At 60.0% G+C, this 57,671-nt stretch carries 48 protein-coding genes (2 of these 48 cut by a window edge); 5 read left to right on the forward strand and 43 right to left on the reverse strand.

Annotated features, from left to right (window positions below):
• The 29 genes from GE107_RS01920 to GE107_RS02070 form a co-directional block, all read right to left on the reverse strand.
• Positions 1-109, reverse strand: partial view of a carbohydrate ABC transporter permease gene (locus tag GE107_RS01920; RefSeq protein WP_219637776.1) — the beginning only. Its footprint begins 770 nt before the window's first position; 109 of the gene's 879 nt are visible here — the first part of the coding sequence; the start codon lies at positions 107-109; its stop codon lies beyond the left edge, outside the window.
• Positions 110-127: 18 nt separating this feature from the next.
• Positions 128-1,090 (reverse strand): ABC transporter permease, encoded by a 963-nt coding sequence (locus GE107_RS01925; protein ID WP_255570091.1) that lies wholly within the window; start codon positions 1,088-1,090, stop codon positions 128-130.
• A 52-nt stretch (positions 1,091-1,142) separates the two neighbouring features.
• A complete protein-coding gene (locus GE107_RS01930; protein WP_219637777.1) occupies positions 1,143-2,255 on the reverse strand; it encodes an SGNH/GDSL hydrolase family protein in 1,113 nt (370 codons plus the stop codon).
• 13 nt (positions 2,256-2,268) lie between these two features.
• Positions 2,269-3,555: a DUF455 family protein gene (locus tag GE107_RS01935; protein WP_219637778.1), complete on the reverse strand. Its 1,287-nt coding sequence runs from the start codon at positions 3,553-3,555 to the stop codon at positions 2,269-2,271.
• Entirely contained in the window at positions 3,548-4,846 is a 1,299-nt protein-coding gene (locus GE107_RS01940; RefSeq protein ID WP_219637779.1) for a hypothetical protein, read from the reverse strand. The genes GE107_RS01935 and GE107_RS01940 overlap by 8 nt, the downstream gene beginning before the upstream one ends.
• A 108-nt stretch (positions 4,847-4,954) precedes the next feature.
• Entirely contained in the window at positions 4,955-7,477 is a 2,523-nt protein-coding gene (locus tag GE107_RS01945; RefSeq protein WP_219637780.1) for a right-handed parallel beta-helix repeat-containing protein, read from the reverse strand.
• A gap of 63 nt (positions 7,478-7,540) precedes the next feature.
• Positions 7,541-10,855: an alpha/beta fold hydrolase gene (locus GE107_RS26910; protein ID WP_304516348.1), complete on the reverse strand. Its 3,315-nt coding sequence runs from the start codon at positions 10,853-10,855 to the stop codon at positions 7,541-7,543.
• A gap of 1,583 nt (positions 10,856-12,438) precedes the next feature.
• The gene (gene ftsZ, locus GE107_RS01965; protein ID WP_219637781.1) at positions 12,439-13,560 is read right to left on the reverse strand and encodes a cell division protein FtsZ; all 1,122 of its coding nucleotides are present in this window, start codon (positions 13,558-13,560) and stop codon (positions 12,439-12,441) included.
• Positions 13,561-13,608: 48 nt separating this feature from the next.
• Positions 13,609-14,853, reverse strand: a complete 1,245-nt coding sequence (gene ftsA / locus GE107_RS01970) for a cell division protein FtsA (protein ID WP_219637782.1) — start codon at positions 14,851-14,853, stop codon at positions 13,609-13,611.
• Between the two features lie 190 nt (positions 14,854-15,043).
• The gene (locus tag GE107_RS01975) at positions 15,044-15,826 is read right to left on the reverse strand and encodes a cell division protein FtsQ/DivIB (protein ID WP_219637783.1); all 783 of its coding nucleotides are present in this window, start codon (positions 15,824-15,826) and stop codon (positions 15,044-15,046) included.
• Between the two features lie 79 nt (positions 15,827-15,905).
• On the reverse strand, positions 15,906-17,189 hold the full coding sequence (gene murA, locus GE107_RS01980) for a UDP-N-acetylglucosamine 1-carboxyvinyltransferase (RefSeq protein WP_219637784.1): 1,284 nt from the start codon (positions 17,187-17,189) through the stop codon (positions 15,906-15,908).
• A gap of 17 nt (positions 17,190-17,206) precedes the next feature.
• The gene (murB, locus tag GE107_RS01985) at positions 17,207-18,112 is read right to left on the reverse strand and encodes a UDP-N-acetylmuramate dehydrogenase (protein ID WP_219637785.1); all 906 of its coding nucleotides are present in this window, start codon (positions 18,110-18,112) and stop codon (positions 17,207-17,209) included.
• Positions 18,113-18,338: 226 nt separating this feature from the next.
• Complete coding sequence (murG, locus tag GE107_RS01990; RefSeq protein ID WP_219637786.1) at positions 18,339-19,457, reverse strand: undecaprenyldiphospho-muramoylpentapeptide beta-N-acetylglucosaminyltransferase; 1,119 nt, start codon at positions 19,455-19,457, stop codon at positions 18,339-18,341.
• Positions 19,458-19,463: 6 nt separating this feature from the next.
• On the reverse strand, positions 19,464-20,561 hold the full coding sequence (gene spoVE, locus GE107_RS01995) for a stage V sporulation protein E (RefSeq protein ID WP_219637787.1): 1,098 nt from the start codon (positions 20,559-20,561) through the stop codon (positions 19,464-19,466).
• 47 nt (positions 20,562-20,608) lie between these two features.
• Positions 20,609-22,042: a UDP-N-acetylmuramoyl-L-alanine--D-glutamate ligase gene (gene murD / locus GE107_RS02000; protein WP_219637788.1), complete on the reverse strand. Its 1,434-nt coding sequence runs from the start codon at positions 22,040-22,042 to the stop codon at positions 20,609-20,611.
• Between the two features lie 15 nt (positions 22,043-22,057).
• Complete coding sequence (gene mraY / locus GE107_RS02005; protein WP_219637789.1) at positions 22,058-23,017, reverse strand: phospho-N-acetylmuramoyl-pentapeptide-transferase; 960 nt, start codon at positions 23,015-23,017, stop codon at positions 22,058-22,060.
• Between the two features lie 2 nt (positions 23,018-23,019).
• Positions 23,020-24,423, reverse strand: coding sequence for a UDP-N-acetylmuramoyl-tripeptide--D-alanyl-D-alanine ligase (locus tag GE107_RS02010; RefSeq protein ID WP_255570134.1), 1,404 nt, complete (start codon positions 24,421-24,423; stop codon positions 23,020-23,022).
• Positions 24,423-25,910 (reverse strand): UDP-N-acetylmuramoyl-L-alanyl-D-glutamate--2,6-diaminopimelate ligase, encoded by a 1,488-nt coding sequence (locus GE107_RS02015; protein WP_219637791.1) that lies wholly within the window; start codon positions 25,908-25,910, stop codon positions 24,423-24,425. The genes GE107_RS02010 and GE107_RS02015 overlap by 1 nt, the downstream gene beginning before the upstream one ends.
• 74 nt (positions 25,911-25,984) lie before the next feature.
• On the reverse strand, positions 25,985-27,907 hold the full coding sequence (locus tag GE107_RS02020; protein ID WP_219637792.1) for a stage V sporulation protein D: 1,923 nt from the start codon (positions 27,905-27,907) through the stop codon (positions 25,985-25,987).
• A gap of 105 nt (positions 27,908-28,012) precedes the next feature.
• Positions 28,013-30,268 carry a penicillin-binding protein gene (locus tag GE107_RS02025; protein ID WP_219637793.1) on the reverse strand — a complete coding sequence of 752 codons (2,256 nt, stop codon included), beginning with the start codon at positions 30,266-30,268 and terminating at the stop codon, positions 28,013-28,015.
• A 13-nt stretch (positions 30,269-30,281) separates the two neighbouring features.
• A complete protein-coding gene (ftsL2, locus tag GE107_RS02030) occupies positions 30,282-30,683 on the reverse strand; it encodes a cell division protein FtsL (protein ID WP_219637794.1) in 402 nt (133 codons plus the stop codon).
• Between the two features lie 60 nt (positions 30,684-30,743).
• Complete coding sequence (rsmH, locus tag GE107_RS02035; RefSeq protein ID WP_219637795.1) at positions 30,744-31,697, reverse strand: 16S rRNA (cytosine(1402)-N(4))-methyltransferase RsmH; 954 nt, start codon at positions 31,695-31,697, stop codon at positions 30,744-30,746.
• Between the two features lie 114 nt (positions 31,698-31,811).
• Positions 31,812-32,249 carry a division/cell wall cluster transcriptional repressor MraZ gene (gene mraZ, locus GE107_RS02040; RefSeq protein ID WP_219637796.1) on the reverse strand — a complete coding sequence of 146 codons (438 nt, stop codon included), beginning with the start codon at positions 32,247-32,249 and terminating at the stop codon, positions 31,812-31,814.
• A 134-nt stretch (positions 32,250-32,383) separates the two neighbouring features.
• On the reverse strand, positions 32,384-33,568 hold the full coding sequence (locus tag GE107_RS02045) for a DUF4349 domain-containing protein (RefSeq protein WP_219637797.1): 1,185 nt from the start codon (positions 33,566-33,568) through the stop codon (positions 32,384-32,386).
• Positions 33,569-34,002: 434 nt separating this feature from the next.
• Positions 34,003-35,265, reverse strand: a complete 1,263-nt coding sequence (locus tag GE107_RS02050; protein ID WP_219637798.1) for an adenosylhomocysteinase — start codon at positions 35,263-35,265, stop codon at positions 34,003-34,005.
• 63 nt (positions 35,266-35,328) lie between these two features.
• Positions 35,329-36,963, reverse strand: coding sequence for a bacillithiol biosynthesis cysteine-adding enzyme BshC (bshC, locus tag GE107_RS02055; RefSeq protein WP_219637799.1), 1,635 nt, complete (start codon positions 36,961-36,963; stop codon positions 35,329-35,331).
• 102 nt (positions 36,964-37,065) lie between these two features.
• Entirely contained in the window at positions 37,066-37,464 is a 399-nt protein-coding gene (locus GE107_RS02060) for a DUF3397 domain-containing protein (protein ID WP_219637800.1), read from the reverse strand.
• On the reverse strand, positions 37,461-38,426 hold the full coding sequence (locus tag GE107_RS02065) for a ketopantoate reductase family protein (RefSeq protein WP_219637801.1): 966 nt from the start codon (positions 38,424-38,426) through the stop codon (positions 37,461-37,463). The genes GE107_RS02060 and GE107_RS02065 overlap by 4 nt, the downstream gene beginning before the upstream one ends.
• Before the next feature lie 102 nt (positions 38,427-38,528).
• A complete protein-coding gene (locus tag GE107_RS02070) occupies positions 38,529-39,173 on the reverse strand; it encodes an RsfA family transcriptional regulator (RefSeq protein WP_219637802.1) in 645 nt (214 codons plus the stop codon).
• Between the two features lie 380 nt (positions 39,174-39,553).
• Between GE107_RS02070 and GE107_RS02075 the strand changes: the two genes are divergently transcribed.
• Positions 39,554-39,790 carry a DUF2626 domain-containing protein gene (locus tag GE107_RS02075; protein ID WP_219637803.1) on the forward strand — a complete coding sequence of 79 codons (237 nt, stop codon included), beginning with the start codon at positions 39,554-39,556 and terminating at the stop codon, positions 39,788-39,790.
• Between the two features lie 171 nt (positions 39,791-39,961).
• On the opposite strand, the gene GE107_RS02080 is transcribed toward GE107_RS02075, so the two are convergent.
• The gene (locus GE107_RS02080; RefSeq protein ID WP_219637804.1) at positions 39,962-41,110 is read right to left on the reverse strand and encodes a class I SAM-dependent methyltransferase; all 1,149 of its coding nucleotides are present in this window, start codon (positions 41,108-41,110) and stop codon (positions 39,962-39,964) included.
• Between the two features lie 94 nt (positions 41,111-41,204).
• Between GE107_RS02080 and GE107_RS02085 the strand changes: the two genes are divergently transcribed.
• Entirely contained in the window at positions 41,205-42,287 is a 1,083-nt protein-coding gene (locus GE107_RS02085; RefSeq protein ID WP_219637805.1) for a coiled-coil domain-containing protein, read from the forward strand.
• On the opposite strand, the gene GE107_RS02090 is transcribed toward GE107_RS02085, so the two are convergent.
• Positions 42,261-43,616 carry an ABC transporter substrate-binding protein gene (locus GE107_RS02090; protein WP_219637806.1) on the reverse strand — a complete coding sequence of 452 codons (1,356 nt, stop codon included), beginning with the start codon at positions 43,614-43,616 and terminating at the stop codon, positions 42,261-42,263. The genes GE107_RS02085 and GE107_RS02090 overlap by 27 nt on opposite strands.
• 89 nt (positions 43,617-43,705) lie before the next feature.
• Between GE107_RS02090 and GE107_RS02095 the strand changes: the two genes are divergently transcribed.
• A complete protein-coding gene (locus GE107_RS02095) occupies positions 43,706-44,242 on the forward strand; it encodes a hypothetical protein (protein WP_219637807.1) in 537 nt (178 codons plus the stop codon).
• Here the strand turns inward: GE107_RS02095 and GE107_RS02100 are convergent.
• Positions 44,237-45,568 (reverse strand): PhoH family protein, encoded by a 1,332-nt coding sequence (locus GE107_RS02100; RefSeq protein ID WP_219637808.1) that lies wholly within the window; start codon positions 45,566-45,568, stop codon positions 44,237-44,239. The two genes, GE107_RS02095 and GE107_RS02100, sit on opposite strands and share 6 nt — an antisense overlap.
• A gap of 160 nt (positions 45,569-45,728) precedes the next feature.
• Between GE107_RS02100 and GE107_RS02105 the strand changes: the two genes are divergently transcribed.
• Complete coding sequence (locus tag GE107_RS02105) at positions 45,729-46,292, forward strand: YhcN/YlaJ family sporulation lipoprotein (protein WP_219637809.1); 564 nt, start codon at positions 45,729-45,731, stop codon at positions 46,290-46,292.
• A gap of 21 nt (positions 46,293-46,313) precedes the next feature.
• Here GE107_RS02105 and GE107_RS02110 read toward each other — a convergent pair whose 3' ends face one another.
• From GE107_RS02110 to GE107_RS02145, 8 genes are all read right to left on the reverse strand, one after another.
• A complete protein-coding gene (locus GE107_RS02110; protein ID WP_219637810.1) occupies positions 46,314-46,769 on the reverse strand; it encodes a pyridoxamine 5'-phosphate oxidase family protein in 456 nt (151 codons plus the stop codon).
• A 77-nt stretch (positions 46,770-46,846) separates the two neighbouring features.
• Positions 46,847-47,953: an LCP family protein gene (locus GE107_RS02115; RefSeq protein ID WP_219637811.1), complete on the reverse strand. Its 1,107-nt coding sequence runs from the start codon at positions 47,951-47,953 to the stop codon at positions 46,847-46,849.
• The gene (locus GE107_RS02120) at positions 47,950-48,255 is read right to left on the reverse strand and encodes a hypothetical protein (protein ID WP_219637812.1); all 306 of its coding nucleotides are present in this window, start codon (positions 48,253-48,255) and stop codon (positions 47,950-47,952) included. Before GE107_RS02120 ends, GE107_RS02115 begins: the two co-directional genes overlap by 4 nt.
• Before the next feature lie 30 nt (positions 48,256-48,285).
• Positions 48,286-48,603: a YlaH-like family protein gene (locus GE107_RS02125; protein ID WP_219637813.1), complete on the reverse strand. Its 318-nt coding sequence runs from the start codon at positions 48,601-48,603 to the stop codon at positions 48,286-48,288.
• Positions 48,604-48,639: 36 nt separating this feature from the next.
• Complete coding sequence (gene typA, locus GE107_RS02130; protein ID WP_219637814.1) at positions 48,640-50,481, reverse strand: translational GTPase TypA; 1,842 nt, start codon at positions 50,479-50,481, stop codon at positions 48,640-48,642.
• Between the two features lie 887 nt (positions 50,482-51,368).
• Positions 51,369-52,037 carry a hypothetical protein gene (locus GE107_RS02135; protein ID WP_219637815.1) on the reverse strand — a complete coding sequence of 223 codons (669 nt, stop codon included), beginning with the start codon at positions 52,035-52,037 and terminating at the stop codon, positions 51,369-51,371.
• Between the two features lie 369 nt (positions 52,038-52,406).
• On the reverse strand, positions 52,407-52,889 hold the full coding sequence (locus tag GE107_RS02140; RefSeq protein WP_219637816.1) for a hypothetical protein: 483 nt from the start codon (positions 52,887-52,889) through the stop codon (positions 52,407-52,409).
• Positions 52,890-53,040: 151 nt separating this feature from the next.
• On the reverse strand, positions 53,041-53,718 hold the full coding sequence (locus GE107_RS02145; RefSeq protein ID WP_219637817.1) for a TerC family protein: 678 nt from the start codon (positions 53,716-53,718) through the stop codon (positions 53,041-53,043).
• A 128-nt stretch (positions 53,719-53,846) separates the two neighbouring features.
• Between GE107_RS02145 and GE107_RS02150 the strand changes: the two genes are divergently transcribed.
• Entirely contained in the window at positions 53,847-54,581 is a 735-nt protein-coding gene (locus GE107_RS02150) for a TerC family protein (RefSeq protein ID WP_219638009.1), read from the forward strand.
• A 41-nt stretch (positions 54,582-54,622) separates the two neighbouring features.
• On the opposite strand, the gene thiI is transcribed toward GE107_RS02150, so the two are convergent.
• From thiI to GE107_RS02165, 3 genes are all read right to left on the reverse strand, one after another.
• Positions 54,623-55,846, reverse strand: coding sequence for a tRNA uracil 4-sulfurtransferase ThiI (thiI, locus tag GE107_RS02155; protein ID WP_219637818.1), 1,224 nt, complete (start codon positions 55,844-55,846; stop codon positions 54,623-54,625).
• A complete protein-coding gene (locus tag GE107_RS02160; protein ID WP_219637819.1) occupies positions 55,843-57,012 on the reverse strand; it encodes a cysteine desulfurase family protein in 1,170 nt (389 codons plus the stop codon). The genes thiI and GE107_RS02160 overlap by 4 nt, the downstream gene beginning before the upstream one ends.
• 97 nt (positions 57,013-57,109) lie before the next feature.
• Positions 57,110-57,671: the 3' portion of a lytic transglycosylase domain-containing protein gene (locus GE107_RS02165; RefSeq protein ID WP_255570092.1), read on the reverse strand. Its footprint extends 128 nt past the window's final position; 562 of the gene's 690 nt are visible here — the last part of the coding sequence; its start codon lies beyond the right edge, outside the window — the gene reads right to left on this strand; it ends in the stop codon at positions 57,110-57,112.

A 57,671-nucleotide genomic window follows, 5' to 3' on the forward strand; every position in this document is an offset into this window, starting at 1 on the left:
TTGCGAGGACGTGAGCCATCGGCAGCAAAATCAGGACGCAGGCCAGAGCGAGAACGATCGCGTTGCACGCGTCGAACGCCACCTCGCCCGGATGTCTTCTCGTTTTCATTGCGTTCTCGCCCCCTTTCTAGAAGATGCTCTCTCCTGTAGCGGCTTTGCTGGTCCGATTCGCGATCAGGAGCAACAGCAGGCCTGCAACGGATTTGAACAAGCCGATCGCGGTCGTTAAGCTGTACTGGCCCTGCACGATCCCTTCCCGATACGTGTACGTATCCAGGACGTCCCCCGTCTGATACGTGATCGGGTTGAGGAACACGTAAATCTGCTCGAAGCCGAGATCGAGAATGTGCCCGATTTTGAGCAGCAGAAGAAGCATGACCGTCGGCAGAATGCCCGGAAACGTAATATGGACAAGCTGCTTCCATCGTCCCGCGCCATCGATCTTGGCCGCCTCGTACAACGAAGGACTGATTCCGGACAAGGCGGCGAGAAAGATGATCGCGTTCCAACCCATTTCCTTCCATATACTGGAGGAGATGATGATGGTGCGGAAATACCCGGGCTCTTGCAGAAAATGCACCGGCTCCGCCCCCAGCGAGACGATCGCCTGATTGATCAATCCGATTTGCGGAGACATCAGCATGTAGCCCAATCCGCCGATAATGACCCATGACAGGAAATGGGGCATGTACAGGATCGTCTGAACCGTCCGCTTAAACGCCATGTTCCGGACTTCGCCAAGCAGCAAGGCCAGCACGATCGGCGCGGGGAAGACGAAGAGGATCTGGTAAAAGCTGATGATCAGCGTGTTCGACAGCAGCCGGGTGAATTGGGGGTAGTGAAAAAACTGCTCGAACCACTTCCACCCCACCCATTCGCTGCGCAGAATGCCTTTAAAGATGTTGAAGTCCTGAAAAGCGATGACGCTTCCCAATATCGGAACATATTTAAAAATCGCAAAGTAGAGCATCCCGGGAACCAACATGAGATACAACGCCCGATGCCGGAGCATTAAGCGGAGGAAGGACGGCTGTCCCGTAGTCGCCTGCGGTTCCGCAACCCGCCTGCCGATCAACTTCGTGGTTTGCATGGCATATCCCTTTCGCCCGTTCATTCTGAAATCCCGATCTCTTACGTTCGCCTCACGGGAGCACTCCGACCCATGCCAGGCAAAATTGGGTTCCTTCGCATCCCTCGCGGTTTCCGTGGATAACCTCCACTTCGCACCGGTGTTCTCCCCGCTCAAGTTCTTCCGCCAGCGCATTCAGAACGAACCAGCCTCTGTCCCCGCACCATGAGGGCCGCTCCCGGTTCGACTCCCGCCATTCGCCGCCGTCGATGCGGTAACGGAACTCCGCGGACCGTTTGCCGAAATCGAAACCGAGGTATAACGCCGTGCCGCGAAACGGGAATTCCAGCCCGGACCCGATCGACGACGTGTACAGCACTTGCTCCGCCCATGGCGCATAAGGCCATCTTCTGAGCGACCATATGCCCTTGCATCGAACGGAATCCAGGGATAAGAGCTGCGCATCCTCCCAATGGCCGGGGGTGATCGGTTCGGGGAGTTCCCTGCGGACCGAGACCGTAAACGAATCCGGCCCGCTTGCGTTCGCGCGGAGCTCCTCCCGCGCCAGAAATTCCATGACGCAGCTGCCATAGCTGAAGCTTCCTCTGCCGTCGGGATGAAGCCCGTCGGGAAGCCATTCCTCCCAGCGCATGCGGCCGCGCTTCACTTCTTCCCAGGCATGCAAGCCCGCCCATGCCGAACCGATGCCGTAATGCTCCGCCAGCCTTTCGAATTCTTCGATCGAGGGCGGGAGACGCCCGCCCGCCATATCCTCGTACATCTGTTGGCTGTAAGCGTAAACGAGCACGACGTCCCGCTTCCCGTCCTTCAGCAGCTTGCGGATCAGCCCTTCCCGGGTCTTCATCCGTTTCGCCGCCGGTTCGTGCTCGTCGTTCACGGCGAATTCGACGAAGACGAGATCGCAGCCTCTCGAGATCAGATCCCGTTCCGCCCGGAAAACGGCCAAGTCGCTTCCGGTCGCGCTGATGGCGGCATTCTCGACCCGGATCCGCAAGCCTTCGTAGCGCTCCGCCAGCCCATGAACGACCGTTTCCGGCCAGTTTCCATGGCATTTGCGCGCGTCCGTAATCGAACCTCCGATAAAACCGACCGTAATCCCGCCTAAGCCGATGCTCTCGAACGTATGCGCCAGCGGCGCGCGATGGCGGTAGACCTCCAGCTTCATAGGCGCGGGCTCCTTAATACGAATCGTAGTTCAATTCCACCGTGGAGAACCCGCAGAAGGCCGGGAAGCTCTTGACGAGACGCCGGATCTCCTCCTCGTCTCCCGCTTCCAGCTGCTTCAATCTGCGGACGCGCGCCCGCTCGGACATTTCCTCCGCCGTGATCATGTCTCCTAGCTGCCGGTACAGCTCCGGCCCCCACTTCTTGCCGAAGTCGACGTGTTTGCGCTCGTCGGCCATATCGAACTCGCAATGCGCCGCGGACAGCTCGTCGCCGAAACGCCGGAACGCTTCCGCGCTTTTCTTCTTCTTGATGAAGGAGCACGGCTCGGCCACCATGGTTAGACCGGCGTACATCTCCGCGAACCATTCCCGGGCGACCTTCCCGCCCGGCGAGCCTTTGGTGAACAGAAAATCCTTCGTGCTGCAGCCCAGCTGCCGCAGCCTTCGGACGCCCATCTCGCTGTGCCGGAACTCGTCCCAATTGTGGCGGGCCAGATCGTAATAGAACGCCAGGGGCATTTTTTGCACCCCATAGTACACATAACACAGCATCTCCGCGGCGCTGATCTCCGTGGCATTGATGAAATGCATCTGCTTCACGCTGTCGTGGAGCGGCGACATGGAGGGATCATCGTACGCTCGCTGCGCTCTCTCCGGCTTCACGTACAACGGAAACTCCTCGTCGTCCCATGCCGATTCCGAGGGAACGGGGCCGGCCGGCTGCGACACGGGATGCTGAGGCCAGCGCGCTTTGCCGGAAGGCTGGCGATTTCCTTTTTCCAGTTCGTTGTTCATGCAAACCCATACGGCCGCCGTATACGCTGTCCATGTTTCGCTCGGTTTCGAGACAGCGGAACGAAGCTCACCGCTTAGCCAGTCGCGGACGGCAGGCAGCGCTCCCATGGCCAATTCGAGCTGATCCGCCGTCGGCATATCCAGCAACGGGTCAAGCGTTTCGTACAGCTGTCTGTATTGGGCGTAAACCTGATCGACGGCGAACAAGTACGCGTACAGGAAATCGGCTTCGCCCGCCGCCGTGGACAATCGCTCAAACGCTTCCCGAATGACGGGGGGCGTTCCCCGCTTCTCCTGAAACACGCCCGGCAGCTCCCGGATCCGCTCGTGCAGCCAGCGTACGTTCCGGTTGTGGACGTAATGAAACCGGCCAAGCTTAAGCTTATGCTCATAGCGTCTTACAGCGGGCACCCACCCTGCCGCCATCCGGGACAATTCGAATTCGTGCCATAAGATCGCGGTCAACCGGTTCGCCGTATCTTCCGGCCTTAAGATCTCAGTCATCCTTCTCCCACTCCCGCGGCTCCGGCATTCCGCCGCCGCCGATGATTCGTTCCAGCAGCCGTCCGTTCGTAACCGCCACTTCCGCGGCGAACTCCTCGTACGTCTCGTCGTCGGCATTCAGCAGGCCGTAGTTCCCGATCAGTCCGCTGCGGTTCGAATAGTCGTACAAGGCAAACCAATGCGTTCCCACCACATATGGCAGCCCGGCGGCCAGCTCCACGAAGTTCTTGTACGCTTCCGCCCGCCGCTTCTGGTCCTTGACGATGACCTTCCTCGCTCCGTTCGTATTGTACAGAAAGCCTGCGCTCCGTCCGGCGCAGAAGCTGAACTCCGTGACCATGAACGGCTTGTTCGTCAACCTGTGCACGTCCGCCATCCACTTCAGGGGAAGGTCGAAGCTGTAGAAATTCACCGAGATGACGTCGACGTAGCGCTTCATGACCTCAAGCACGATTTTCGGCGTTCCGGTCCCGACCATTCGGCAGCCCAAGTGAAGACGGTTCGGGTCGTACATCCGCAAAATCTTCGTCGTCGTTTCGAAATACGTTTGGGCAATTTCGCCTAAGAACGCGCGTTTCAGCTCTTCCAATACGTCCCGGTCGGCACGGTAGACCCCAATGTAGAGCAGGTCGTCGAAGTGCGCATATTCCGCGTCCCAAGCGCGGTTCAACTCTTCGATCGTATCGTAGCGCTGCCGGACGAAGGCGACCCATGCTTGCTTTCCGGGAGCATCCGCGGGCAGGTCGATATAATCGTCTACGAGGTGCGTGTCGTTATACCCTTCGCCTGGATCGTTGCTGCCCCATTTTCCTCCCGTTCCCCACCAATGAAGCTCGTTGTCGGTATAGTAGCCGATCAAGCCCTCATCCTTCAGCAAAGCTTCGCCTTTCTCATAGAAGCATTCCAGCATCGCTTTATGGATGGAAGCCGCGAAGCTGGGGTCGAACACATCCGGGAATCCGACGCCCCACTCGTGGTTCACCTTCTTGGCGTAGCGGGAGCAGCGGATTTCCACCGTTTTCGGAATCCCGTTGCCCCAATAATGCTTTTCATGCCAAGCGCCGAGCGTATTAAAGCCCCAAGACGCGGTCTGCCGAAGCTTCTCCTCCGCCCACCTGGCATGCCAACGGTCCGTGCCGCCGTACTTCCGTACCAGATCGACGGATCGTGTGCCAGGCGTGTCCAAAATCGGATTCCATACGCAATTGACGCCGAGGGAGTAGAACGGCCGGTTGTCCCCGTCGAAAAACAGATATCGGCCGTCCTTCTGCCCGATGCGAAAATATCCCATGCTGCACCTATCTTTCCGATCTTTGATCTGCTTCGTCTTACCTGCGATCATTGTATCGGAACCGTTCGCAAATCCGAATGAGGGGATATATCGAAATCGATCGGGATATTATCGGGTTTGACGCCCCGGGACCGGCTCGATCGTAAGCGCATCGCTGACGAGATACGGGCTGTCGACTTCGAATACGAGCTGCTGGGGAACCGCATTGACCAGCTTCAGCGGAACGACCGCGCGCCCATCCGGACCGAAGGCGATCTCGACCGTCGTGGCCTCACCCTTGAGCTGCTCTCCAGCGAACTTGCCCGCCGTGCCGTTTCCGTTTTCGTTTCCATGCGTCGCATAGCCTCGGATCGTCACCTTTTTGGTGCCTTGGAAAACGTAATCCGTCGCCGGATAATCCGGCTTGGCGAATCGGAGCGTGAGCTGGATCTCCTCTCCGAGCCCCGGATTCGTCTTCTCCGCGGAAGACTGCAAGGTTACGTTGCCGGTCCTGCGATGGGAAAGCAGCCAAGCCATGTATTCCCGTACCGAATAGAACTTCGTATCCCACTGGCTGTGCCCGACGCCCGGGACGACCGTGAGCAGCGCGTTCCCGCCCGCCCCGTTAACCGCATTGACCGCGGCCTGGCTGCCCCAGGAAAGCGCGATGACGTTGTCGTCGCTCCCGTGCAAGGCGCGGATCGGGATTTGAGCCAGCTTGTCCAGCTTGCCCGGACTCATGTCGCTAAGCCCGCCCGCGATCGGCATCAAGGCGGCGTACTGCGCGGCGAAATGGCCTCCCCAATTCCATGTAATGTAGCCGCCTGCCGACAATCCCGTCATGTACCAGCGCTGCGGGTCGACGTTGAACTCTTCGGCCACCCGCTGGGCCTGCTCGTTCCAGAACTTGGCTTCTTCCGGTGAATTCCCGCCCCGCTGCGGCATGTAGATAATCGCCTGCTGAAGCTCGGGCGTATTGCCGATGGCCGGCCCGATTCCCACCTCCGTCTGCTTGACCCCGTCCGTTCCCGTCTCCCCCGCTCCGTGATGGAAGACGATCATCGGCCACGAGACGCTCGGGTCGTAGTTTGCCGGAATGTAGAGGGCGTATTTTCGTTCCGTATTCTGATAGATGACCGTTCGGGTTACGAATTCAACATGGGTCCTTTCCAGCGCTCCGGCGTCGTACCCTGCCCCCGAGGGCCGCTTCACGCCACTGTAATCCTTCATGACCAAATCGCTCCATGGCTGGCCGGACAGTTCCAAACCGGTGTCGATCGCCGGAGAACCCTTCTGCAGGCCGTAATTTCCGTTCTGCGGATCGACGAAACGGACCGCCGCGAGATTGTTCGTCGTATAGTTGTGACTGTAAGTCAAATCGGTGTCGGGGTATCTTAGCCGGATGTATTCTTGGCCTGAAGTCCCGGCCGCGCCTTCCCGGACGATCAGATTGTTGTAAGCCGTATTGCCGGCATTCTTAGGGGCTTGGTTCCAGAAATAAATGCCGGTCAAGCCGGAATTCACGATCGTATTGTGCATGATGTGAATCGGACTGCCGTCGAACACCGGATCGTTCGGGTTCGTGAAGCCGGTCTCCGACAAGCTGATGATGCCGGCGTCCTCGGACCGGACGATCACGTTGTTGAAGATGCGGGCATCTCCGCGCCCCTTGTAATGCACGCCCGCTCCCGTCCCGTTCACGATCGTGTTGTCGTAGAAATCTCCCGCCGTTCCCGGATTGATCTCCAGTCCGTTCATATGAAATTGCTGGCGAGCCAGGCCGTAATTTTCGATCCGGTTGCCGTACACCTTCACGCCTTTGGTCGCCGCGGAGATTTGCAAGCCGTCCAGCTTCGTATCTTTGATCACGTTGTCGTACACTTCAAGACCTTCCAGCGCATGCGGCCACAGCTTGCCGCAGCTTTGCTGGTATCCCTGCGCATAAGCGAAGTGGCCGATATACATGCCTTCGCCGGAGGTGTCATGCACGTAATTGCCGCGAACGACCGTATTCCTCTGCACGAAACCAGGCTGAATGTCTGCCGTCGGGCGCTGCGTCGTATTCGGCGCGCTGCAGGTGGGATCCGTCTTCAGCATCAGCCCGGCGAATCCGGCTCCGAACACCTCCACGTTCTCTACGGTGTAGTCAGTGCTGTTCGAAGTCACCATGAGCGCGGAAGCGCCGCCGTTGCCTCCCGTGCTTAAGCGGAACCCGTACCTCGCGCCGCCGTCCCCCGTACCCGTCAGAACGAAATGGGAGGAGAACGTGATTTTCAATGCGTATAAGCCGTTATACGCGCTGTTGCCGGGATCGGTCTTGATTTCCACAACCCCGCCATGATTGATGAACGTAATCGGCGCATCCTGCGTCCCGTTGAACTTGGTCAAGTGCAGGATTTCGGGACGGACGCCGGCTTCGATGCATACCGTATCTCCCGGCTGAACGCCCATTTCCTCGCCGTTCCACAGTCTCTGGGCATTGGAGGCAATCGTGGCGTCGCATGCGATCTCGACCGAGCCCGGCCCGGTACCGGGTCCGATACCGTCCGCATTCGCCCGGGAAATAGGTTCCCCGATTCCGAATGCGCTTGCAGCGAGCCATATAACCAGTACGCCGATGACTGTCCTTTTCCATCCCCTACGTTTACCCATCTCACCCATTTCTCCTCTCATCGAAATCTGATCTGATCGTATCCATTCTGCCTGTCCCAGTCGTTAATGCGACTCGAACGCGCCAACGTCGAATCCCAGCCCCTGCGGGCGGCTGACGCCGTCGAAATCGAACGTGGCCCCTTGGCCGGATAGATCCGTGCCTGGATCGACGGCCGGCGAGCCGGACTGCAGCCGGTAGTTGCCGCCGGCCGCATCGACGAATTGCGGCGTCGCGAGCGAGGAGTACGTCAGATTGTCGTCGGAATTCCAGGTTCCGGTGCCGTCGTACCGGATATAGGTGCTGCTGCCCAGGCTCGTATCGACGATCAGATTGTTGTACACGCTGCCGGGTCCCGCGAGCTGATTTCTGACCTCAATACCGTCACCGCCCGAATTGATGATGGTATTGTTCCAGAAATGCATCCCGTCCGTCGTATTGTTCGGGTCGCCGGGCCTGAGCTGATCTTGGCTGAAGATGCCGTCGCCGCCCGCGTCGACGACGATATTGTTGAAAATCTGCGTTCCCGGCAAACCTTGGTTGTGAATGCCGATGCCGGTTCCTTGTTTGACGAGGTTGTTGTAGAACTTGCCTCTCGTGCCGGGATTGATTTCGATAGCTTTATCCTGGTACGTCACATTGTTCAACCCATACCTTAAAACTTGGTTGTCGTAAACTTCGACGTCATCCGTCGCGGATCCGATCTGAATGCCTTCCCTCCCCGAGTCCGTGACCAAATTGTCGTAGATGCGCACGCCTTCCAGCGTATGCGGGTAAATCGTGTCGTTGCCCCCGACGCCATCGCAATTAAAGCGGGTGTCCCCCAAATAATAAGACATCCCCGCGTAGATCCCCTCGCCGCCTACGTCGTGAATGTAATTGTGATGGACTCTCGTATCGTACTGGGTGAAGTGGCCCTGCTGCGTCGCGACATCGCAAGTCGTCTCGGTCTTAAGAAGAAAACCGGCGAATCCGCCGCTCGTCGCGGACGCTTCGATATGATCGAGCTCATAGTTCGTGCTGAAGCTGCCCACGACGACCGCGGATTCCCCGTTCGTGTGGGAATTGACCTTAATTCCGTACGTGTATGCAGGGTCCCCTGTTCCCGTCACGCGGAAATATTTGGAATTTAAGAAAATGAGAGCATGTTTGCTATGATTGATTTCCACTTTACCGCCGTAATTGATGAACGTGATCGGCCGCGCCGCCGTGCCCTCGAAATCGGTGAATTTCAGCCTTCCGCGCTGCCCGGCCGCGATGCACACCGTATCGCCGGGTTGGGCGTTCAGCGTGTCGCCATCGTAATCGGTCGCGGCGTTTAACGGAATCGTGATGTCGCATTGGATGACCGCCGGCGTTGCCGCGCTGGCCGCGCTGCTGTCAGCCGAAATATTGCCGGCCGCGTCGTAAGCCTGAACCTTGTACGCGTATGCGGTCGAAGGGCTTAAGCCGGTATCGCTGTAGGAGGTCGTGGTCGTCGTCGCGATCTGCGCATTGTTGCGGAATACCTTGTAACCGGTCACGCCTACGTTGTCGGTTGAAGCTGTCCAGGTCAAGTTGATCGCGCTGCTGGAAACGGCCGTCGCCGACAGATTGGCCGGCGCCGTCGGCGCCTGCGCATCGATGGCTTCCACGAGCACATTGTCGTATTTGGCGCTGCCGAAGTACGTTCGCAGCCCGATTTTGCCCGCAGCGAGGGGCGTTGCGGACGTATCCGTGGCCGTGCCCCGAAATTGTCCGTCGATATACACCTGGATTCGGTTTCCGACGAACTTCATCATCAAGCGGTTATAGTTGGACGTGTTTGTCGCATACGTTCCCCTTGCAAGCTCCGTCCAGGCGTTCTGATCGTTCTTGAACACCGCCCAGTAGGTTCCGTCGACGTGGAGCTGGTAATATCGATTGTTCGCGGCCATCCTCCCCACTATCGCGGCCTCGCTGCCCGAGGTTCTCTTCACGTCCGCGGAAACCTGATAATCCGTCCAAGCCGCTTGCCCGGCCGAGACGACATGCTGTCCCGTTGCGCTCGATTGGGAATAGACGTGGCCTGCCCCTTCCGCTGCGACCGACCAATCCGAGGCCGTTCCCGCGACCGACGTCCATTGCCCCGCTCCGTTCTCGAAATCGTCGCCGAACTGCGGCGGCGTACTGGCGGTCAACGTCGTGGCGCTCGCTTGCGCGCTTGCCGCGGACAGATTGTTCGCCGCGTCATAAGCCTTTACGGTGTAGGTATACGCTGTCGAAGCGCTTAGATTGGTATGACTGAAAGACGTGGTTGTCGTGGTGCCGACCTCCGTGCCGGATCCGTTATAGACGCGGTAGCCGGTGACCCCAACGTTGTCGGCCGATGCCGTCCAGCTCAGATCGATCTGACTGCTGGAAACCGCCGTCGCCATTAAGTTGGCCGGGGCGTTCGGCGCCGTGATATCGATGGGACCGTTCAACGTTTGGGAGAGCAGCCAGTTCCACAGGTCCGGATTGTGGTAAGCCTCGTACCAGCCGCCATGCGCGGTACTGTCATACAACGTAATCGAAGGATGTTTGCTGCCCGGATGAACGACGCCGTCGCTCCACACCCAGCCGTTCGCCGCGTCGAATCGGGCCGTTCGGGTCATGTCCGTGTCATTCCAATTGCCGGGCGGAACATATCCCGGATCGTTGATTTTCGGATGCGTCGCCAGAAGGTTGGTCGGAGAGGTGCCCAAGATATCGCCCGCAATATCGTTGACCCAATTGATCGAGCGGTTGGCGTTGATCGAGCGGTCCCCCCAGTTATGGAACGCCCATGTCGGCACTCCGCTGATATTGCCGCTTGGGGTCGTCTCGTTGCCCGCGATGGGGACGATGCCCGCGAGCTTCTGGGGATACGCCGCCGCATACCGCCATACGCCTCCGCCGCCCATGCTCAGTCCGGTCAAGTACACCCGATCCGGGTCCACCTGGTAATGGCTCTTGACGAATTCGACAACGGTATCGACTTTCGTCGGATTGAAATAATTATCGGTTCCGCTGACCTGCGGGGAGATGACGACGAAAGGATAGTCCTCTCCGTCGTTGATGTATTTCGGAAGACCGTCTTCCAGCAGCTTCGACAACCCGGTTCCGTCGTCTTTCTGGCCAAAACCGTGCAGGAAAATCACAACCGGCCATTCTACGTTCGGATCGTCGCCGTAACCTTCCGGCAAATATTCGTAGTACGCATAGGCGGTCGTATTCGTCCCTCCTTTGGGGATCGGCGTATGCGTGCTCGGACTTGCCGCGTGGGCGGAGAAGGAAGGATAACCCGTAAACAACAGCAACAGCACCAGTGCCAGCAAAAAGGCATTCCTTTGTATCGTCTTGTTCTCCCCTCGTTTCGATGCAACTGCAGAATCAAACATAAATGTTTCAGCCTCCTCCATATGATTGGAAACGCTTTCATATCTCATTGCTAATTATAAACGTCTCCTTGGCTATAATCTCTGAGGGAATATATCAAAATGAATCGGCATATTACCGACTTTAACCGCTCGTCAGGCCTAATTCTTCAACCCTTTTCAACCGCCGGTCCTCAAGCAAATCCCTGCTTCCGGTCGGCGGAACTGCGACCGTGCATTCCATGTATCATAACCACCGGCTTTGACGGCGGGTCCATCAGCGCTATATGGGCATTTTGCAAGCATGCACCTATAAAGCGAACTGTAAAGTCTGCCAACCGCGTGTTGCCACGGGCTAGCCCATGAGAAGGGACTAGTTGCACGCTCTTTTTCACCGACTCACGCGTCACGGGGCCATCTGTTCCTTCTTCGTGAGTCATTCAGACTTGAGCAACTGGATATGCTTGCTCTGCGCCAGAATAGACGGTTTTCCGTATCCGCGCTACAAGTCTCCGCTCTGCTTAATTCTGAGGGATTACTCGCAATTTTCGTGCATCCCGCTTTCCTAAGTTAAATTCTGTAGTATTACTCGAAATTTTCGTGCATCCCCGCTTTCCTTAGTCAAATTCTGTAGTAGAACTCGAAATTTTCGGATATCTCTACGCTGCCGGGTAGCCTCTTAAGTTTATGAAATGACCCCTCATAGCGATAAGCAGTTCCCGAAACCCCGGTCGAACTGGGGAGTTTCAAATGTAAAAGACCGCTTGCGCGGTCCTGCTTTCTCAAACATACCTACAGCACACCTAAGGATTTCGCAGAAATAACGTCTCCGGAAGTCACTACAGCGCTCCGAGTCGGGGGTTTCGCAGAAATAACATCTCCGGAGGTCACTACAGTGCTCGTAGTCGGGGATTTCGCCGAAATAACGTCTCCGGAAGTCACTACAGCATTCGAGTTGGGGATTTCGCAGAAATAACGTCTCCGGAAGTCACTCAGTTCTCGTAGTCGGGGATTTCGCAGAAATAACGTCTCCGGAAGTCACTACAGCGCTCCCAGTCGGGGATTTCGCAGAAATAACGCCTCCGGAAGTCACTACAGCGCTCCGAGTCGGGGATTTCGCAGAAATAACGTCTCCGGAAGTCACTACAGCGCTCCCAGTCGGGGATTTCGCAGAAATAACGTCTCCGGAAGTCACTACAGCGCTTCCAGTCGGGGATTTCGCAGAAATAACGTCTCCGGAAGTCACTACAGCGCTCCCAGTCGGGGATTTCGCAGAAATAACGTCTCCAGGAGTCACTACAGCGCTTCGAGTCGGGGATTTCGCAGAAATAACGTCTCCGGGAGTCACTACAGCGCTTCGAGTCGGGGATTTCGCAGAAATAACGTCTCCGGAAGTCACTACAGTGCTCGTAGCTCCGCAAGACCAACCTATAAGTCGCAAACTCCGCTTCCCAAGGCGAGCAGAACATGAAACGGGAGCGCCAGAATCGTAAACGGATCCCCTCTCACTTCCACCATACCACTCCCTGGAAACTTATAAACTCTAGAAGTCAAAAAAAAAGACGGCCGTATGGCCGTCTCAAAGGACCTGCTCGATGTAAATACCGTTACCGGTCGCGCGGGCGGTTCCGGAGGAACGCCGGGATGTCGAGCTGGTCGCTCGAAAGGTTCTGGCTGCCGAACGGACGGAGATTGCTTGCCGGACGAACGTCCGAACCCGAGGAAACCTGCGGGGCTTCCGCCGGCATCGGAGATGACGGACGGCGGGTCGGTCCTTTATGTTCGAAGCCGGTGGCAATCACCGTTACTTTGATATCTTCTTTCATCGAGTCGTCGATGCTGGCGCCGAAAATCATGTTGACTTCGGGATCGCAGGCCGCAATGACGATTTCGGCCGCTTCGTTGACCTCGTACAGCGACAGGTTGGAGCCGCCGGTGATGTTCATGATGACGCCGCGAGCTCCGTCGATTGACGTTTCGAGCAGCGGGCTCATGATCGCCTTGCGGGCCGCTTCCGTCGCGCGGTTCTCGCCGTTCGCGGTTCCAATGCCCATCAAAGCGGAGCCCCGTTCGGTCATGATCGTCTTCACGTCGGCGAAGTCCAGGTTGATCAGTCCGGGCACGGCGATCAAGTCGGAAATGCCCTGAACAGCCTGCATAAGCACGTTGTCCGCGATGCGGAACGCTTCGGTCATCGGCGTCTTCTTATCGACGATCTCGAGAAGGCGGTCGTTCGGGATCACGATGAGCGTATCGACTTTTTCCTTCAACGCTTCGATGCCGAGTTCGGCATGCTGCGAACGCCTCCGGCCCTCGAACGTGAAGGGGCGCGTGACGACGCCGACCGTCAGGGCTCCGCTTTCCTTGGCCAATTCCGCAATGACCGGAGCGGCGCCGGTTCCGGTGCCGCCGCCCATACCAGCGGTAACGAATACCATGTCCGATCCGCGCATCGTATTCTGGATAAACTCCCGGGATTCTTCAGCCGCCTTCTTGCCGACTTCCGGGTTGGCTCCCGCGCCGAGACCCCGGGTGAGCTTGTCCCCGATTTGCAGCTTCTGCTCGGACTTCGTGAGCTGCAGCGCCTGCGCGTCCGTATTCACGGTGATGAAGTCGACGCCCTTGACGCCGTTCTCGATCATCCGGTTCACCGCGTTGCTGCCGCCGCCTCCGACACCGATGACCTTGATTTTCGCGAGCGGTTCCATTTCAAAATCGAACTCCAACATGTTCCCTAACTCCTCCTCGCTTCGCTTGGACCTTCCGTAAGCGGCGGCTTATATGAATTCCTTGAATAAGTTCTTGAACCATTCCTTGACCCCGGGCCGCGGCGCGACCGCGCCGGCCGCCTGCTTCGCCTTCGAGGGTCTTTTGGCCGGGGACGCCCCGCGGCTTCTGAAATACTTGGTGACGTACTGAATCATGCCGACCCCGCTGCTGAACGAAGGATCCCGCACGCCGATATAATCGGGCACCGCGATCCGGACGCTGGCCTCCAGCTCGCTCTGGGCAAGGGGCAGCACGCTCGGCATGGACACCGATCCGCCCGTCAGGACGTATCCGTTGATCTTGTCGAGATAGCCGAGGCGCCTAACTTCCTGGCGAACCATCTGGAATATTTCCTGCATGCGGGGCTCGATGATGTTGGCGAGATCCACCTGGGAGAACTCCTTCTCCACGTTCGTCCCGACCCGCATCACCTTGAACTTCTGGTCCTCCGCGGCATCTTCCACGCGGGCGCAGCCGAATTTGAGCTTGATCTTCTCGGCATGCTCCGTCTGCGTCTTGAGTCCGTAGCAGATATCGCTCGTTACGTAATCCCCGCCGATGGGCAGCGTGGAGACAGCGGCCAGGCTTCCGCCTTCGAACACCGCGAGCGTCGTGGAGCCCGCGCCGATGTCGACCAGGACGGTGCCCATTTGCTTCTCGTCCTTGGACAGCGCCATCATGCCGGAAGCGAGCGACATCAGGATGATGCCGGAAATCCGCAAACCGGCTTTCTCCACGCAGCGCATCAGGTTATGTACGGCCGCTTTCGTTCCGGTGATGATCGTGCATTCCACTTCCAGCCGGACGCCGATCATGCCCCGCGGGTCCTGGATGTCTCCCAATCCGTCCACCAAAAATTGTTTCGGAACGAGATTGATGATTTCCCTTTCGGGCGGAAGCGCAACTACGCGGGCGGCTTGCATGACCCGCTCGATGTCCTCCTGGCCGATTTCCCGGTCTTCGTTGGAAACGGCGACGACGCCGTGATTCGTCTGCAGGGCGATATGGTTGCCGGCGATGCCGACGTACACTTCGTCGATCGTGATGCCGACCATGCGCTCGGCGTGGTCGACCGCGCTCTTGATGGATTGAACGGTCTGGTCAATATCGACAATGGCGCCTTTGCGGATGCCTTCCGAATCCGCGGATCCGACGCCAATGATGTTAATGGCCCCGTTGCTGATTTCCCCGATAATCACCCGGATCTTGGACGTACCGATATCCAGGCTGACGATGAGGTCGTTGCTGCTCAAACGGTGGCACCTCCCGTAGATCGATGAAAATGAGAGCGATGAAGGGATATATCCATATGTTTATTCCACATTCGCGAGGTTTTCCCTCTTTTTTCTACAATTTTTTTATCCTATGTGACGAGAAGGACCGCGGGATCTCATGCCGCTTGCCCTGCTTGGCCCATAGATGAAATTCTAGCATTCTTTTTCCTTATTGAGTAGTGCCGTTTTCCTTATGTTTATCGGCTTCCCCGGTTTCCGAGGGGGCGTTTTCCGCCGAAAAGGGCAAATAGGTGTCGGCCTCCAGCATCAGGATGCGTCCGGGCTCCCTGTTTTCCACAATTTCGCTAAGATAGGGAATTTTCTCCTGCAACTTGGAGATCGTCGTAATGACCTCGAAACGCGATCTTGTAAAAAGCTTGATGCGATCCGGATAGGAAGCCGAAGGATCCGGCTTGATTTCGGACAAATCGGTGAGAAGGTCGTCCGGCATCGACGCGAGCGCCTGGCACAGCGCCTTGCGGGCCGCATCGTCCGGCCTCCAGCCGGTCAGGATCGGCTTGTCCGGCAGAGAGCCGCTCTTCGCCGGGACGGCAAGACCGTTCTCGAGCACGACGCGGACGGCGCCGTCCGTCCCGATCTCCATGGCGACTTCTCCGTATTCCTGGACTCGGACCTCCACCGTGCCGGGAAATTTCTTGACCACCCGGACGTTTTTGACCGGCGGCAGCGCCTTCACGTTCCCTTCCAGCTTCGAGGAGCCCGGCGAGAAGAAAGAATCGCCCGGTACGATTCCGAGCGCTTTCTTCACCTCGGATTCCGACAAATGGTTCGTTCCGGTCACCCGGATATCTGCCACTTTGGACAAGGGCGACCTAAAAAACAGGACGACGAGCACGATGGCGAACAGCGCGATCAGGACGGCCAGCAGCTTGCTTATGCGCCGCCGCGGGACTTCGGGTTCCCGTTTCAGCGCGGGAATCCGCTCATTCATCTTACGTGCCCTCCTTGTCCTGACGTTAAGGCAAAAAAACGTCCCCGCGTCAGGAGACCGGCCCGCGCGGGGAATGCTGTCACCTAGCATGATGGGCAGCCAATCTTTCATTCGACTCCCGGACGATATCCCCGCCCAGCAACCGAAACATGTCTTCGATCCGTTCGTAACCCCTGTCGATATGATGAACCTGTTCGACGACCGTGCGTCCTTGGGCGGCGAGTCCCGCGATCACGAGCGCAGCGCCTGCGCGCAAGTCCGTCGCTTCGACCGTCGAGCCGTACAGTACCGGAACTCCGCGTATGAACGCGTTGTTCAAATCGACGCGGATGTCGGCACCCATTCGGCACAGTTCATCGACGTGTTTGAACCGTCCTTCGAAGATCGTTTCTTTCATCAGGCTCACGCCGTCCGAAAGCGCGAGAAGCGTCATGACCTGAGCCTGAAGGTCGGTTGGAAACGCGGGATACGGAGACGTGACGACCCGCTCCACGGCTTTCGGGCGGGCGGACGCGCTGATTTTCATTATATCACTGCCGACCTCGATTTGAACACCGGCACGCCGGAGCACGTGGATCAGGGAAGTCAAATGGGCGGGCTGAGCCCCTTCGATCGTTACGTCTCCGCGGGTGGCGGCAGCCGCTACCAGAACGGTGCCGGACACGATCCTGTCCGGGATGATCGCGAAATCGCCCCCATGGAACGCGGCAACTCCGTCGATCGTAATGGTGTCCGTGCCCGCCCCGCGAACCTGCGCCCCGATATGGTTGAGAAACGCTTGCAAATCCTGAATTTCCGGTTCCCTGGCGGCCCCGATAATCGTGGTCCTGCCTTTGGCCTTGACGGCGGCCATCATGATGTTCTCCGTCGCCCCTACGCTGGGGAAATCGAGGATGACTTCGGCCCCCCTCAGCTCCCGCGCGCGGCAGACGATGCGGCTGCCCTTCTCCTGGATGTCCGCGCCGAGCGCCGCGAGCCCCCGGAGATGGAGATCGATTTTCCTCTCTCCGATCGCGCAGCCTCCGGGCTGATAGAGCTGGACTTCGCCGAACCTGGCGAGCAGCGGGCCTGTCAGGAATACCGAGGACCGCATCTGCCTCATCAAGCTTTCGGGAATGTGGGAAGACGCGGCCAAAGAAGTATCGACAACGACCGAACGGCCGTCGTAGCGGGCTTTGCACCCCAAATCCCTTAAAATGTCGAGCATGACGTCAATGTCGAGCAGTCGGGGAACGTTGCGGATCGTCACGGTGTCCTCCGCAAGCAGGCTGGCGGCCAGAATCGGCAATGCGGCATTTTTGGCTCCGTGGATGCGAATGGTGCCCGAAAGCGGGTTTCCGCCTTCAATCACCAGTTTGTCCAAGGGGTTTCACCTCCGGGTTACAGCTCACCCATCAAGAGAACCTCCGGCACGAGTGTGATTCCGTTCCTGTCTTCGATTGTGCGCTGAATTCTCCCCATGAGGGCGAGAACGTCCTCAGCCGTCGCACCGCCGAGATTGACGATGAAGTTGGCGTGAATCGGAGAAACCTGGGCCCCGCCTACCCGCAGGCCCTTCAAGCCCGCGGCTTCGATCAGCCTCGCGGCGTGATCGCCCGGCGGGTTCCGGAACACGCTGCCCGCGCAAGGCTCCTGCAGAGGCTGCGTACGCCGTCTGCGGTCCTTGTAAGAAGCGAGCGCGGCCGCGATTTCCTTGCGATCGCCCGGCTCGAGCCGGAACGAGGCGCGGGTGACGATGCCCCTCTTCTCGTGCAGCACCGAATGGCGGTACGAGAAATTCATGCCCTCTCCGGTAAGCGTCGCTTCGCTTCCATCCACCCAAACGATGTCGGCTGACTGAAAGATGCGTGATACGTCCGAGCCGTGCGCGCCGGCGTTCATGTAGACGGCTCCGCCCACCGTGCCGGGAATTCCTCCCGCGAACTCCAGGCCGGTAAGCCCTTCTTTGCCGGCCACGACCGAAAGCTTGATGAAGGAATACGAGGCGCCTGCAGTCACCGTATTCCCTTCGAACCGGACGTCGTCGAATCCGTCGCCCAGCTTGACGACGGCTCCGCGAACGCCTTTGTCGGCCACCAGCGTGTTCGATCCGCGGCCCAGCACGTGCCAAGGAACGCCATGGCGGTGCAGAAGCGCAAGCGCAGCGGCTAGCTCCTCGCGATTCTCGGGGACGATCAGAATGTCCGCAGGACCTCCGATTTTCCATGTTGTATATGGGGCCAGCGGCTCCTGCAACCGCACGCGGCCCACAGGGGACCGCTGCAATTCCGCGACCAACTGCTGCATCCGGAAATTCCTCCTCCCGCGAGCCCGCGCCCGCCGGCAGCGGACCGCGATATGGCTCGTTTTCCATGTCATCGTCCCCGAGGACCGGTCGCCGCCGCGTCCGGTCGTTACCGGATCACGGCTGCGGCAGTCACGATCACCCTGTATCTTATGTCAGGCCGGAAGGCGTGGTGACAAACGCCTATGGCGCCCGCGATGCCGGACTCGGGAAACGTGATGTTAAGCGTTATGTATTCGATCCTTTGCGCATGATTCGAGAGAGCTGTTCGGCGATCGTGCGAGCCGCGTCCGGCATGCCCAGCCTGCGGGCCTCTTCCGACATCGAAGCCCGGCGCGCCCGGTCGGACATGATGGCGGCAACGCTCGCGAACAGGGACTCGCCCGTCAAATCCTTCTCCAGGATCATGACGGCCGCCCCGGCGTCAGCCAGGCTGCGCGCGTTCGGCTCCTGGTGGTTGTTCGTCACGTTAGGCGACGGTACCAGGATGGAAGGCATGCCGATCGACGTGAATTCCGCGATCAGAGAGGCGCCCGCGCGGCTCACGACAAGCGATGCGGCGGCCAGCACCTCGGGCATGTTGTGCACGTAGGGCACGACATGCACCCGGCCGGCGGCTTCCGTCGCAAGGCTGCGGATCCGGGACAGCGTCTCCTCATGGTATCTCTCGCCGGTGACGAATACGAGGTGCACGTCCGGCAGCTTGGACAGCATCGGCACCATGCCGATGGCCGCCTCGTTGATCGCGCGGGCGCCCCCGCTTCCGCCGACCGTGAGCACGAACGGCGTCCCCGGCGAAAGTCCCATCGAGGAGAACCCGCGTTTCGCGTCGGCGCCGATCACGGCGGACGCGCAGGGATTGCCGGCGTACACCGCGTCAGGGACTTTGGAGAAGAATGGCAGCGATTCCCGGAAGCTGACCGCGACGGCGTCCACGTACCGGCTTAGGAACTTGTTGGTCAAGCCGGGCACGACGTTCTGTTCGTGGATCAGCGTCGGAATGCCCAGCCGGGATGCGGCATACACGACGGGACCGCATACGTATCCCCCGGTGCCGACGACGGCGTCCGGGCGGAACGAGCGAAGCATCTGCTTGGAATTGCGTACTCCCTGCCAGAAACGGAAGACGGTCCGGACGTTCTCCCAAGAGAGCGAACGCCGGAACCCGGTAATGTCAAGTTCATGGAAAACGATGCCGTGCTGCGGTACGATTTTGCTTTCCATCCCCCGGCGGCCTCCGATGTACAGAAGCTCCGTTGCCGGATGTTCGGCTTTCAGAAACTTGCCGACGGCAAGGGCGGGATAAATATGGCCCCCGGTTCCTCCGCCGGTCAGGACGACGCGCATGTACGGTCACCTCGAATATCGGGATAAATTGAGCAGGATGCCGAGCGCCGTGAGCAGCAGCGTGAGCGAAGAACCTCCGTAGCTGACGAGCGGCAGCGTAATGCCCGTTACGGGCAGCATGCCGATGACGACGCCGATGTTGATAAGCACCTGGACGGCGATGATGCCGACGATGCCGGAAGCGAGCAGGCTGCCGAACGGATCGGAAAGCGTGATCGCCGTGCGCATCCCTCTCCAGATCAGGATCAGGAACAGCAGGAGCAGAAGCGCGCCTCCGATAAAACCGAGCTCCTCCGCCAGAATGGAGAAAATGAAGTCGGTTTGCGGCTCCGGCAAGTAATTGTATTTCTGCCTGCTCATGCCGAGCCCGAGACCGACCAGACCTCCCGGACCGATCGCGTACAGCGATTGAATCGATTGGTAACCGGCGCCGAGCGGGTCCTGCCACGGATCGAGGAACGCCGTGATCCGCTGCAGCCGGTACGGAGCCGCCGCGATGAGCGCGCCCAAGCCCGCGAGCCCGAGCAGCCCGAGACCTCCTAGATGGGTCACCCTTGCCCCGGCGACGTAGATGACCATGAGCGAAGCGCCGAACATGACGACGCCGGTGCCGAGGTCGGGCTGCAGCATGATCAGGCCGAACGCCGCGCCCAGAATGGCGAGCGGCGGAAGCAGCCCCTCCCGGAACGAAGTCATCCGATTCTGGCGCTCCGACATGAGACGGGCGAGGAACAGGATCATCGCCAGCTTCATGAATTCCGAAGGCTGGATGCCGAACGACCCGATCCCGAGCCAGCTTCGGGCGCCGCCCCGGACGACGCCAATCCCCGGAACGAGAACGATCAGCAGCAGGCCGAAGCAGAGCAGCAGCGCAGGCAAGGCCCATTTGCGCCAAGCCTGGTAATCCACGTTCATCGTGACGAACATGGCGCCGACGCCGAGCAGCGCGAACAGAAACTGGCGTTTCACGTAGTAATAGGGATCGCCGTAATCGTGAAAAGCGGCGACGGCGCTGGCGCTGTATACCATGACCACGCCGATGGCCAGTATGCCGAGCGTGGCGGCGATCATCCAGAGATCGGGAACGGAGCGGGACTTGGCCATGAAACCTGACACCTCGCGTACCTGTGGAAGTAGGGACGGGCCCCCTTCTACAACGTATGCGCCGATTGCTTAAACATGCGGCCCCGGACCTCGTAGGATGGGAACATGTCCCAACTCGCGCAGGCCGGCGACAGCAGGATCGTATCCCCGGGCTGCGCCATGGCGGCGGCTTCTTCCACGGCCCTGCGCAGCGTGCCTTCGGCGTCACCCACAGGTTCGACGATTTTGACGGCCGCTAAACCGGCCGCCTCCGCGACTTTCGCGAGCTTCTCTCTCGTCTCCCCGAGCGCGACGAGCCCCTTCAGCCTCGTCCGGAAGACGGGCAGCAGCTCCAGGTAGTCGGATCCGCGGTCCAATCCTCCCGCGATCAGGATGAGAGGCGCCGGCAACGACAGAACGGACATCGTCGTCGCCATCGGGTTCGTCGCCTTCGAGTCGTTGTAATAGTGCACGCCTTCGAATTTGCCGACGTATTCCAACCGGTGCTCCACGCCCCGGAACGTCCGGAGCGGCTCTTCCAGCCGGGCCGGATCGGCGCCCGCCGCCAGCGCCACGGCGATGGCCGCGAGCGCGTTCGCCGCGTTATGCCGGCCGGGAATGCCGAGTTCCTGGACCCGAAGGATGCGGGTCTCCAGCCCGTCGAAACCGCGGTATACGATCCAGCGCTCCTGCTCGGCTTCTCCATCCGACGGTTTCACCGAGGGATAGGGAGGGATGACGCACACCCCGATCTCGAGATCCGAAACGAGGGAAAACGGCAGCTTGCGCGCGGCCGACCGCTTCGACAGCTCCCGGCAGGCGGCGTCGTCGGCGTTGTACACCGCGATATCGTCCTGCGTTTGGTTTTCGAACAATTTCGCCTTCGACTGGACGTAATCCTCCATGGAGCCGTGATAATCGAGATGCGTTTCGGCGATATTCAGCAGGCATGCGACGCGGGGACGGAAATCGCGGGTCCCCTTCAGCTGGAAGCTGCTCAGCTCGGCCACCAGCCAGCCGTCCGGCGAAACTTCCTTCGCCGCTTCCGAGAGCGGGCGTCCGATGTTGCCGGCCACGACCGGGCGGAGCCCCGCGGCCTCGAGGAGCACGCCCGTCCACGTCGTCGTCGTCGTTTTGCCGTTGGAGCCCGTGATGCCGATAATCGGCGCGCGGGACAGCTGTCCCGCGACCTCCACCTCGGTCACGATTTCGATGCCCAGCCGCAAGGCGTCCGCGACCGGCGGCGCCGAATACGGAATGCCCGGGTTTTTGACCAGCAGCGACGTATTCTCGTCGACAATGCCTTCCGGATGCCCCCCGCATACAACAGAAATGCCCAAAGCCGCGAGTTCCGCGGCTTCGGGACATTCCCCGCTATCCTTGCGGTCGTTCACCACGACGTCGGCTCCGGCGCCGTGGAACAGCTTGGCCGCGGCGACGCCGCTCCGTGCCAGTCCGAGGACGACGACCTTGCGTCCCCGGTAATCCGCTAGCTGCATCATATGGTGTTAGCCCCTTTATATCTTGTACAAGAACAGACCCGCGGCGGCCAGCAGCAGCCCCGCGAACCAGAACGTCGTGACGACGCGCCATTCCGACCATCCCGACAGCTCGAAATGATGGTGGATCGGGCTCATTTTGAAAACCCGCTTGCCCCTCGTCTTGAACGAGGCGACCTGGATGATGACGGAAAGCATCTCCACCACGAACACGCCGCCGATGACGACGAGCAGGATCTCCGTCTTCGTCAGGATCGCTACCGCTGCCAGCCCGCCCCCGATGCCGAGCGAACCCGTGTCGCCCATGAACACCTTCGCGGGGTGGGCGTTATACACGAGAAAGCCGAGCACGGCGCCGACCAGCGCGGCCGAAAACACGGCGGCCTGCGGCTCCGCCGCCTCCACCGCGATGACGGCGAAGGCTCCGAAAGCCAAGGCGCTCGTGCCGGACAACAGCCCGTCCAGCCCGTCGGTAAAGTTGACCGAGTTGCTCGACGCGAAGAACATAATGACCGCGAGAACGTAGTAGCCGAGCCCCAAATCCAAGGTGCCGCTTACGCCCGGAAATCCGATCGTCGTCGGATGGTGATGGTTATATAGGATTCCGCAAAATACGAGGGAAAACAGCAGCTGTCCGAAAAGTTTCTGCTTGGCGGTCAGCCCGAGGGAACGCTTGAACGCGATTTTGATATAGTCGTCGAGAAACCCGACGAGCCCGAAACCGAGAGAAGCGACCAGGATCGCCCAGAACTCGTAGCCCCGGTCGGAGAACTTCAGGTACGCGACCGTCAGGGCGAGCAGGATGATCACCCCGCCCATCGTGGGCGTACCGGTTTTCTTCAGATGGGACTGCGGGCCGTCGTCCCTCACCTGCTGCCCGAACTTCAGGCGGCGCAGCAGCGGGATGAGCAGGGGCCCGAACAGGACCGCCAGCACGAAAGACACGCCCAGCGTAAGCAATACGGATCCGTAGTCCATGGCTACCGTGCGTCCCCTTTCTGCAGCGCGGCTACGATTTCTTCCAGCTTCATGCCGCGCGAGCCTTTGACCAAAACGAGGTCCGCCGGTTCCGTTTCCCGCACCAGCGTGTCCATCAGTTCCCGCTTATCGGAAAAATGGCGCACCGCCCCCGGCGGGTAAGCTCCTCGGGCTTCTTCGGCGATGTGGACAGACAAGGGTCCGTATACGTAAACGTAGTCCGCCGCATCCGGGGTGACGGCACGGCCGATTTCCGCGTGATAGGCCGCTTCGTCGGGTCCGAGCTCCAGCATGTCGCCGAGCACGAGCCGTTTGTTACGGTATCCGCTCAGGCCGGACATCAGGCCGATCGCAGCCCGGACGGACGTCGGGCTGGCGTTGTAGGCATCGTTAAGAATGACCGCGCCGTTGGCCGCGTTCGATCTTTCGACGCGCATGCCGGTCAGCCTGGCGGCGCGCAGGCCTTCGGCGATTTCGCCGCGCGTCAGCCCGAACGCCTTGCCGGCCGCGACCGCCGCGAGCGCGTTCAGCGCGTTGTGCTTGCCCGGCACGGGAATCTCGTAAGATTCCGGTTCGCCGCCGCTGCGGGTCCGGACGCTGAAGCCAGTCCGTTCCGCGGACACGCGGACGTCGGAGGCCGCATAGTCGCAGCTTTCCCCTTCCCCGTACGTGAAGACGGATACGCCGGGCGGCAGCGGCATGCGGGCCAGCTCCTCGGCAAGAAGCGGCTCGTCGCCGTTCACGATGAGGAGCCCGCCGGGCTTCAGCCCCTCCGCGATTTCCAGCTTGGCCCGCGCGATATTCCGCCGCGATCCCAGCTGGAGCAGGTGGGATTCGCCGATGTTCGTGATCACGGCCAAGTCCGGTCGAGCCAGCCGGGTGAGCAGGGAGATCTCCCCGAAGCCGCTCATGCCCATCTCGAGCACGAACGCTTCCGTATCGGGATTCGCGCGCAGAATCGTCAGCGGCAAACCGATTTCGTTATTGAAATTCCCTTCCGTCTTGTGGACGCGCAGACGCGTCGCAAGTACAGCAGAGACGAGGTCCTTCGTCGTCGTTTTCCCGTTGCTTCCGGTAACGGCCGCAACTTTGGCGTTCATCGTTTCCAAGTATCCCTGCGCCAGCCGCTGAAGGGCAACCAGCGTATCGTCCACCAGCAGCAGCGGCAATCCCGGATTCGGGGGGACCGGGCGGTTCCTCTGCCAGAGGGACGCCGCCGCCCCGGCTTCCCGTGCCGCGTCTAAGTAATCGTGTCCGTCGAACCTCTCGCCGGAGAGGGGGACGAACAGCTGCCCCGGCTTCAGGCTCCGGGTGTCCGTCGAGACGCCGGCGAGCCTCGTGCCGCCGGACGCCTCGCCGTATGTCGCGCCGCACCAGCCGGCGGCTTCCTGAAGGGTTGCTTGCATCACTTTGTTATGCTCCTTATGGCGTCTCTCGCCGCCAGGCGGTCATCGAAATCATAGGTGACGCCGCCGATGATTTGATAGGTTTCATGGCCTTTCCCCGCAATCAATACTACATCCCCGGGGCTTGCCATTTCAACCGCTTTTTCGATCGCCTCGCGGCGGTCGGGCAGCAGCACGTACCGGTCGGGGTCCACGTTCGCCTCCAGAAGTCCCGTCTCGATGTCTTTCAGGATGGCCATCGGGTCTTCCGTCCGGGGATTGTCGCTTGTCACGATCACCGAATCCGCGAGGGCGGCGGCGATCTTGCCCATGAGCGGACGCTTGGTGCGGTCCCGGTCCCCGCCGCAGCCGAACACGCATATGACGCGGCCGGCCGCCAGCTCCCGGACCGTGCGCAGGACGTTGTCCAAACCGTCCGGCGTGTGCGCGTAGTCGACCACGACGGCGAAGGGCTGGCCCTCGTCCACGGCCTCCACGCGCCCCGGAACGCCGGAGACCGACTCCAGGCTGGCTACGGCGGCATCCAGCGGGATCCGTTCGCACGCCGCCGCGGCGAGCGCGGCAAGGGCGTTGTACACGTTGAACTTGCCCACCATCCGGAGCCGAACCTGCCGCTCTCCGTGGATCGTCGACAAGGTGAACGACGTTCCCCGCGCCGTAACGGCGACGTCTTTCGCCCGCAAGTCGGCTTCCCGGTCGATGCCGTACGTGATCACTTCCGCTGCCGTCAGCTTGGCGAACCGGGCGGATGCGGGGTCGTCGGCGTTCAAAGCCGCGTATACCCGGTCTTCCGGGTTCGCCGCGTATTCGTTGCCCAGCCGGGAGAAGAACAGCCCCTTGGCCGCTTCATAGGCCTCCATCGTGCCGTGGTAATCCAGATGGTCCTGCGTCAAGTTCGTGAAGACGGCGGTTCGGAAACGGACCCCCTTGACCCGCCCTTGCTCCAGCGAATGGGAGGATACTTCCATGACGCACCGATCCGTCCCGGCATCCACCATGGAACGGAATATCCGCTGCAATTCCAGAACGCCGGGCGTCGTCCGCGACATCGGATGCCTGACGCCGCCGTATCGGGCCTCGATCGTTCCGATGACGCCGGCGGAGACGCCGGAATCGGACAGGATTTTCTCGATCAGGTAGGTGGTTGTCGTTTTGCCGTTGGTCCCGGTCACGCCGATCGGCCGCAGCGTGCGGGAAGGACGGCCGTGAAAGAAATCGGCCAATAACGCGAGGGCAAGCCACGGGTCCGGCACGACCAGCTGCGGCAGCGGAACGGGCAGCTCGCGCGATACGACGAGCGCGGCGGCACCCTTGCCGGCCGCTTCGCCGGCGAATTGATGACCGTCGACGGTATGCCCGGGCAGGCAGAAGAACAGATCGCCCGGCTTCGCCTTGCGGGAATCGGTCTCCAGGTCTTGGATCTCGGCGTTCCCGTCGCCGACGATCCGGGAAATGAGCAGTTGCCTCGATAACTCGAGGAGATTCATGTTGCGCGGCCTCCTTCGACCCGAGTACCCCCATTATCATGCAAGCAAACCGCGGGATCAAGGGAACCGGGCGATCAGTTCTCCGCGCCGAGGTAAATCCGGATGACCGAACCTCTCTCCATCCGCGTTCCCGCGACGGGAGCCTGGCGGATGACCGTGCTTCCGGAACCGGAAGCGGCGAGCTGGAAATTCATGTTCAGGTCTTCGTAGATATCGGATACGGTTTTGCCGACGAGATTCGGTACGGTCACGATCGGCGCATCTCCGTATTTATATTCCTTCTCCACCTGTTTGGTACGCGGCTTCACGCCGAGGTAGGGAAGGGCGTCCGCCAGGATGCCGCGGACGATCGGCGCGGCGACGAGCCCGCCGAACTGGATGCCCTGCGGATCGTCCACCGCCACGTACACGATGAGCTGGGGATCGTCGGCGGGAGCGAAGCCGATAAACGATACGATATGCTCATCCGGGGAATACCTCCCTCCCACGACCTTCTGCGCGGTTCCGGTTTTCCCTCCGACCCGGTAGCCGTCCAGGAACGCGTTGCGGCCGGTCCCTTGGGCCACGACCTTCTCCAGCGCTTCCCTCACCTTCTTGGACGTCTCCGGGGAAATCACTTCCCGGACCAGCTCCGGCTGCACCTCCTCCAGCATCGCTCCCGTCTCCGGCTGGATCCACGCTTTGGCTACATGGGGCTTATACAGCTTGCCCCCGTTGATCGCCGCGGACACGGCCGTGATCTGCTGGATCGGCGTGACCGACACGCCTTGGCCGAACGCCGTCGTCGCCAGTTCGACCGGCCCGACGCGCGACGGCTTGAAGAGGATCCCGTTTTCCTCTCCGTTCAGGTCGATGCCGGTTTTCTGTCCGAAGCCGAAGGCGTTGATGTAGGAGAACAGCTTTTCCTTCCCGAGCCTCTGCCCGAGCGCCACGAACCCCGGGTTGCAGGAATTTTCCACGACCTCCAGGAACGTCTGGCTGCCGTGCCCGCCTTTCTTCCAGCAGCGAAGCCTCGCTCCGCCGACCTCCACGGATCCCGGGTCGTAGAAATGCTCCCGCTCCAGATCCACTTTCCCCTCCTGCAGGGCCGCCGCGAGCGTGATGATCTTGAACGTCGATCCGGGCTCGTACGTCATCCAGATCGGGAGGTTCCGGTTGAAAATCTCGGAGGAGACTTCCCGGTACTTGTCGGGCTCGTAATCGGGGCGGCTCGCCATGGCCAGGATTTCCCCGTTGTTCGGGTTCATCGCGATGGCGATCACGCTTTTGGCCTGGAATTTCAGCATCGCCTGGTCCAATTCCCGCTCGACGATCGATTGCACGGATTGGTCGAGCGTCAGTTGCAGCCGCAGGCCGTCCCTCGGCGCCGAATAGTGGTCGGTGGAGTTCGGCATTTGCCTGCCGGCGGCGTCCGTCAGGAAGGATACGCTGCCCGGCAGGCCTTTCAATCGCTCGTCGTACCGCAGCTCCAAGCCGGTAAGTCCCTGGTTGTAGCCTCCGGTAAAGCCGAGGATGTGGGAAGCCAAGTTCTTGAACGGATAATACCGCTTGTTGTCTTCCCCGATCACGATGCCGGGCAGCCCCAGATTCCGCACCTCCTGCGCCTTTTCCAGCGTGATTTTTCGGCCGGCCGGCTTGAGGTCCACGTACATTTCGTTTTTCTTCAGCTGGGCAAGCAGCTTGCTCTCGCTCGTGCCCAGCACGGGAGCGAGCCGGCGCGCGGTCTCTTCCTTGTCTTTGATCTGGGCGGGGATCGCCCACACGGTGGGAGAGCTGATATTGTAGGCCAGACGCACGCCGTTTCGGTCGACGATTTCCCCCCGTTTGGCCTGGAAAGGAATTTCCCTTCGCCAGTTGTCTTCCGCCAGCTGCGCCAGCTCGGCACCTTTCCACAACTGAACGTAGCCTAGCCGGACGATCAGGGCGGCAAAGGCGAACACGACGAACAGAAGCGCCCAAAATAACCGTTTGCGAACCGTAACCTGGGATATTTTCATGAAAAAACCCCCTTATCCCGCCTTTCGCGACGACAAGCGCACGTCACCTTGGGACACGCGTTTGTTCATCCCTATTCAGCGTCAAGGGGGATTTAGAACAAGCCGTCAGCCATTCGGCGCGGAATCCGGCTTCTTCGCCTCGTCGGCCGCGGCGGCTGCGGCCGTACCGTCCGGCGGAGCAAGGGTCAGTTTGACCGTCAGCTTGCCGCCGGCGTTCACGGCTTGCTGCGAGACGACATAGCCTTCCCCGCGAACCGTGCAGCCCGCCTTGAGCAAGGAGCACAGCTCCATCGCGTCTCTCAGCGAGAGCCCCGTGAAATCCGGCACGGCTCCGATTTTGGAATCCGTCAGCAGGTAAATGGATTGCGATTTGGGCAGCACGCTTCCCGACTTGGGCAATTGCTGGACCACCTTGCCGCCTTTGCCGATGACCTGGACGCCGAAGGATCGCCTGGTGACCTCGCTCTTCGCTTGGGCCACGGCCATCCCCGTCACGTCGGGAACGCTGGCCGTCACCTCCGCGGCTTTGAGGGCGGCGGCCGCCGCTTGCTTGGCGTCCTTGTCTTGCGAATCCGGCAAGTTCGGCGCAATCCCCAGATGGCGCAGCGACTGCTCCATGATTTTCTTGAAAATCGGGGCCGCGACGGAGCTGCCTCCGGCCGTCTCGGACTGGGGCTCGTCCACGATGACGTAAAGCACGATTTTCGGATCGTCCACCGGAGCATAGCCGATGAACGAGACGACGTACTTGTCCGCGGAATATTTGCCGTCGATGACCTTCTGCGCCGTCCCCGTTTTCCCCGCGATCCGGTAGCCGGGGATATAGGCGTTTTTGCCCGTTCCGATTTTCAGGTCGCTGACGACGGACTCCAGATAGTTGCCTACTTTGCGGGACGTATCGGCGGACACGACTTGGCGGATTACCTTCGGTTCGAACACCTGCTTGTGGCCGCCGTCGGCATCCGAAACCGACTGGATCAGACGGGGCTGCATCAGCTTGCCGCCGTTGGCGACGGCCGCGACCGCGGTCACCTGCTGGATCGGCGTCACTTGCACCCGCCCTTGTCCGAACGCGGCGGTCGCGACCTCGGACGGGATTTTATTTCGGAAGGAAATGCTGCCCGCGATTTCTCCCGGAAGCTCGATGCCCGTTTTCACCCCGAAGCCGAAATTGTCGATGTATTTGCGAAGCTTATCCGCCCCCAATTTCTCGTAGCCCAGTTTCACGAAACCGACGTTGCTGGAATGTTTCAAGCCGTCGAGGAACGTGATTTCTCCCCAGCCCTTCGTGTTCCAGTCGCGGATTGTCGCGCCCGGCACGCGGATGCTGCCGGATTTGTACGTCTCGTTCGGATCGAACAAGCCTTCCTGCACGGCCGCGGCCAAGGTGACGATTTTGAACGTCGAGCCCGGCTCGTACACCGATTGGATGGCATTGTCCTTGAAATTGGCCTGATTCTGCGAGTAATTCCAATATTGGTTCGGATCGAACGCGGGCAGGCTGGCCATCCCGAGAATATCCATCGTTTTCGGATCCGCGGCGATGGCCGTGATGCTGACCGGGTGGTACTTATCGTAGGCTTCGCGCAGCGCTTCCTCGATGTAAAATTGAATGTCGCGGTCCAGGGTGAGGGTCACGTTCTTGCCGTCTACGGCCGGCTTCATCTTGACCTCGCCGTTCGGAAGCTGCGCGCCGGTGCGGTCCTTCTCGTACTGGATAAAGCCGGGCGAACCCTTGAGCACGTCGTCCAGCTTCTTCTCGAGACCGGTGACGGCCTCGCCGTCCTTGTTCGTATATCCGAGGATGTGGGCGGCCAGCATGCCGTTCGGATAATAGCGCTTCTGCTCCTCGACGAAATAGAGGCCGACGTCATCCTTCTTCGTCAAGTCGCGGAGCTCTCCGCGGAACTTGTCCAGCCGGTCTTTGACCGATTTGTCGACCTTCCAGCCGTCCGAGCGGACCTCGACCTGATCTTTATAAGAGCCGTCAGACTTCTTGGCGCCGATCATCTCGCGAAGCTTGTCTTCCGGCGTCCCCAGCACGTTATGCAGCTTGGATACGATCCGGTCTGCGATTCTCCATTCGGGATTTTGCTTTTCCAATTGCGAGATTTTCAGCGGCCCCACCGCGATCGTATAAGCCGCGGCGTCTGCAGCCAGCACCTTGCCGTCCCGGTCCAGCAGCATCCCCCTCTCCTGGGGGATCGGCTTGCTCGTCATCCAGGTTTTGCGGGCATTCTCCGCCCACATCGCCGAAGCGGGACCGACCTGGACCCAATAAATTCGAAAGATCAGACCGACAAAAAGGAGGGTGAAAACCCCTCCCACGAGCAACGTTCTCAGCTTGATCCGCTTGGTCATCCGTTCTACCTCTTTATTTCTTCGTGTCCATGGCGACGGCGTTGCCGTTCTCGCCCACGGTGATGCCGCGGTTCGGATCCAGCTGGACATAGCCGAGCTTCCGGGCTTCGTCTATGATTCTCTTCGGTTCGCTGAGCCGCTCGACCTCCCGCTGGAGTTCTTTCATTTGGCCGACCGTCTGTTCATAGGTACGGTTCATATCCTGAATCTGGCGGTTCATTTGATAGATTTCCGCATAGCGGTAAATAATGAGGCCCGCCACGACGGCACAGACGGCAACCGTGAAGAGGTAAAGCAGCTTTTCCCCGACCGGAAGCTGACGCCGGCGGACGATTTTCTCGGTCTGCCTGGCCGGCGGCGGCGTTTGCTGCGGCTTGCGTTCCGGACGGAGCGCCAAATTCCCGTAGTATGCCATTTTTCGAGTTCCCCCTTTATGTTTATTCGATATCGTTTTTCACCGTTCGACAGCGATCAGTCAGATTTTTTCCGCGACCCGCAATTTCGCCGAGCGGGCGCGGGGATTGTCGGCCAGTTCCCGCTCGGAGGGCAGGATCGGCTTTCTCGGCGTCAGCCTGAGCCGGCCTCCCCCGCCCCCGCACACGCACAGCGGAAAATCCGGCGGGCACGTGCAGGAGGCGACCTCCGCGGCGAACATCGTCTTGCATATCCGGTCTTCCAGGGAATGAAACGTAATGACGGACACCCTGCCTCCCGGCTTCAGCACGTCGATCGCTTCCGCGAGCGCGTCGCGGAAAGCGCCGAGCTCATCGTTAACCGCGATCCGCAGCGCCTGGAACGTCCGTTTGGCCGGATGAGGCCCGGTCCTCCTCGCAGGGGCCGGTATTGCGGATTTGATTAATTGGACGAGTTCCCCCGTCGTTTCGATCCGCGCTTTCGACCTTGCCGCCGCGATGTGCCGGGCGATGGCCCGCGCGAACTTCTCTTCTCCGTACTCCCGGAGAATGGCCGCGATTTCTTGCTCCTCCCATTCGTTCACGATCGTTTTGGCCGTAAGCGCCTGATCGCGGTCCATTCTCATGTCCAATTCCGCGTCATGGTTGTAGCTGAAACCGCGTTCGGCCTCGTCGAGCTGGGGACTCGAAACGCCGAGATCGAACAGCACCCCGTCAACCTGGGGATTTCCGTCCCGTTCCGGCACGCCGGCCGAACGAAGCGCTTGCTTCAGGCGGCGAAAATTGCTCTTCACCAGCGTGACGGCCTCTCCGAACGGAGCCAGTCGAACCCGCGCGTTCTCGAGGGCGGCATCGTCCTGGTCGAGGGCGATCAACCGGCCGCCGGAACCGAGCTTGGCCGCGATTTCCGCGCTATGGCCGGCCCCGCCCAGCGTGCAGTCGACGTAGATGCCGTCCGGCCGGACGTTCAAGCCGTCGACCGCTTCCTCTTTGAGTACCGTAACGTGGTGAAACATGCTTCTCAACTCCCCACAAAGTGAAGTTAAGCTCCGAAGTGGATTCCGATTCCTTTGCGGGGACCCCAAGAGCCTTTCGTTCTTCTTTTTCTATGCATAGAGGTTGTAAACGGATTAGAAGTTGAAATCGAAATCGACCAGTTTCTCGGCGATTTCGTTGAAAGAATCCTGCGACTGCCGCGAGTATTCTTCCCATGTCGCCTTGTCCCAAATCTCCACGCGGGTGGAGACGCCGATGACGGTGCAGTCCTTCTCGAGCTTGGCGTAGTCCCGCAAATGGTTCGGCACGTTTACCCTTCCCTGCTTGTCCCACTCGCATTCGGATGCGCCGGCGAACAGCAGACGGGAAAACGCGCGGGCGTTGGCCGCCATGCTCGGCAGCGATTTGATCTTCTGCTCCAACTGGGTCCATTCGGCCCGCGGGTAAACGAACAAGCAGTTATCCAAGCCGCGGGTGATGATGAAATCGGGGCCGAGGGCTTCCCGGAACTTGGCCGGGATAATGATTCTGCCTTTGTCGTCGATGCTGTGTTGATATTCCCCCAAAAACATACGCCCTCACCCCCCATTCATCACCACTTTCCACCACAATAAACCACTTAGCTTGAATAATTCGCCCCATAAAATAAAAATCCTGCTTCGGCAGCAGGATTTGAAAAATTTTAATTTTAGGCGGTAAAGGAAGCTTACTTCGGATCTCTCTCTTGATTCGATGGCGCGTTCACAAGGGTGCCGGGTTCGTCCGCCGAATCGTTCGCGTGAGCAGCGCCGGGTGCTGCGGAAGGTGCGTTGACGGGTTCCAAGGCTGCTTCCAGGGAGGCGCGCGCGTTCCATTCTTTGCGTTTCTGTTCTGCCGCCTCTCTGCGCGTCCGCCGTTGGCTCCGTACGATGAAATAGGCTGGGACTCCGATCACGGCCGCTAACGCCAGGATAGGCAACAAGGCAGACGCGAAGACGAGCAGCGCCTCGCCGATTTGGCCCAGCGCCTTGGCGCTTCCGGACAACGCGTCCGCCATGCGCTGGCCGACATTCTTATCCTTCTGCACTGCCGGCTCCATGTCCTCCGTCCCCTCGTACATTCTCACGTTGACCGTCGAATACGCCACGTTTTGGTCGAGGTAACGCATGCGCCCTTTAATCTGTTCGATTTGCTCCTGGACGGCGGCGAGCTCGTTCGAGAAACGCACGAGATCGTCGGTCTTCGTCGCTTTATCCATGAAAGAGAGCAGGCGGGCTTCAACCGTCTTCTTCGCTTGCAGACGCGCCGTGAGGTCGACGAACTCTTCGGTCACGTCGCTTCCTTCCATTTGGAGCTGAAGGTCCTTCTGGATGTCGCGAAGCCTCTCGATGAACGGCGAAAACCCGTCAGCCGGTACTTTGATGACGTAGGTCGCCCCTTTGCCGCTTGCATCCAAGGTATTGTTGAATTGCAAAACGTACGACCCGCTGAGGTGGATGGCATCCTTCAGCTTCTCTTCCGCGGCATCGTAATCGGGGACTTTCATGGACACGTTCGCTTTGTAAATCACTTTGCGGTTCGTGCCCATATCCGGATCCGCGATCGGTCCGATGCCCCCGACGTCGGCTCCGGCCTGTGCGGATTGCGATGACGACGCCTGATCCTGGACGGTCACTTGTGCCGACGGAGCATTGGCGAACGACTTCGAAGCGGCACCCTGCTCGGACGACGAAGCCATCGCATTGGCGGCCTGTTCCGCCGGTGCCGCAGCTTCCGGAGCTTCAGCCCCGGAATCGTCGCTTTTACTGCTGCAGGCGGCCGCGAATGCGAGCATCAGTGCGAGCGAGCCGATCATCGCCGCCAATCTGCCGATCCCGTTTCTCCTGCCCCCAACTTTTTTCCTGGTCGACATAGAGGAGTCCCCCTTTTTCGCTTTCTGCCCTCTAGACGTCCAGGAGACTCGATAGGTTGCCGGAAAGTGCCAATCGTCGATAAGTTCATGACAAGGAATTCGGGGTATACGTCTAACAAGTGCTACCGAGGGTATCGATGACTTGCTGTTGACGGTTCGGATTTGCATATCGCATCGGACGCCGCGGACACGGACACCTAATTTCTAAGTCAACCGAACACCACTATTGTTGCAGACCTAAGTCGACCTTCTGGATGAATGCAGGAGCGCCCTTATTTCTCCCGCTTCCGCAGCGTTGGACACTCTTGCAGCGGATTGATGGAAATCGAACGGAATCGTGGCACACCGGTGCTCTCTTTCACCGATCAGCGCAAAAAAACCTCCGTTCCGCCGATGAGGGCAGAAACGGAGGTTTATCGCGAACAAGAACAATTCTAATGCGCTGCCCAACTGTCCAGATAAGCCTTCTGTTCGGCGGTCAGCGAATCGATGCGGATCCCGAGCGCTTCCAGCTTCGTGCGGGCGACTTGCTCGTCGAGCTCGTACGGCACGTTGACGACGCGTTTGCCGATTTGCTGATAATTCTCGTTGACGTATCGGAGCGACAAAGCCTGGAGCGCGAAGGTCATGTCCATGATCTCCGCCGGATGGCCGTCGCCGGCCGCGAGGTTGACGAGCCGCCCTTCGGCGAGCACGTAGATTTTGCGGCCGTCCTTCAGCGTGTATTCCTCGATATTTCGGCGGACGACCCGCTTGGAGACGGACATCGCGGCCAACTCGACGAGATTGACCTCGACGTCGAAGTGTCCTGCGTTGGAAAGGATCGCCCCGTCCTTCATGACCGCGATATGCTCGCCGCGGATGACGTCCTTGTTTCCGGTAACCGTGACGAAATATTCCCCGACCTTCGCCGCCTCTTCCATCGGCAGCACGGTAAAGCCGTCCATGTAGGCCTCAACGGCTCGGATGGCGTCCACCTCGGTGACGACGACGTTCGCGCCAAGGCCTTTGGCCCGCATGGCCACGCCTTTGCCGCACCAGCCGTATCCGTTGACCACGACGGTTTTGCCGGCCACGACGAGGTTCGTCGTCCGGTTGATGCCGTCCCATACGGACTGTCCGGTACCGTAACGGTTGTCGAACAAATATTTGCAATAAGCGTCGTTGACCGCGACCATCGGGAACTGCAGGGAGCCGTCCTTCTCCATCGCCTTGAGGCGAAGGATGCCGGTCGTCGTTTCCTCCGCGCCGCCCCGGACGCCGGCGAGCAAATCCCGGCGCTCGGCGTGCAGAATCGTCACGAGGTCCCCGCCGTCGTCGATGATCAGGTCCGGTTTCGTTTCGAGCGTCTTGATGAGCAGGTCTTTGTATTCCTGGGGATCCGGATTGTACTTGGCGAAGACGGCGATCCCGTCTTCCACGAGCGCCGCGCAAACGTCATCCTGCGTGGACAGCGGGTTGCTGCCCGTAATGACGACTTCCGCGCCTCCGGCTTGCACGACTTTCGCGAGATACGCCGTTTTGGCTTCCAGGTGCAAGGAGATCGCAACGCGCAGTCCTTTGAACGGCCGGTCGCGCTCGAACTGCTCGCGGATTTTGTTCAGAACGGGCATATGGGCCTGAACCCAGTCGATCTTCAATTTGCCTTCCGGCGCCAGCGAAGGATCGCGAACGATGCTGGTGATCGAGGTTTTCATGGAATGTATTCCTCCCATTCAATTCTTTCATTAGCAGAACCGGTCCATCCCCCCGAACCGCGTTCAAGCAAGCTCCACCAACCGGTGGCTGCCGTTCAGATCGAGAGGCACTTCCCGGAAGTCGGCCATCCACCGGGGTCCGTATCGGTTCCAGAAATGAAGGGTGCCGTAGACGCGTTCCTGCGCTTTGCCTTCCGGCGCGAGCGATCCGCGAATGCGGTCCCAATGCCGCAGCGCGGCTTCGTGCTGCTTGGACAACGCGTCGCGGGACCGGTTTTCCAAATAGGCGATCTGTTCCAAGATCCGGTCCCGGTTGTTTTCGGACAAGGCAGCAAGACCCGGCTGCAGCGAGGCGACCGTCTTCAAGACCGGGTCGTACAAAGCGATAAACTGCTCGCGAGCCGCGCGGAACGTGCCTTCGAGATCCCATCGGTCTTGCGCCGACAGCCACTCCGCCCGTTTTTCCTCCCATTGCGTCATCGCTTGTTCGGGAGTGAGGCCATACTTGCCGAGCAGCTTCGCGATCGAAGGCTCCAAATAGGTATAAGATTGCCTCGGCACGAGAATCGGCATGCGAAGCCCGAACGATTCGAAAGCGGGTCGAAGAACGCCCCAATAAGCAAGCTCCGAGGGTCCGAGCACGGCGGCCAGCACCGGCAGCAGGAAATCCTGCATCAGCGGCCGCGTGAGCGCGTTCGTGCTGAGCCGGTCCGGCGCTTGCTCGGTAAGCGCCAGCATCTCCGGTTGCGATAAGGTCACGAGGCCTCTGCGGTCGGCATACCGGCCGTTCTCCTTGGATAACAGCAACCGGCCCATGTCGTGATGAAGAAACAGATTCGCGCTCCCCGGCGCGGTTTCCGCCTGCAGCGGGAGGCCGAGGTCGAGGACCGCGCGCTCTCCCCGTCCCAGCGCCGACTCCAGCTCGTCGTTGCGTTCGATGAGCCTGCGGAACATCGGACTTTCCAGTTCCCGAAGCCCCGGATCGTCGGCATCCAGCAGCACGAGGCCGTCGGGTCCGAACCATTCCGCCAGCAGGCGGGCGAAGGCCAGGCTCAGCGTCGGCGAATCCTCCGTATGGTTCCTCAATGCGGCAAGCAGCTGCGGCTTGAACTCCGTATCCGGCAGCGTGCTTGCCAGCTCGCCCAGCGCTGCGTCCCAATCGGTCCTGGCGACCTTGGTCCGGCTCACCGCGAGCCTCGCCCCTTCCGGACGAGCGATGCGGATTCGCCGCGTCCCGCCGTCGGCCGCCTGAACGTACACATGATTCGCTTCGTCGAAATCGTGGTCCTCGCCGGCGATCCAGAATACGGGCACGACGGTCCGGCCCAATTGCCGCTCTGCGCGGCGGGCCGTCTGAATGACGGTCAACGCTTTGTAGAAGATGAACAGCGCGCCGCCGAACAGCCCCGCCTGCTGCCCTCCGACGACGGCAAGCGTGCCCGGCTGACCGAGCCGTTCAAGCGAACGCTGCGCGGCCGGATGAACGGCCACGCCGATCTGATAATGCTTGAGCGCCTGCGCGACTCTTGCCCGGTCGGCCCGGTCCGATTCCGTACGGTCCAGCCACTCCGCCCGGAGATGCCAATCCTCGCGGTTCCCGGGATGGGCGCCGAACAGCGCGACCGTTGCTGGTTCTTGCTGCCGGTAACGCTCCGATAAAGATCGGAGAACCGGCTCTTGCAGCGGCGTAACTTTCAACAGGCCGTTCCCCCGATCGAATTCAAGTAAGATGCCATTTAGATTTTACACAACGCGGGAAAACTCGTCAAAAGCGTTTCTTGCGGCGAGCGGCCGCACGGCCTATGAATTCGCGGAGGATGGAAGGATCAATTGCAAGGACATGAGAAGAACGTAGAGCAAGGCCATCGCGAAAAACGAGAGGCGCCAGATCGCCCGAACGATTTTGTACGGATCGATTTTGCCGCGGATCCGGTTCTGCGCGTTGCCCAGCAATCCCGCTCCGATGAGCATCACCAGGAGGATGAAATAAAAGCCGAAGCTCGAGCCCGACAGCTTGCTGAGCAGCGCCGCCACGATTCCGATCAGAAAAACGTTCGTCACGTCCATGGAGAGACGGATCGCTTTCTTCTTCTCCATGCCCCGCACGACCCCGATCGCATAAACGATCAGAAAAGGGATGAACGGCAGCCCGGCCATGACCATATAGGTTTGCGTCAGCGCTTTCCACAACCCACTCATACCCCGCGCTCCTTCGGCGATTGGATGGCTTTCACGAGAGCGGTGACTGCGGCGTTCCACGGCGCATCGCGGCCGGAAGCGGCAGCCATGCGGCATACGGCGCCGTTTAACGCGTCGATTTCCGTTTCCCGTCCGGCCGTCACGTCCTGCAGCATGGAGGAACGGTTGGCGGCCGTCGCTCGGCAAACCCGCAGCACGTCCTCCCAAAGCTCGGAATCTTTCGCCCCGTGCAAGCCGTTCTGCCGCAAAACCCCCGCCGTTTCCCGAAACAGGGCGTCCATGGCAAGCCTTCTCTCGGGCGTTGCCGTCAGCTCGCCGTTCGGTACTCTCCACAGGGCGGTGAGCGGATTCACCACCGCGTTGATCAGCAATTTCCGCAGCATTCTCTCCCGGATTTCATTCGACACCGACGCGGAAAATCCTGCCTTTTTCAAAGCTTGTTCCACTCCGGAAATCAGATCGGCCATGCCGTTCTTGTCGGATGCCGCGGATAAAGGCTCCCATTCCCCGATCCATGTCTCGCCCGAGCCGGTATGGCGGACCGACGAGGGCCCGCTCCGGAGCGCCGCTTCCGTCGTCACGGCCGCCAGCAGTCTCCGTCCGGGCAGCGCCCCGCTCACGCGTTCCACATGACCGATCCCGTTCTGAAATAGCACCGTTCCCGCGTTCATGCCCAGCTTGCGGCCCAACGTCCGGAGCAGCCGCCCGTCCATCGAGGTCTGTTTCAACGCGATCAGAACGATGCCGTCAAACCCGGGCGTCACCTCCTCGAACGGAACCGCTTCGATCCTCCGGACCGCGACGCTCCCGTCCCGCTCTTCCAACGTCAAGCCGCTCTCGGCGATCCGCGCCGCCTGCTCTTCCGTCCGCGTCCACAATTCCGCGGGAAGCCCCGCCGCCGCGAGCTTTCCCGCCAGCAGCAAGCCGAGCGAGCCTCCGCCCATCACCGCCAACCGATGCATACCGCCGCACCCTTTTCGCGCTTTTTTCCCCATCATATCAAAATAACAAACAACCTGCCCGGGGGAGATGTCCCCGAGCAGGCTGCCTGCCGCGATACCTCGCTATTCGATCCGTTCCAGATTTCCGTTCGCGTCCATTTTGAACCGCGCCCGTTCTTCTTCCTGCTCTTCCGTCAGAAACGCGAGGCGGCGCGCCCGGTCCATGATCCGGATCAGCGCCTTGTAATCGTCGTTGACGACCTGGTAGTCCGTTTGCACGACGTTTACTTCTTTGCTTAGGCGTTCGTTTTCTTCCTTGTATTCTCTCAGCTGGTCGTCCTTCTCTTTCAGCTCTTTCTCGAGCTGCCGGATCTGCCGGCTCATCTCTTGGACGGTGCCCTTCCATTGGCGCAAATAACGGATAATCGCTTCCAGGGACAAGGACTCTGCGGACAGCGTTTCGTTTTTGGCGTTATCGCCTTCTTCCGCCGTCAACCGTTCGTTCCCGGCCAGGGCGGAAATGCCCTGCTTCTTCAAATAGTTCCGCTTCTGCCTCTGCTGCTTGGCCATTCCGATCGCTTCGTCGTACCGCTTGCGGACGCAGCTGTTCCAGCGGAATCCGCAGGCGGCGGACGTGCGCCCGATGCGCTGTCCCACTTCCTCGAACGCGGCCAGTTGCGTGCTGCCGTCCCGGATGTGCCGCAGCGTCACCTCCGCCAATATCAAATCGTCATCCGGGCTCCATGCGTCTTGTCTCACAGCCGTCATGGGTTATTTAGCCTCCTTGCGTCACTTGTTTTCGTCTGCTTCTTCATTCATTTCTATGCCCGTAGTAGAATTCATAGAATCTATCGGATACTCCTAGGTATATCCATTTTTCGGTCCGCTATACCTTCGCAGGCTCCGAGAACGGGTTTTCTCTCCCGCATAGGTAGGAATACGACGGGGAAAGATGAAGCTGACGTTGACCGTTGGATGGCCGTAAAGGGAACGTCGAAGCGATTCGGAAAACAAGAGCAGTACCGTTCTTGCCGAATCAGGCACGAAAAGTTTGCCACTTCGTCACTTCTTGCGGTTTACACCCACTCGGACGTAACGGTATAATATGCTTTAGAAATCGGGTGGATGGAAAGAGAGGGGGATTTTTCGTGGCACGCATGTTCCGGGTATTGGGCTTCTGGACGCTGGCGATCGCCCTCATGGCATTCGCGGGCGACATGTACGAGATGGCGCTGCTGTTCTTCATTCAGACCGCCGTCTTTTTCCTCGTCGGATATTTGAATTTCACCGAGCGCGCTTACCTGATGATGTTCTGGGGCTACATGGCGGTGGCGTTTGTCGGCTTCACGTATTGGTCCGTGTTCCAGATGGGCCTGCCCCTGTAATACGCCCGCAGCATACATAGGGCCGTTAAACGAAGAACCTCCCGTCCGCGTGAACCGGACCGGAGGTTTTTTGTCGTGATTCAGAAAGTATATAATCAGCGATACTTTTCTGAATCATCTCGGTAAAACGTCTATCCGTCTGAAAAGGACGGCTTAGCCGTTTTACTTGGTTCATTTCGTTTTTGCCCAAATCTGTACCTTGAAAAGCTCGCTCATGCCGTCCGACAGCAGCAGCTGCCGGATCGCCCGATTGCGGCGCGCGACGGGGTGGAACGGATCGGCGATCCCATGTTCGGCCAGCTTGAGGAGAACGCCCGATTCGACGAGAAAACGTTTCTGCGTGCCGTACCACAGCTCCTTGCAGCCGGAAGCCGAAGCGCGGAACCGGATGAGATCGAAATCGACGTGAGCCGTCAAATCCTGTTCCCCCGGTCTGTGAAACGGGTCTGCATGGGCGCGGTGCCGGTCATAGCACATCAGCGTGCCTTCCATCCGGTGGGAACCCGTCAGTTCGGCCGTCTCGTCCCCGTAGTCGATGAGGACGAGCAAGGCTTCCCCGAGCAGAGAAGCCAGCCGGGCCGTCCACCCGGCGCCCTCCCAGCCGATCTCCGTCGTCTGTCCTTCCGCCAGCCGGACGGATTGCCGCTGAAGCCAAGCCTCCAATTCCGGAAGACTCAGCTCCGTCAGGCAAGATCGGGGGCCCCGGGCGGAGTCGTCCCAATAAACCGCCCATTCCAGAAGCCGGCCGCCTCGCTTGACGACGCGATGGACGGGAAAAGCGTCCAGGAGCTCGTTCGCCACCACGATGACGCTCCTCGCCGCCCAATCCTCCGACTCCGCTTGCTCCGGGGAAATCACGCGGGCTTGTCCCTTCTCGATCCGGTCCGCGAGCGTTTCTTCGGCCTGGCGCCGGTGCGACGGATTCCCCTCCACCACGGTCAGGCGAAACCGCCGGCCGGACTCGCCCATCGCCTGCCAAGCTTCCACCATTTGGCTGCCGAGCCGTCCGGTCCCGCCGCCCCAATCGACCGCCTCGACCCGAACTTCATCCGGGAACCGCTCCGAGGCCAGCTCCGCCAGCTTTTCGGCCAATTGTCCGCCCATGACATCCCCGACGTACGCGCTCGTATAGAAATCCCCTTCCCGGCCGACGCGGGAAATCCCGGAACGGTAGTACCCATATTCCGGATGGTACAGACACAAGAACATGTAATCGCGGAACGTGAAACAAGGAACGGATTGGCCGTCCGGCGTCCGGCCGGTTCGGCCGCTCGCTTCTATCTCCGCGCGGATGGCTTCGTGAATGGAATCGGCCGTCACTTCCTTCCCCCTTCCCTTCCGTCATATTATAATAGACGGACACATATGTTGGACTACCCGCGCCGCCTGCGAGGCCGCCGAAAGGAGGGTCCCGATGCGCCGCTTTACCTGGGCCGGACTTCTCGCGATCGTACTCATTTTCGCTTTATCCCGCGCCGCGCCGCCTCTCCCCGTCCATGCCGAACCGATGGCGGAAGAGACGAGGAAGCTGCTCGAAAAAAGCTTGTCCGTCGTCGAAATCGACCGGGAAATCGAGCGGATTTCCGTCCTTCGGCAAACGACCCAGATCCAGATCGAGGAAAGCGAGAGGCAGCTCGCCCGGCAGGAAGCCGCTATCTCCTCCCAGCGGGAACAAGCCGGCCGAGTGCTGCGCGCCTACTATATGGGGCGCAAAGATTTCCTGCTGTCCGCCCTGCTGAACGCGGGCTCGCTGACCGAACTGCTTCGGACGTGGGAGTGGATGGAGCTCCTCATCGATTCCGACCGGAAGGTTCTGGACCGCTATTCGCAGCAATATGCCTTGCTCAAGGAAGGACACGAAAGCCTCCAGCAGGACAAAGCCGAGCTCGCCGCCGTCGAGGACAATCTCCGGCAGCAGCGGGAACGCCTGCTGGGATTGCAGGACGAAATCGACAAAGCGCTTGCGGGCAGAGGCGACGAGAACCAGTTGCGTCAAATGATGGCGGAGCTCGAAGCCTATTGGAAAAACGTCGGACTGTACGAGGTCAGGCGCAACTTCCGCGCGCTGGCCGGCGCCATGCAGGATTTGCCGGATTGGCTCCGCGATCACCCGGAAACGATGGAAACGAAAGGCTTGAAAACGAAGCTTACGATTCCCGACTCCGGCTTAAACGAGTTTCTGCGCAGCCGCGATCCGGATTTCAAGCAGTTCACGATCCGTTTCGAGCAAGACCGCATGGTGCTCGAAGGAGACAACGGAGACCTTCAGATTACGATCGCCGGACATTACACGATTCAGGAAAAGCCGGAGAACGCCATTCTGTTTCATGTCGATGCCTTGACGTTTAACGGTCTCGCGCTTCCGGACACGACCCGGGCCGATTTGGAGCGCGAATTCGACCTCGGCTTCTATCCGCAGAAGCTCATCAAGTTCGTCAAAGCGCAGGATGTCCAAATCGAACCGGGACGGCTAATCGTCGAGCTGAAGATCGGTTAAGGTCTCCGGCCAGCGCCGAATCCAATCGGCCGCGCCGATCTTGCCGGCCGCGAACTCGCTCCATAACCGTCCGAGCCGGTCAAGACGCCCGGGAAGCTCCGGCCCGGACTCGGCCGGCGGCTGTCCCGGAAACGACGATGCCGCCGCCGCGCCCACGGGGAATAAAGAGGACAAGCCTCCGCCGGCGCTCCTGTTCGCGTATAAAGACCGGTAAACGGGCAGCTTGCCGCTTACGGTCCAGTTGGCCTGCTGAACGGCGGCATCCGTCATCGCCGCGATCCACCTTCGTGCCGCCTCGTCAGCCTGCGTGCGGGACGAGATCGCGAAGCTGCGGCCCCGGGGCCAGACGAACGGCAGCTTCCACGCGTACCGATCCGCCAGGAACACCGCGACGCCGCTTGCCGACCGCTCCGAAGCCAGCCTGTGCGCTGCCGAATTCGGCAGGATCGCCGACATCGTTTCGCCTGCCGCCAGCGCGTCCGCGATGCTCCCTTCGACGCCGAACGCCACTCCCGCCTTCTCCCGCTCCAACAGAGCGATCGCCTCTCCCTTGGCGGTGCCGTTCCACGGATCGTTATCCGATTGCCATAACGTATCCGTTCGCTGCCCGGTGACCGCCTCCACCCACGCCAGCAGCGCCAGCGGATCTTGTGCGTCCAGGGCAAGCAAATGAACGGTCCCGCCCGAAGCGCGCGCTTTGGCCGCCAAATCGGCCCAGCCGGCCAGGTCCGGCGGAGGGACCGCGGATTCCCCGGCAACTTTCCTCAGCTCCGCCAGGTTCCATACGAGCACGTACGGATCGAAATCCCGGGGAACTCCCCACAGATACCCGTTCCACTTGAGCGGTGCGGACAGCGCGTCGAACTGCTCGGACAGCGCTTCCCCCACGAATGCGGCGTCGGCGGGCACCAAATAGCCGGACGACGCGAATGCTTTCACCCATTCGTTCTTCAGCAGCATCACGTCAGCCGCCTCTCCCAGGCGTGCGGCTTGACGGAACGCCGAATAAGCGTCTGCGGGATCCGTTCGTTCCAGCACGACCCGAATGTCACGGAACAAATAGGATTGCCGCTCGTTCTGTTTGCGCAGCTCTTCGAATTCGGCTTCGTCGAGCGGAACCGCCACGCGCAAGGATACGGGCTCTTTCACTTCAACCGCGGGGCGCAGGGGCTCGGCCTGATTCGCCGACGGCTTCGGCGATGAAGCGATTGGGGGGCTGGGCGCCGATGCCCACGGGGACAAGAGCAGAGCGAACATGAACAGTAACAGGAATATGAGGGCGAGTTTGCGACGGGCCACGGCTTTCACCTGATCTTTCGTTCCTCCCATTTCTTCACTCCCCATGATAGCAGGACGGAATGCCGATGTCTCGTTTTTTCCGAAAGCGCTTTTTCCGCGTATAATGGGAGATGAAATCCATGACGGGAAGCGGGGATAAAAGCGTGCGGCTAACATACGGAATGGAGATACGGCTTCCGAAAGGCAGCGGCGAGGGAGATCCCGACCGGATCATCGAGCGAATCGGCGATCGGTTCCCATGGTTGGACCGGTATCGGGAGGTGTTGATTTTCGACAGTCCGGCTCCCTCGGCGAAGGCGCTTGCTGCGCTTGCGAATGATCCGGTTGAAGCGGACCCCTGCGAGCTGCTTGCGGTGCCGGCCCCAAACGTGATCCGCACGCAACGGTTTGACGATTTCGCCTTCGTCACCCCGAAGGGGATCGCCTATATCGATCTGGCCTACGCCGCCGTCTTCCGGCTGAAACGGGAAAGGCCGGACGCGGAAGCGGCTCCGGCCTTGATGCAGTTGGAGGAACATAGGATTGCCGAAATCGGGGACGGCGGAACGCGCTGGCAGGTCATCGAACGGCAGCTGTGCGAACTGGCGGAACGCGTGGCCGGGGCGTACGGCTGCGGCATCGAATGGCTGGACCTCGATGCCGCGGGCGCGTCATAGCCGTTCGGCCGCCAGTTGGGCGAGACGCGACCGCTCGCCTTTCTCCAGCGTGACGTGGCCGCTGATGCCCTCCTCCTTGAACCTCTCGACGAGATAGGTGAGACCGTTGCTCTGCGCGTCGAGATAGGGATGATCGATCTGTTCCGGGTCTCCCAGCAGCACGATTTTGCTGTTCTCCCCGACGCGCGAAACGATTGTCTTCACCTCGTGCTTGCTTAAGTTCTGGGCCTCGTCGATGATGATGAACTGTCCCGGGATGGACCGGCCGCGGATGTAGGTGAGCGCCTCCACTTGGATGCTGCCGAGACCCATCAGGATTTTGTCGAGATCCCCCGATTTTTTCGTATCGAACAGGAATTCCAGATTATCGTAAATCGGCTGCATCCACGGACGCAGCTTTTCTTCTTTTTCCCCGGGCAAATAACCGATGTCCTTGCCCATCGGAACGACGGGGCGCGCGATCAGCAGCTTCTTGTATTTGTGCTCGTCTTCCACCTTCATCAGTCCCGCCGCGAGCGTGAGCAGCGTTTTCCCCGTACCGGCCCGTCCCGACAGCGTCACGAGCGGAATCTCGTCGTTCAGCAGCAGCTCGAGCGCCATCCGCTGCTGTGCGTTGCGCGCCGTGATGCCCCAGACCGGCTCGTTGCTCAGGTGAAGCGGCTCCAGCTTGCGTCCGTCGGGCGACACCTTCAGCAGAGCCGATTTGGACGTGCCGAGTTCATCCCGCAAAATAACGAATTCGTTCGGCAGCAGCCGCTCCGGTACGCCCAAATTGCCGACGGCCAGCGAACGGTGGTTATAAAACTCGTCGATCACCGAAGGATGGACGTGCAGCGTGACGTGTCCGGCGTATTGGTCGGTGTCCGAACTGATCCGGTCCGTCAGGTAATCCTGCGCCGTAAGGCCGAGGACGTCCGCCTTCACCCTCACGAGCACGTCCTTGCTCACCAAGATGACCGGCCTCGGCTCCTTGGCTTCTTGCTCCTCGATATGGTAATTCAGCGCTACCGCCAGGATGCGGTTGTCGTTGGTCATTTCCCCGAACGATTCCTGGACGCGGATGAAGCGGCGGTGGTTCATTTCGACCTTGAGCAGGCCGCCGCTTTCGAGCGTCACGCCGTTGTGCAAATGTCCGCCCTCCCGGATTCGGTCAAGTTCCCGCGAGACGAAACGGGCGTTCCGCCCGATTTCGTCCGCCAGCCGTTTCTTGGAGTCGATTTCCTCCAGCACGACGGACGGAATGATGACCTCGTTCTCTTCGAAAGAAAACATCGCAAGGGGGTCATGGAGCAGGACATTCGTGTCGAGCACGTAAATTTTTTTCAACGGTGGTCCCTCCCGGGTACGATGATTTGGACATAGCGCCGCAGTTAAGAGGAAATACTAGCAGAGCAAGGGCAAACGGCTTCGGATCGTTCCGGGATCCCCTGGAACCGACGAAGTCCGCTGCTTCGACGGGGAATTCCTCCAAGGTGGTGAATCGCATATGAAAGCATACGGGAAAACGCTTTGCGCGAGCGTCCTTGTCGTCGCCGTCGCTTCCTCCGGACTGGCAGGTTGCGCGAGAAACCAGGCGGCGCCGGCACCGGATCGGAACGGACAGGTTCAAACCCGGAATTTCGCGCCTGCGGCTACGCCGATGAATCGGGCCGACGCAGGGACCGTCGCTTCCCATCTGGAAGATTTGGCGATGCGGATCCGCGGCGTGAAAGGCGCGAATTGCGTCGTCTTCGGCAAATACGCGATCGTCGGCATCGACGTCGATCCGACGATGGAACGCTCCCGCGTCGGCACGGTGAAATACGGAGTGGCCGAGGCTTTCCGGAAGGATCCGTACGGGATTAACGCGATCGTTACGGCGGACGTAGACTTGGCGCAACGGCTTCGCGAAATCCGGGCCGACGTGAGAAACGGAAGGCCGGTCGCCGGCTTCGCCGAGGAAATGTCCGACATCGTCGGCCGCCTCGTGCCGCAAATTCCGCGGAATATCGTCCCCCCTCCCGCGCCGGAAAATACCGGCGCTCCGAACGCACAAGTCCGCGGAAGATGACAGAAAGCCCAGTGAACAGGCTCACTGGGCTTTCTTCATGGCGTCGAACACTTGTCCGTCCAAGCGGTCGGCGGCTCGTTTGTCATACGTTTTCTCATATTCGGGTTGGACCGACAGACGGGCGCCGTAAAACATGGCGTCACGCACCGCCGATACTTCGATGTCCACGCACGCCAGCGCGAAGGGAACGCCTTCGAGCTTGTCGGCGACCACTTTAGCCTGGCCGTAGACGGCATGGACGCTCCCGCTCCCGAACAGCGTAACGCTCACTTCGGGCCGGGCTTTGAGGTTTCCGATCAGCCGCGAACGGCCGTCGAGGGCGAAGCGGAGCCTTCCGGGATCCACCGCGTAGATCCACGAGATGGCGCTGGAAGTCGGGCTGCCGCTTTCGGCGTCGACCGTGTGCAGAAGGACAAAGGTTTCTTGCTGTAGCTGGGTGAACAACGTCTCGGGCAGCGCCGTTAACGTTTCGGCCATCCGCAGCCCTCCTTACGGCTTGAGTTGGCCTCATTATACCATACGTCCCGCCTGCCGCGAAAGCGGCGCAAGCGGGATTACCCGTTGTCCGGGGACTCCGAGGCGGGCTGGGTGGCCATCGGCGCAGACGGCCGGCCTTCCGGCAGGAGCTCTTCCTTGAGCGCGGCTTTCGCTTCTTCCAGCTTCGCTTGGTCGAGATAAACGTAAGGGCTTTTCCATTCACCCGTCAAAGCGATGAAGCGCACGTCTTTCTTCGTGATGCCGAAATAAGTGGAGATCATGTTGTTGATTTGATCTCTTGGGATGTCGGTTTTCATGTTGTCCCCGACCGCGTCCATCACGCCGCCCAGCTTGGCGACGCTCCCGAACGACTTGAGCTTGTCGAGGATCGCGCCGAGCACCCGGTCCTGGCGGTCGTTGCGCTCGAAATCGCTGGAGGGGGCCGTGATGTTGTTCCTCGATTTGCGGTAGCGGACGAAGCCGAGGGCGTCTTCCCCTTTCAGCGTCTGTTCGCCTTTCTTGAGGTCGATGTTCGTTCCGTCCGCCTTGTCCCAGTACCGCATGTCCTGATCGACGTAGACATCCACGCCTCCAAGCGCGTCAACGACGTCGACGAAGCCCTGGAAATCGAGCATGACGGTGTAATCGATCGGGACGTCGAAAAACGTCTGCATCATTTCCTTCATGTGGTCTTTCGCGTATTGCCGGGCCTCGTCGCCCTCCAGATGCTCTTTATTGCGCGCGTATGTGAGAAAACCGGCGTAGAACGCGTTTGCTTTCTGCTTTTTGTACCCTTCCAGGCCCAAATCCGAGTCCCGCGGAATCGAGACGACCGTCGCCGTTTTCGACTTCGGATTGAACACAGCCGCCATCATGACGTCCGTGTTCAGGCCGCCTGACTCCGCCCGCGTATCCAGGCCGAGGACGAGCATGCCGATCGGCTTCGTATCCGCCAGCTGTCCCTTCGGAACGCTGGACGCGGTGGGGTTGGCCACTTTGTCGAGATTTCGGTCGGCTTTGTAGTACAGATATCCGGCGTAGGACGCGAGCGCGATTATGACGAGGGCAAGAAAACCAAACACGATCCGGCCCAAACGCCGAGGTTTCCGGGGAGGAGCCGCTTTAGGCGAATGATCCGCCTGTCTTTTGCCCTTCCTCGGGGGAAGCGAGTGGTCGTTGCTCATGATCGTTCCTGCTCCTTCTCAGCTTGTTCTTTCTCGTACCGGCTCAGTATCGGGCTTTTGACTAATTGTTCCGCGGCTTCCCGGTCGAACCAGACGGTTCTCTCCGTTCCGTCCGCGGTCCGGTACGCGACGTAAATTTTGGTTTCATCCGCCGAAGTGACGGAGAACGACACCAATCCGTGGTCCTCCGACAAAATTTGCGCGAAAAACGCGGCGGTTTCCCGCGCGGCCGAGTCTTCGGGTCGGGAGTCGCACACCAGCCTCATTTGAAGCCAATAAAACAACGCATCCATCAAGCTCATGCCGCTTCTCCCCTCCCCGAATCCCGCGAATTACGGCTGTCCGGCGGAATCCGCCCGGGGCGCGTCGGCGCCGTCCGGACGGCGGTTGCCCCGGCGTTTGTCATAGATCTGGCGGAGCCGCAGCATGAGCATCATGATCACGGCCACGCCCATGCACTGGATAATCGGAAGCTTGTCGATCTGGAGGACGAGCAAGATCAAGCAACCGATCGCCATCATGAGATAGACGAGAATTTCTTTCAAAATCGGCAGCCGGCCCATTCGGAACACGGCATTGAAAATGTAGACCGTGAACGCCAGAATCAATACGTAGCTGATCAGCGGATGCTCGGAAAACCACGTCTGCATCGCGCGATTCCTCCTTTGCTTGCGGGAAGCGTCCGGTTAGACGCCGGCTTCCGCCATGCGGCGTTGTTTCTCGTATTTGTCGCGTTCGCTTTTGTTGAGGATCTTCTTCCGCAGGCGGATGCTCTTCGGCGTAATCTCGCAATACTCGTCGTCGTTCAGGTATTCGAGCGCTTCCTCCAGGGACATAAGGCGCGGCGTTTTCAGCTTCACCGTTTCCTCTTTGTTGGCGGTCCGCATGTTCGTCAACGCTTTTTCCTTGCAAATGTTCACGATGATGTCGTTGTCGCGGGTATGCTCGCCGACGATCATGCCTTCATACACTTCCGTGCCCGGCTCCAGGAACAGGATGCCGCGGTCTTCGACGGACAGCATGCCGTAAGTCGTCGAAGTGCCCGTCTCGCTCGCGATCAGGACGCCTTGGTGACGTCCGCCGACCTGTCCGGAAGCCACCGGTCCGTAGCTGTCGAACGCGTGGTTCATGACGCCGTAGCCGCGCGTCATCGTCAGGAAGTTCGTGCGGTAGCCGATGAGACCGCGGGCCGGAATGAGGAATTCCAGGCGGACCTGGCCGTTGCCGTTGTTGATCATGTTCACCATCTCGGCTTTGCGCGTGCCGAGACTCTCCATGACGGCGCCCATGCTTTCTTCGGGCACGTCGATCAGCAGGCGTTCGATCGGCTCGCATTTCACGCCGCCTACTTCCTTGATGATGACCTCCGGCTTCGATACCTGAAGCTCATAGCCTTCCCGGCGCATATTCTCGATCAAGATGCCGAGATGCAGCTCGCCGCGGCCGCTGACGACGTAAGCGTCGGGGCTGTCGGTCTCCTCCACGCGGAGGCTGACGTCGGTTTCGAGCTCCTTGAACAAGCGCTCGCGAAGCTTCCGGGACGTGACCCACTTGCCTTCGCGCCCGGCGAACGGGCTGTTGTTCACGATGAACGTCATCTGCAGCGTCGGCTCGTCGATCGTGAGCACCGGGAGCTGCTCGGGGTTGGCCGGATCGGCGACCGTCTCTCCGATGTTGATATCCTTGAGGCCGGCCAAGGCGACGATGTCGCCGGCGGCGGCTTCCTCGATTTCGTAGCGCTTCAGCCCTTGGAAGCCGAACAGCTTCTCGATGCGGGCCTGGCGGATTTTGCCGTCATGGTCCATGACCGCGACGGATTGGCCTTGGCGGATGCGGCCCCGGTTCACGCGGCCGATGGCGATGCGGCCTAAATATTCGTTATAATCGAGCAGCGTCACGAGGAATTGGAGGGGCTCCTCCGGGTTCTCCTTCGGAGACGGAATTTTCTCGATAATGGTTTCGTAGAGCGGCTCCATCGTCGTGCCGAGAACGCCGGGATCCGTACTTGCGATCCCGTTGAGGCCGGATGCGTAGACGACCGGGAAATCGAGCTGCTCGTCACTCGCTTCAAGCTCGATGAAGAGCTCCAGTACTTCGTCGACCACTTCCGCGGGCCGCGCGGCCGGGCGGTCGATTTTATTCAGCACGACGACCGGGGTCAGACCGTGCTGCAGCGCTTTGCGAAGCACGAATTTCGTCTGCGGCATGCAGCCTTCGAACGCGTCGACGACGAGCAGAACGCCGTCCACCATTTTCATGATGCGCTCGACCTCGCCGCCGAAATCGGCATGTCCCGGCGTGTCGACGATGTTGATCAGGTAATCCTTGTATTGCACCGCCGTGTTTTTCGCCAGGATGGTGATCCCGCGCTCGCGTTCCAGGTCGTTCGAATCCATTGCCCGCTCCTGGACCTGCTCATTGTCGCGGAAGGCCCCGGATTGGCGGAGCAACTGGTCTACGAGCGTCGTTTTGCCATGGTCGACGTGGGCGATAATGGCGATGTTGCGGATACGGTCTCTCGGATGCATGGTTCTCGTTTCCACTCCTTCATTTTGTTTCTCTCTATTTCCTGTAGGATTTGTGCCGATGAATCACAAAACGCCGACGCGAGGCCGACGTTTCTCAACATGCGCAAGATTCGAACCGAGATGAGCATCTCGAAGCCGCATTCCGGTTGACATCCCTTCTATTATACGCCACCCGTCTTGAAAAGCCAAGAATTCATTTTCAAATGGCCGCAGCACCCCGTGCCCGCACGTTAAGCTCGCCTCGCAAGCTTATCTCCGCTGCCGCACCCCCGTGCCCGCACGTTAAGCTCGCCTCGCATGCTTATCTCCGCCGCAGCACCCCCGTGCCCGCACGTTAAGCTCGCCTCGCAAGCTTATCTCCGCCGCCGCACCCCCGTGCCCGCACGTTAAGCTCGCCTCGCAAGCTTATCTCCGCTGCCGCACCCCCGTGCCCGCACCTTAAGCTCGCCTCGCAAGCTTATCTCCGCCGCCGCCTCCCGTGCCCGCACCTTAAGCTCGCCTCGCAAGCTTATCTCCGCCGCCGCACCCCCGTGCCCGCACCTTAAGCTCGCCTCGCAAGCTTATCTCCGCTGCCGCACCCCCGTGCCCGCACGTTAAGCTTGCCTCGCAAGCTTATCTCATCCCCCGCACCCCCGTGCCCGCACGTTAAGCTTGCCTCGCAAGCTTATCTCATCCCCCGCACCTCCACGCCCGCACGGTAAGCTTGCCTCGCAAGCTTATCTCCGCCGCCGCACCCCCGTGCCCGCACGTTAAGCTCGCCTCGCAAGCTTATCTCATCCCCTGACACCTCCACAAACAGCGGCAAGTGGTTGACCACCATCATACTAAGCCACACCGCACGCTGGGAGCTGCGCGCGGTACTCCGTACCCTCGAGCTTTACCGCACATTATAGCCTGTAGCGATAAGACCGGGGAGTCAACTCATAAAAGCGATGACGCTGCACTCCTTTCCCCGCCGGAGCCAGCAAGCCTTTATCCTCCATCTCCTTCAGCACTTTTGAAGCAAATGATCTGCCGGAACCCAAACAGAAGCACACATCCGCAGGCCGCAACAAACGATGGATGGATTTCGAATACCGGATGACTTCCCTTTCGTAAATGTTAAGCTCCTTGTAAGCCGCCTCCAGTCCGAAGCCGCCGTACCTGCCGATTAGCTCCGCGAAGGAACTGCTGCATTCGGCAGGATTGCTCTCCAGCTCGTCTTTGCTAAACGGCGTATAGATAAATCCGTTGGCCGCGATCGTCCTCACTTTTCTTTTCTCGAAAGAAAATCGGTCGCGAGTGATATTCTGCGCATGAGAGGTGAAGCCCTCGGATTCCAGCGCCAAAGCTGCCGTGGTTTCCAGCGCGTCGATGTAGACCTTCACACCGGAGCGCCTGACCAACTCATACTCGAGCACGAAGCCATCCAGAGATTTCTTGACCGGCCAAACGGCCGCCTCCAACATGCGCTTCGTACCGTGCAAATCGCCGCACAGCATTTCCAGACGCTGTCCCGACGCCTCCCTTTTCTGCTTTTCCAATAGCTTCGCAAACTCCGTTTCGAACATACTCATCCGATTCGCCTCCGCTTTTTGATAAACAAAAACGCCGCCCGCTCCCGAAGGAAACGAACGGCGTGTGCTACACGTCCGATGCATACGATATTCTCGCGAAAGTTGCCTGGGCTGTACGGAACTGGACAGTTCGGGTCACCGATAATACGAGTTCCAAGCCATCGACTCTTCACTCCCCAGTCCCGACGCTGCGGGAATCCAAGCCACCGACTCTTCACTCCCCGGTCCCCCCGCTGCGGGATTCCAAGCCACCGAGCCTGCACTCCCCAGTCCCCCCGCTGCGGGAATCGAAGCCACCGATGCTCCAATCACCACTGGAAACGATTTCCAGCCCATCCTATTCCGCACGACGTTCTTCCCCGTCTCCGCTTACCAGATTCGCGGACGGCGAAGCACGAGCCAAGCCCCGAACCCGATCAAGACGATGGCGAGCAAATAGATGCCCCACGTCCACAGCAGCGTCATGCCGAAAAGCACGATGGACAACGCGGCGAGGGAAATCGCGGCGGTCCAGACCGTCTTGGAGCGCGAGTAGCCGAATATGTAATATTCATACAGACCGACCGCTACGGCAAACGGGAAGAAGGGCCACAAGTACTTCATCAGGTCCCATCCGAACCAGTTGCCGATCAGCAAAATCAGGGAAACGACCGTCAAAATGCCAGCGGGCACGAGGACGATGGACGGAACGATTCTCCCGAAGTAGAGCACGTGCAGCAACACGCCCGGAACAAGAACGAACAAAGGCCAGAACACGGATCCGATAAATGCGAAAACGCCCAATTTGCCCAGCAGAATGACCAACCCCGCGGCCAACACCAAAACGCCCACTGCGGCGGATTGCTTGTTCACGACGGCTCCCCCACTTCATAGACAGACTCTCGGACGGCATGAACCGTTGTCGGTTTATGACATCTTTTTTTAATCCTAGTGTACTGGAAGTCCGGGGAAAAAACCAGTCGGGAAAACGACGTCAACTCCCATCTCCGCCAAAACCTCCGGGTTACGCGCTCCTCCGGCGCTTAATGAACAACGCGGCCGCCAAAATCACGCCTGCAGCAAGGCAAGGGAACGCCTTCTGGCCCTCGGAGGCCATCGCGGGAAGCACTCTGGCAAGCCCTTCGTCATGAAGCATCATTTCGCCCGCCGTATAAGCGAGAAGCGCTCCGCCTACATACGACAGCGCGGGTATCCGGTCCAACAGTCGGATAATAAAAGCACTGCCCCAAATGATCATCGGAATGCTCATGGCGATCCCGATGAGCAGCATGACGAAGTCGCCGTCCGCCACCGCCGCGACCGCCAGGACGTTGTCCAAGCTCATGACGAAATCGGCCGCCACGATCGTCCATACCGCTCCCGCCAGGCCGGTGACGGCGGAAGAGCGGGTGTCGTGGCTGTCGCCCCGTTCCAGCATCAGCTTCAGAGCGATCACGAACAGCAGCAGGGCCCCCGCCGTCTGGAGGAAAGGAATGCCGAGCATGGCTACGGCTCCCCACGTCAGCAGGCAACGAAGAAGCACGGCGGCCGCCGCTCCCCACCATACCGCCCGCCTCCGCTGAGGATGTGGAAGACGCCTTGCCGTCATCGCGATCACGAGGGCGTTGTCGCCGCTGAGCAGCAAATTGATCAAAGTGATCTCCATAAACACGATGAAACGGTCCAGCAACTCCGCGCCCATGCATACACCCCCTTATCAAGGTGTATGTACAAGCCGGCGAGGATATGTAACGAGGAAAATGAATCCTTTCCGATTTTCGGACGTATTACTGTTCTGCACAGAGGTAAGGAGGAGCGAAAGTGGACTGGATGACGGATTTCATTTCGGATTTGGGTACGCTGCAATTTTGGTCTTCGCTTTTAACGATCGTCTTCATCGATCTTCTGCTTGCGGGGGATAACGCGATCGTCATCGGACTGGCCGCCAGGAACTTGCCGAAGGAGCAACAGAAGAAAGCGATCCTATGGGGAACGGCCGGCGCGGTCGGCATCCGGATCCTCGCGACGGTCCTTGTCGTCTGGCTGCTCGACATCCCTTTCCTGCTCGCGCTCGGCGGCGTCGTTCTGCTTTGGATCGCATACAAGCTGCTCGTCCAGGAAGACCAGCACGAAAACATTAAACCCGCGTCGACCCTGCTCGCTTCGATCCGCACGATCGTCATCGCGGACGCGGCAATGGGACTCGACAACGTCATCGCCGTTGCGGGCGCGGCGCACGGCAGCTTCATTCTCGTCGTGCTCGGCCTGCTGATCAGCATTCCGATCGTCGTATGGGGGAGCACGCTGTTCATCAAAATCATCGACCGCTACAAATGGATCATCTACGTCGGTTCCGGCGTTTTAGCCTACACCGCCGCGAAGATGATTACGCATGAAAAACGATTCACGGATTTCTTCGGAGACAATCCGGTGCTGACCTGGACATTCGATGCAACGATGGTCGCTTTGGTGATCGTAGCGGGCTTGTGGACGAACGCGGTAAAGGCGCGCAGGGCTCAGCAAGGAGAAGCGGCAGCAGGCAACGAAAACAGGGAAACGTCTTAAGGCGTTTCCCTGACGAGTTCCCCAAAAGTAAAGATTGCGTCTTAAAACCATTGATCTTCTTGAGCAGCCGCACGGGTATCCGAGCGGCTTTTTTCCGTCAAAACGACCGTATCGGTGCCGTTCACCGCTTCCTCGATTAACCGGTCCAACTCGGAGCCAAGCTGCTTCTCCACGTTTTCGATGACGCGAAGATTCGGGTTCGTCGCGGGCGACTTCGGCACGAACAAGGTGCAACAGTCCTCATAGGGAAGGATGGACGTCTCGTAGGTGCCGATTTTTTCGGCGATTCGGATGATTTCGAGCTTATCCATCATCACCAGGGGGCGAAGCAGCGGAAGCGAAGTCTCTCTTCCGATCACATTCATGCTGCCGAGGGTCTGACTCGCCACCTGTCCCAGGCTGTCGCCGGTCACGATCGCCAGCGCTCCCCGCTTCTCCGCCAAACGTTCCGCGATCCGAAGCATGGAGCGGCGCATTAGCGTGATGATCAAGTGCTCCTGCCCGGTTTGCGCCAGCCTCGTCTGCAGCTCGGTGAAAGGCACCAGATGCAGATGGATCGACCCGCCGTAATAAGCTAATCTCTGCGCCAAAGAGACGACCTTCTCTTTGGCTTGCTCGCTCGTAAACGGATAGCTGTGAAAATGCACCGCTTCGATCTGCAGCCCTTTGCGCATCGACATCCATCCCGCCACGGGACTGTCGATGCCCCCGGACAGCAGCAGCATGGCCTTGCCGTTCATGCCCAGCGGGAATCCGCCGGACGCCTCCTCCACGCCCGCATAAACATAGGTGCCTTCAGGCTGGATGTCGACCTTCAGCTCCGTATCCGGGTTGCGGACGTCCACCTTGAGCTCGGGCGAATTTCGCAGCACATGGGCCCCGACCAGATGGTTCATTTCCTGGGAATCGTGCGGATATGCTTTCCATGCCCGCTTGACGGTGACCTTGAACGTTGCGGGCGTTGGCCGCACTTGCCGGAACACGCGCAGCGCCGTTTCCCGGATTTCCTGAAGATCGTGCCCGCAGCGGAGAACCCGGCTGAACGACACGATCCCGAACACGTCCTTCAAACGACCGGCAACCGCCCGGTAAGGCTCGCCGTTCAGCTCGATATAGAGCCGGCCGTACGTTTTGCGATAGTTTAATCCGGGGTATGCGGCGAGCGCCGTCTTCACCTGGCGAACCATCAGGTCCTCGAACCGTCCCCGGTTGCGCCCTTTGATCGTCAATTCCCCGAATCGCACCAAAATCAAATCCTCGTTCATGCCCGGCTCCTCTCCAGCGGCTTCAACTTGCGCACCGTCAGGCGCAGCCGTTCGCCCAGGGCGTCGATGTCCTGTTCCGTATGTTCGTCGCCGAAGCTGATCCGGATGCTGCCCGTCGCCCGGTCATCCCCCAAGCCCATCGCCCGAAGCACGCGGCTCGGCTGCAGGCTTTTGGAAGAACAGGCCGATTGGGTGGAGACGAGTACCCCGTGCTCCTCGAGCATGTGGACGAGCACCTCCGGCCTCATGCCCGGATACGATAAATTGACGACATGAGGCGCTGTCCTCTCCTCTTCGGCAGCCCCGTATCCGTTCAGGACCAGCTCAGGAATGTCCGCCGCGATCGCAAGCAGCCGCCGCCGCAGCGCGAACATCCGATTTCTTCTTTCCTCTGCGGATTCCGTGGACAGCCGGAAAGCCTGGGCCATGCCGACGATCCCCGGCACGTTGTGCGTTCCCCCGCGAACGCCTTCCTCTTGCGATCCCCCCGCAAGCAAAGGCTCGAGCTGCAGCCCTTCCCGGACGAACAGGAATCCGGCTCCCTTCGGCCCTTGGAATTTATGGGCAGACCCGCTGTACATGTCGATCCCCCATTCGCGAAGGCAAACGGGAACTTTGCCGATCGCCTGGACGCCGTCGACGTGGAAACGGACGTGAGGAAAACGGGCAAGCGCGGCGCCGATTTCCCGAATGGGCTGAACGGTACCCGTTTCGTTGTTCACGTGCATGACGCTGACGAGAACCGTATCGGGGCGGATAGCCGCGACGACGTCTTCGATCCTGACGCGGCCGAATTCGTCGACCTGCAGCCAAGTCACGTCCACGCCGGTTCCTTCCAGCTGCTTCGCGCATCGGTACACGGAGGCATGCTCGACCGTCGTCGTGATCAAATGTTTCGCCGGACGTCCCCGCCGGCCCCAGATGCCTTTGAGCGCCAGGTTGTTGCTCTCGGTTCCGCCCGACGTCAGCACGATTTCACCCGGTTTGACGCCCAATCCGGCGGCCAGCCCCAAGCGCGCCCGATCCACAAGCTTCAACGCCTCCTTCCCCGCGCGGTGGAGCGCGGCCGCGTTGGCGTAATGAAGCTTCATCACCTCATAGACCGTCTCCGCCACTTGCCGATGGAGCGGCGCGGATGCGCAATGATCGAAATAGAGCGTGTTCATGTCTCCCCGCCATTCTTCGTTCCGAATAAAAGAAAAAGATCAAACCGGGCGCCGTCGGTCACGCCCGTCTTGATCCCCGTAAGCTTTGCGGCCTGCTTTATGCCTCCCGGCCCCACTGGTGTGCTGCCGAAAGTACTTTGTCGATATAGTGCTGCGTCTCTTCGGGAAGTTCCGCCAGACGCTGGCGAACGAGCTCGTCGTTGATCAAGCCGAGGCGGTCGACCCGTCCGGGTCCGGCGTTATAAGCGGCCAAAGCCGTTGAGACGTTGCCGTCGTATTTGCGAAGCAAGTAAGACAGAAACCGGGCGCCCCCGTCGATGTTCTGGACCGGATCCAAAGAATCCGCGACCCCCAGCCCCCGGGCGGTGTCGTCCATCAACTGCATAAGACCTTTGGCCCCTGCCGGCGACACAGCGTCGGCGCGAAATCCGGATTCCGTTTGGATAACGCCTTTGATCAGCGCGGGATCAAGACCGTATTTGGCGGCAGCCGCGGCGATCAATCCGTCGTAAGCCGCGCTGTCCGCTTGGTCATCGGCTGCGGAACCCCCGCTCCAGCCGTAAGGCATGGTGAAGGAAAGGCCGGACAATCTGGAACCGGAATCCCCCGTTGGAAACGGAACATCGGAAGCCGATGATGAAGATTCCATGAATTCGTTC

Source organism: Cohnella sp. CFH 77786 (assembly GCF_019400745.1).
In the GTDB taxonomy this organism is placed as follows: Bacteria; Bacillota; Bacilli; order Paenibacillales; family Paenibacillaceae; genus Cohnella.

What these genes read in the sequence shown, in the direction of transcription:
- GE107_RS01925 (WP_255570091.1), bottom strand. Translation starts at nt 1,090, where the DNA reads ATGCAAACCACGAAGTTGATCGGCAGGCGGGTTGCGGAACCGCAGGCG.
- GE107_RS01930 (WP_219637777.1), bottom strand. Translation starts at nt 2,255, where the DNA reads ATGAAGCTGGAGGTCTACCGCCATCGCGCGCCGCTGGCGCATACGTTC.
- GE107_RS01935 (WP_219637778.1), bottom strand. Translation starts at nt 3,555, where the DNA reads ATGACTGAGATCTTAAGGCCGGAAGATACGGCGAACCGGTTGACCGCG.
- GE107_RS01940 (WP_219637779.1), bottom strand. Translation starts at nt 4,846, where the DNA reads ATGGGATATTTTCGCATCGGGCAGAAGGACGGCCGATATCTGTTTTTC.
- GE107_RS01945 (WP_219637780.1), bottom strand. Translation starts at nt 7,477, where the DNA reads ATGGGTAAACGTAGGGGATGGAAAAGGACAGTCATCGGCGTACTGGTT.
- GE107_RS26910 (WP_304516348.1), bottom strand. Translation starts at nt 10,855, where the DNA reads ATGTTTGATTCTGCAGTTGCATCGAAACGAGGGGAGAACAAGACGATA.
- ftsZ (WP_219637781.1), bottom strand. Translation starts at nt 13,560, where the DNA reads ATGTTGGAGTTCGATTTTGAAATGGAACCGCTCGCGAAAATCAAGGTC.
- GE107_RS01975 (WP_219637783.1), bottom strand. Translation starts at nt 15,826, where the DNA reads ATGAATGAGCGGATTCCCGCGCTGAAACGGGAACCCGAAGTCCCGCGG.
- murB (WP_219637785.1), bottom strand. Translation starts at nt 18,112, where the DNA reads ATGCAGCAGTTGGTCGCGGAATTGCAGCGGTCCCCTGTGGGCCGCGTG.
- murG (WP_219637786.1), bottom strand. Translation starts at nt 19,457, where the DNA reads ATGCGCGTCGTCCTGACCGGCGGAGGAACCGGGGGCCATATTTATCCC.
- spoVE (WP_219637787.1), bottom strand. Translation starts at nt 20,561, where the DNA reads ATGGCCAAGTCCCGCTCCGTTCCCGATCTCTGGATGATCGCCGCCACG.
- murD (WP_219637788.1), bottom strand. Translation starts at nt 22,042, where the DNA reads ATGATGCAGCTAGCGGATTACCGGGGACGCAAGGTCGTCGTCCTCGGA.
- mraY (WP_219637789.1), bottom strand. Translation starts at nt 23,017, where the DNA reads ATGGACTACGGATCCGTATTGCTTACGCTGGGCGTGTCTTTCGTGCTG.
- GE107_RS02010 (WP_255570134.1), bottom strand. Translation starts at nt 24,423, where the DNA reads ATGCAAGCAACCCTTCAGGAAGCCGCCGGCTGGTGCGGCGCGACATAC.
- GE107_RS02015 (WP_219637791.1), bottom strand. Translation starts at nt 25,910, where the DNA reads ATGAATCTCCTCGAGTTATCGAGGCAACTGCTCATTTCCCGGATCGTC.
- GE107_RS02020 (WP_219637792.1), bottom strand. Translation starts at nt 27,907, where the DNA reads ATGAAAATATCCCAGGTTACGGTTCGCAAACGGTTATTTTGGGCGCTT.
- GE107_RS02025 (WP_219637793.1), bottom strand. Translation starts at nt 30,268, where the DNA reads ATGACCAAGCGGATCAAGCTGAGAACGTTGCTCGTGGGAGGGGTTTTC.
- ftsL2 (WP_219637794.1), bottom strand. Translation starts at nt 30,683, where the DNA reads ATGGCATACTACGGGAATTTGGCGCTCCGTCCGGAACGCAAGCCGCAG.
- rsmH (WP_219637795.1), bottom strand. Translation starts at nt 31,697, where the DNA reads ATGTTTCACCACGTTACGGTACTCAAAGAGGAAGCGGTCGACGGCTTG.
- mraZ (WP_219637796.1), bottom strand. Translation starts at nt 32,249, where the DNA reads ATGTTTTTGGGGGAATATCAACACAGCATCGACGACAAAGGCAGAATC.
- GE107_RS02045 (WP_219637797.1), bottom strand. Translation starts at nt 33,568, where the DNA reads ATGTCGACCAGGAAAAAAGTTGGGGGCAGGAGAAACGGGATCGGCAGA.
- GE107_RS02050 (WP_219637798.1), bottom strand. Translation starts at nt 35,265, where the DNA reads ATGAAAACCTCGATCACCAGCATCGTTCGCGATCCTTCGCTGGCGCCG.
- GE107_RS02060 (WP_219637800.1), bottom strand. Translation starts at nt 37,464, where the DNA reads ATGAGTGGGTTGTGGAAAGCGCTGACGCAAACCTATATGGTCATGGCC.
- GE107_RS02065 (WP_219637801.1), bottom strand. Translation starts at nt 38,426, where the DNA reads ATGCATCGGTTGGCGGTGATGGGCGGAGGCTCGCTCGGCTTGCTGCTG.
- GE107_RS02070 (WP_219637802.1), bottom strand. Translation starts at nt 39,173, where the DNA reads ATGACGGCTGTGAGACAAGACGCATGGAGCCCGGATGACGATTTGATA.
- GE107_RS02085 (WP_219637805.1), top strand. Translation starts at nt 41,205, where the DNA reads ATGCGCCGCTTTACCTGGGCCGGACTTCTCGCGATCGTACTCATTTTC.
- GE107_RS02090 (WP_219637806.1), bottom strand. Translation starts at nt 43,616, where the DNA reads ATGGGAGGAACGAAAGATCAGGTGAAAGCCGTGGCCCGTCGCAAACTC.
- GE107_RS02095 (WP_219637807.1), top strand. Translation starts at nt 43,706, where the DNA reads ATGACGGGAAGCGGGGATAAAAGCGTGCGGCTAACATACGGAATGGAG.
- GE107_RS02105 (WP_219637809.1), top strand. Translation starts at nt 45,729, where the DNA reads ATGAAAGCATACGGGAAAACGCTTTGCGCGAGCGTCCTTGTCGTCGCC.
- GE107_RS02110 (WP_219637810.1), bottom strand. Translation starts at nt 46,769, where the DNA reads ATGGCCGAAACGTTAACGGCGCTGCCCGAGACGTTGTTCACCCAGCTA.
- GE107_RS02115 (WP_219637811.1), bottom strand. Translation starts at nt 47,953, where the DNA reads ATGAGCAACGACCACTCGCTTCCCCCGAGGAAGGGCAAAAGACAGGCG.
- GE107_RS02120 (WP_219637812.1), bottom strand. Translation starts at nt 48,255, where the DNA reads ATGAGCTTGATGGATGCGTTGTTTTATTGGCTTCAAATGAGGCTGGTG.
- GE107_RS02125 (WP_219637813.1), bottom strand. Translation starts at nt 48,603, where the DNA reads ATGCAGACGTGGTTTTCCGAGCATCCGCTGATCAGCTACGTATTGATT.
- typA (WP_219637814.1), bottom strand. Translation starts at nt 50,481, where the DNA reads ATGCATCCGAGAGACCGTATCCGCAACATCGCCATTATCGCCCACGTC.
- GE107_RS02135 (WP_219637815.1), bottom strand. Translation starts at nt 52,037, where the DNA reads ATGAGTATGTTCGAAACGGAGTTTGCGAAGCTATTGGAAAAGCAGAAA.
- GE107_RS02145 (WP_219637817.1), bottom strand. Translation starts at nt 53,718, where the DNA reads ATGGGCGCGGAGTTGCTGGACCGTTTCATCGTGTTTATGGAGATCACT.
- GE107_RS02150 (WP_219638009.1), top strand. Translation starts at nt 53,847, where the DNA reads ATGACGGATTTCATTTCGGATTTGGGTACGCTGCAATTTTGGTCTTCG.
- thiI (WP_219637818.1), bottom strand. Translation starts at nt 55,846, where the DNA reads ATGAACGAGGATTTGATTTTGGTGCGATTCGGGGAATTGACGATCAAA.
- GE107_RS02160 (WP_219637819.1), bottom strand. Translation starts at nt 57,012, where the DNA reads ATGAACACGCTCTATTTCGATCATTGCGCATCCGCGCCGCTCCATCGG.